Annotated in this window: 44 protein-coding genes and 1 riboswitch; of the genes, 25 read left to right on the forward strand and 19 right to left on the reverse strand. The window is 68.5% G+C overall.

The window, feature by feature from the left end; genetic code table 11:
• Window positions 1–39: 39 nt before the first annotated feature.
• The 9 genes from leuB to ilvC form a co-directional block, all read right to left on the reverse strand.
• Window positions 40–1,104: a 3-isopropylmalate dehydrogenase gene (gene leuB / locus ACO6VK_RS00005; RefSeq protein ID WP_422504864.1), complete on the reverse strand. Its 1,065-nt coding sequence runs from the start codon at window positions 1,102–1,104 to the stop codon at window positions 40–42.
• A complete protein-coding gene (gene leuD, locus ACO6VK_RS00010; protein ID WP_422504865.1) occupies window positions 1,094–1,672 on the reverse strand; it encodes a 3-isopropylmalate dehydratase small subunit in 579 nt (192 codons plus the stop codon). The genes leuB and leuD overlap by 11 nt, the downstream gene beginning before the upstream one ends.
• Window positions 1,672–3,093, reverse strand: a complete 1,422-nt coding sequence (leuC, locus tag ACO6VK_RS00015; RefSeq protein ID WP_422504866.1) for a 3-isopropylmalate dehydratase large subunit — start codon at window positions 3,091–3,093, stop codon at window positions 1,672–1,674. Before leuC ends, leuD begins: the two co-directional genes overlap by 1 nt.
• 34 nt (window positions 3,094–3,127) lie before the next feature.
• Window positions 3,128–3,910 (reverse strand): class I SAM-dependent methyltransferase, encoded by a 783-nt coding sequence (locus ACO6VK_RS00020; RefSeq protein ID WP_422504867.1) that lies wholly within the window; start codon window positions 3,908–3,910, stop codon window positions 3,128–3,130.
• 10 nt (window positions 3,911–3,920) lie between these two features.
• Window positions 3,921–5,474 (reverse strand): 2-isopropylmalate synthase, encoded by a 1,554-nt coding sequence (locus ACO6VK_RS00025; RefSeq protein ID WP_422504868.1) that lies wholly within the window; start codon window positions 5,472–5,474, stop codon window positions 3,921–3,923.
• Entirely contained in the window at window positions 5,471–6,568 is a 1,098-nt protein-coding gene (locus tag ACO6VK_RS00030) for a threonine dehydratase (protein ID WP_422504869.1), read from the reverse strand. The genes ACO6VK_RS00025 and ACO6VK_RS00030 overlap by 4 nt, the downstream gene beginning before the upstream one ends.
• Window positions 6,569–6,739: 171 nt before the next feature.
• Complete coding sequence (locus tag ACO6VK_RS00035; protein WP_422504870.1) at window positions 6,740–7,000, reverse strand: ACT domain-containing protein; 261 nt, start codon at window positions 6,998–7,000, stop codon at window positions 6,740–6,742.
• Complete coding sequence (gene ilvG, locus ACO6VK_RS00040; protein WP_422504871.1) at window positions 6,984–8,720, reverse strand: acetolactate synthase 2 catalytic subunit; 1,737 nt, start codon at window positions 8,718–8,720, stop codon at window positions 6,984–6,986. Before ilvG ends, ACO6VK_RS00035 begins: the two co-directional genes overlap by 17 nt.
• A 38-nt stretch (window positions 8,721–8,758) precedes the next feature.
• Window positions 8,759–9,733, reverse strand: coding sequence for a ketol-acid reductoisomerase (ilvC, locus tag ACO6VK_RS00045; RefSeq protein WP_422504872.1), 975 nt, complete (start codon window positions 9,731–9,733; stop codon window positions 8,759–8,761).
• A gap of 658 nt (window positions 9,734–10,391) precedes the next feature.
• On the opposite strand from ilvC, the gene ggt reads away from it, so the two are divergent.
• Window positions 10,392–12,110, forward strand: a complete 1,719-nt coding sequence (ggt, locus tag ACO6VK_RS00050) for a gamma-glutamyltransferase (protein WP_422504873.1) — start codon at window positions 10,392–10,394, stop codon at window positions 12,108–12,110.
• 106 nt (window positions 12,111–12,216) lie between these two features.
• Here the strand turns inward: ggt and ACO6VK_RS00055 are convergent, their stop codons facing one another.
• Window positions 12,217–13,785, reverse strand: a complete 1,569-nt coding sequence (locus ACO6VK_RS00055) for a BCCT family transporter (RefSeq protein ID WP_422504874.1) — start codon at window positions 13,783–13,785, stop codon at window positions 12,217–12,219.
• A 280-nt stretch (window positions 13,786–14,065) separates the two neighbouring features.
• A riboswitch (TPP riboswitch) is annotated at window positions 14,066–14,167 on the forward strand.
• A gap of 138 nt (window positions 14,168–14,305) precedes the next feature.
• Between ACO6VK_RS00055 and thiC the strand changes: the two genes are divergently transcribed.
• The 5 genes from thiC to ACO6VK_RS00080 all read left to right on the forward strand — a co-directional run bounded on the left by thiC (window position 14,306) and on the right by ACO6VK_RS00080 (window position 23,459).
• On the forward strand, window positions 14,306–16,183 hold the full coding sequence (thiC, locus tag ACO6VK_RS00060) for a phosphomethylpyrimidine synthase ThiC (protein ID WP_422504875.1): 1,878 nt from the start codon (window positions 14,306–14,308) through the stop codon (window positions 16,181–16,183).
• 100 nt (window positions 16,184–16,283) lie between these two features.
• Window positions 16,284–16,961, forward strand: coding sequence for an ion channel (locus tag ACO6VK_RS00065; RefSeq protein ID WP_422504876.1), 678 nt, complete (start codon window positions 16,284–16,286; stop codon window positions 16,959–16,961).
• 252 nt (window positions 16,962–17,213) lie between these two features.
• On the forward strand, window positions 17,214–19,538 hold the full coding sequence (locus ACO6VK_RS00070; protein WP_422504877.1) for a winged helix-turn-helix domain-containing protein: 2,325 nt from the start codon (window positions 17,214–17,216) through the stop codon (window positions 19,536–19,538).
• A gap of 112 nt (window positions 19,539–19,650) precedes the next feature.
• Complete coding sequence (locus tag ACO6VK_RS00075) at window positions 19,651–20,553, forward strand: helix-turn-helix transcriptional regulator (protein ID WP_422504878.1); 903 nt, start codon at window positions 19,651–19,653, stop codon at window positions 20,551–20,553.
• A 47-nt stretch (window positions 20,554–20,600) separates the two neighbouring features.
• Window positions 20,601–23,459, forward strand: a complete 2,859-nt coding sequence (locus ACO6VK_RS00080) for a TonB-dependent receptor domain-containing protein (protein WP_422504879.1) — start codon at window positions 20,601–20,603, stop codon at window positions 23,457–23,459.
• 125 nt (window positions 23,460–23,584) lie between these two features.
• Here ACO6VK_RS00080 and ACO6VK_RS00085 read toward each other — a convergent pair whose 3' ends face one another.
• Both ACO6VK_RS00085 and ppa read right to left on the reverse strand, forming a co-directional pair.
• Window positions 23,585–24,703, reverse strand: a complete 1,119-nt coding sequence (locus ACO6VK_RS00085; protein ID WP_422504880.1) for an HDOD domain-containing protein — start codon at window positions 24,701–24,703, stop codon at window positions 23,585–23,587.
• Window positions 24,704–24,856: 153 nt separating this feature from the next.
• Entirely contained in the window at window positions 24,857–25,393 is a 537-nt protein-coding gene (gene ppa, locus ACO6VK_RS00090; RefSeq protein ID WP_422504881.1) for an inorganic diphosphatase, read from the reverse strand.
• Window positions 25,394–25,580: 187 nt separating this feature from the next.
• Here ppa and ACO6VK_RS00095 point away from each other — a divergent pair, with 187 nt between their 5' ends.
• The 5 genes from ACO6VK_RS00095 (at window position 25,581) to ACO6VK_RS00115 (ending at window position 31,594) form a co-directional block, all read left to right on the forward strand.
• On the forward strand, window positions 25,581–26,084 hold the full coding sequence (locus ACO6VK_RS00095) for a hypothetical protein (protein WP_422504882.1): 504 nt from the start codon (window positions 25,581–25,583) through the stop codon (window positions 26,082–26,084).
• Between the two features lie 52 nt (window positions 26,085–26,136).
• The gene (locus ACO6VK_RS00100; RefSeq protein WP_422504883.1) at window positions 26,137–26,622 is read left to right on the forward strand and encodes a hypothetical protein; all 486 of its coding nucleotides are present in this window, start codon (window positions 26,137–26,139) and stop codon (window positions 26,620–26,622) included.
• A gap of 299 nt (window positions 26,623–26,921) precedes the next feature.
• A complete protein-coding gene (locus ACO6VK_RS00105) occupies window positions 26,922–27,422 on the forward strand; it encodes an RNA polymerase sigma factor (RefSeq protein WP_411852042.1) in 501 nt (166 codons plus the stop codon).
• 111 nt (window positions 27,423–27,533) lie between these two features.
• Window positions 27,534–28,508 (forward strand): FecR family protein, encoded by a 975-nt coding sequence (locus ACO6VK_RS00110; protein WP_422504884.1) that lies wholly within the window; start codon window positions 27,534–27,536, stop codon window positions 28,506–28,508.
• Between the two features lie 167 nt (window positions 28,509–28,675).
• Window positions 28,676–31,594, forward strand: coding sequence for a TonB-dependent receptor domain-containing protein (locus ACO6VK_RS00115; RefSeq protein ID WP_422504885.1), 2,919 nt, complete (start codon window positions 28,676–28,678; stop codon window positions 31,592–31,594).
• Between the two features lie 50 nt (window positions 31,595–31,644).
• On the opposite strand, the gene ACO6VK_RS00120 is transcribed toward ACO6VK_RS00115, so the two are convergent.
• Window positions 31,645–31,902: a DUF2789 domain-containing protein gene (locus tag ACO6VK_RS00120; RefSeq protein ID WP_422504886.1), complete on the reverse strand. Its 258-nt coding sequence runs from the start codon at window positions 31,900–31,902 to the stop codon at window positions 31,645–31,647.
• A gap of 139 nt (window positions 31,903–32,041) precedes the next feature.
• On the opposite strand from ACO6VK_RS00120, the gene ACO6VK_RS00125 reads away from it, so the two are divergent.
• From ACO6VK_RS00125 to ACO6VK_RS00145, 5 genes are read left to right on the forward strand one after another with little or no spacing between them, the layout of a single operon-like run.
• A complete protein-coding gene (locus tag ACO6VK_RS00125) occupies window positions 32,042–32,629 on the forward strand; it encodes a biliverdin-producing heme oxygenase (RefSeq protein ID WP_422504887.1) in 588 nt (195 codons plus the stop codon).
• A 40-nt stretch (window positions 32,630–32,669) separates the two neighbouring features.
• Window positions 32,670–33,134: a YbaN family protein gene (locus tag ACO6VK_RS00130; protein WP_422504888.1), complete on the forward strand. Its 465-nt coding sequence runs from the start codon at window positions 32,670–32,672 to the stop codon at window positions 33,132–33,134.
• Entirely contained in the window at window positions 33,118–33,852 is a 735-nt protein-coding gene (gene exbB / locus ACO6VK_RS00135) for a tonB-system energizer ExbB (protein ID WP_422504889.1), read from the forward strand. Before ACO6VK_RS00130 ends, exbB begins: the two co-directional genes overlap by 17 nt.
• A gap of 10 nt (window positions 33,853–33,862) precedes the next feature.
• Window positions 33,863–34,288 (forward strand): TonB system transport protein ExbD, encoded by a 426-nt coding sequence (gene exbD / locus ACO6VK_RS00140; RefSeq protein WP_422504890.1) that lies wholly within the window; start codon window positions 33,863–33,865, stop codon window positions 34,286–34,288.
• Window positions 34,285–35,022, forward strand: a complete 738-nt coding sequence (locus ACO6VK_RS00145; RefSeq protein ID WP_422504891.1) for an energy transducer TonB — start codon at window positions 34,285–34,287, stop codon at window positions 35,020–35,022. Before exbD ends, ACO6VK_RS00145 begins: the two co-directional genes overlap by 4 nt.
• Here ACO6VK_RS00145 and ACO6VK_RS00150 read toward each other — a convergent pair whose 3' ends face one another.
• The gene (locus ACO6VK_RS00150) at window positions 35,023–37,050 is read right to left on the reverse strand and encodes a sodium-translocating pyrophosphatase (RefSeq protein WP_422504892.1); all 2,028 of its coding nucleotides are present in this window, start codon (window positions 37,048–37,050) and stop codon (window positions 35,023–35,025) included.
• Between the two features lie 326 nt (window positions 37,051–37,376).
• Here ACO6VK_RS00150 and ACO6VK_RS00155 point away from each other — a divergent pair, with 326 nt between their 5' ends.
• Window positions 37,377–37,880: a hypothetical protein gene (locus ACO6VK_RS00155; protein WP_422504893.1), complete on the forward strand. Its 504-nt coding sequence runs from the start codon at window positions 37,377–37,379 to the stop codon at window positions 37,878–37,880.
• Window positions 37,881–39,131: 1,251 nt separating this feature from the next.
• On the opposite strand, the gene ACO6VK_RS00160 is transcribed toward ACO6VK_RS00155, so the two are convergent.
• Both ACO6VK_RS00160 and ACO6VK_RS00165 read right to left on the reverse strand, forming a co-directional pair.
• A complete protein-coding gene (locus tag ACO6VK_RS00160; RefSeq protein WP_422504894.1) occupies window positions 39,132–39,929 on the reverse strand; it encodes an OB-fold protein in 798 nt (265 codons plus the stop codon).
• A gap of 139 nt (window positions 39,930–40,068) precedes the next feature.
• Entirely contained in the window at window positions 40,069–41,328 is a 1,260-nt protein-coding gene (locus ACO6VK_RS00165; protein ID WP_422504895.1) for a 6-phosphofructokinase, read from the reverse strand.
• A 141-nt stretch (window positions 41,329–41,469) separates the two neighbouring features.
• On the opposite strand from ACO6VK_RS00165, the gene ACO6VK_RS00170 reads away from it, so the two are divergent.
• The 3 genes from ACO6VK_RS00170 (at window position 41,470) to ACO6VK_RS00180 (ending at window position 44,334) form a co-directional block, all read left to right on the forward strand.
• Window positions 41,470–42,033, forward strand: coding sequence for an adenylate kinase (locus ACO6VK_RS00170; RefSeq protein WP_422504896.1), 564 nt, complete (start codon window positions 41,470–41,472; stop codon window positions 42,031–42,033).
• 348 nt (window positions 42,034–42,381) lie between these two features.
• On the forward strand, window positions 42,382–43,746 hold the full coding sequence (gene mpl, locus ACO6VK_RS00175; protein ID WP_422504897.1) for a UDP-N-acetylmuramate:L-alanyl-gamma-D-glutamyl-meso-diaminopimelate ligase: 1,365 nt from the start codon (window positions 42,382–42,384) through the stop codon (window positions 43,744–43,746).
• Window positions 43,747–43,752: 6 nt separating this feature from the next.
• Entirely contained in the window at window positions 43,753–44,334 is a 582-nt protein-coding gene (locus ACO6VK_RS00180; RefSeq protein ID WP_422504898.1) for an LON peptidase substrate-binding domain-containing protein, read from the forward strand.
• Between the two features lie 32 nt (window positions 44,335–44,366).
• Here the strand turns inward: ACO6VK_RS00180 and ACO6VK_RS00185 are convergent, their stop codons facing one another.
• Entirely contained in the window at window positions 44,367–46,361 is a 1,995-nt protein-coding gene (locus ACO6VK_RS00185) for a VTT domain-containing protein (protein WP_422504899.1), read from the reverse strand.
• 111 nt (window positions 46,362–46,472) lie between these two features.
• On the opposite strand from ACO6VK_RS00185, the gene ACO6VK_RS00190 reads away from it, so the two are divergent.
• The 3 genes from ACO6VK_RS00190 to ACO6VK_RS00200 all read left to right on the forward strand — a co-directional run bounded on the left by ACO6VK_RS00190 (window position 46,473) and on the right by ACO6VK_RS00200 (window position 49,064).
• Window positions 46,473–47,129 (forward strand): phosphotransferase, encoded by a 657-nt coding sequence (locus ACO6VK_RS00190; protein WP_422504900.1) that lies wholly within the window; start codon window positions 46,473–46,475, stop codon window positions 47,127–47,129.
• Between the two features lie 75 nt (window positions 47,130–47,204).
• Window positions 47,205–48,023, forward strand: coding sequence for an SDR family oxidoreductase (locus tag ACO6VK_RS00195; RefSeq protein WP_422504901.1), 819 nt, complete (start codon window positions 47,205–47,207; stop codon window positions 48,021–48,023).
• Window positions 48,024–48,146: 123 nt separating this feature from the next.
• Window positions 48,147–49,064, forward strand: coding sequence for a YiiG family protein (locus ACO6VK_RS00200; RefSeq protein ID WP_422504902.1), 918 nt, complete (start codon window positions 48,147–48,149; stop codon window positions 49,062–49,064).
• Between the two features lie 37 nt (window positions 49,065–49,101).
• Here ACO6VK_RS00200 and ACO6VK_RS00205 read toward each other — a convergent pair whose 3' ends face one another.
• A complete protein-coding gene (locus ACO6VK_RS00205; RefSeq protein WP_422504903.1) occupies window positions 49,102–49,974 on the reverse strand; it encodes an ion transporter in 873 nt (290 codons plus the stop codon).
• 65 nt (window positions 49,975–50,039) lie between these two features.
• Here ACO6VK_RS00205 and ACO6VK_RS00210 point away from each other — a divergent pair, with 65 nt between their 5' ends.
• Window positions 50,040–51,269 carry an acetylornithine transaminase gene (locus ACO6VK_RS00210; protein WP_422504905.1) on the forward strand — a complete coding sequence of 410 codons (1,230 nt, stop codon included), beginning with the start codon at window positions 50,040–50,042 and terminating at the stop codon, window positions 51,267–51,269.
• A gap of 23 nt (window positions 51,270–51,292) precedes the next feature.
• Here ACO6VK_RS00210 and ACO6VK_RS00215 read toward each other — a convergent pair whose 3' ends face one another.
• Window positions 51,293–51,907, reverse strand: a complete 615-nt coding sequence (locus ACO6VK_RS00215) for an HAD-IA family hydrolase (RefSeq protein ID WP_422504904.1) — start codon at window positions 51,905–51,907, stop codon at window positions 51,293–51,295.
• Window positions 51,908–52,068: 161 nt separating this feature from the next.
• Between ACO6VK_RS00215 and azu the strand changes: the two genes are divergently transcribed.
• Window positions 52,069–52,479: an azurin gene (azu, locus tag ACO6VK_RS00220; RefSeq protein WP_422504906.1), complete on the forward strand. Its 411-nt coding sequence runs from the start codon at window positions 52,069–52,071 to the stop codon at window positions 52,477–52,479.
• Window positions 52,480–52,548 lie beyond the last annotated feature (69 nt).

The following is a 52,548-nucleotide window of genomic DNA, read 5'->3' on the forward strand; positions in this document are numbered from 1 at the left end:
CGACCAACGGTCGGCTCTACCGGGGAGGGGTGTGCGGCGTCAGGTGCGCAGGTGCGCCAGCACCGCGTCGGTGGCCTGCGTGGTGCTTACCGCCGTGCCCTTGGCGGCCAGGTCGGCGGTGAACACGCCGGCATCCAGTGCGGCGTGCACGGCCGCTTCCACTGCCGCGGCTTCTGCGTCCAGCCCCAGCGAATGGCGCAGCAGCATCGCCGCGCTGAAGATCGTGGCGTAGGGATTGGCAATGCCCTTGCCGGCAATGTCCGGGGCCGAGCCGTGGATCGGTTCGTAGATGCCCACGGCGCCCGGCTCACCCAGCGAGGCCGACGGCAGCAGACCCAGCGAGCCGGCCAGCATCGAGGCTTCGTCGGTGAGGATGTCGCCGAACATGTTCTCGGTCACGATCACGTCGTACTCGCGCGGCTTGGCCAGCAGGTGCATGGCCATCGAATCGACCAGCTGGTGTTCCAGGGCAACGTCCGGGAATTCCTCGCGGCCGATCCGCGCGGCCACGTCGCGCCACAGGCGCGAGGTTTCCAGCACGTTGGCCTTGTCCACCGAGGTGACCTTGCCGCGCCGGGCCTGGGCCAGACGGAAGGCGGTGCGCAGCACGCGCTCGATCTCGCCGACGCTGTAGCTGCACAGGTCGCTGGCGGTGTCGGCGGTGCGGGTCTTCTCGCCGAAGTAGATGCCGCCGGTCAGCTCGCGCACGACCACGAAGTCCACGCCCTCGAGCAGCTCGGCCTTGATCGGCGAGGCGCCGAGCGCGGCCGGATGGGTGCGCACCGGGCGCAGGTTGGCGTACAGCCCCAACGCCTTGCGGATCGCAAGCAGGCCCTGCTCGGGGCGTACGGTGGCGTTGGGGTCGGACCATTTCGGGCCGCCCACCGCGCCAAGCAGGATCGCCTGCGCGTTGCGGCAGGCCTCCAGTGTGGCGGCCGGCAGCGGCTCACCGTGACGGTCGATGGCGATGCCGCCGATGTCGTGTTCAGTGAAGCGGAAGGTATGGCCAAAGCGCTCGGCCACGGCGTCCAGTACCGCCACGGCGGCAGCGGCGACTTCCGGACCAATGCCGTCACCCGGCAATACGACAATTTCAGCGTGCATGTTCACTCTCGTAACGTTCGATTTCAGCGGTGCGGCCCAACAGATACCCCAACTGGTCCACGCCTTCCAGCAGGCAGGTCTGCGAGAAGCCGTCCAGCGGGAAGGCGTAGGCGCGGCCATCGGGGGTGCGCAGCTCGCGCGCGGCGATGTCGACGGTGAGTGCGTCGTCCGGCCGCTGCATCAGCGTCTGTACGTCGGCCTCGTCCAGTACGATCGGCACCAGCCCGTTCTTCAGCGAATTGCCGCGGAAGATATCGGCGATCTCGCTGCTGACGATGGCCCGCAGGCCCAGATCGGTCAGTGCCCACGGCGCGTGCTCGCGCGAGGAGCCGCAGCCGAAGTTGCGGCCGGCCAGCAGGATGCTGCGCCCGGCGTTGTGCGCCTGGTTGAACGCAAAGCCCGGGTTGGGCGTGCCATCGGCCTGCCAGCGCCAGTCGTTGAAGGCATGCTTGCCCAGGCCGGCGCGCTCGGTGGTGGACAGGAACCGGGCCGGGATGATCTGGTCGGTATCGATGTTGGTCTCGCGCAGCACCACGCTGGTCGAGGTCAGGGTGCGGATGCCGCTCATCAGGCCACCTCCTGCGTGGCATACAGGTCGCGCGGATCGGCCACGTGGCCGTTCACGGCGGCCCAGGCGGCCGTCATCGGCGAGGCCAGCAGCGTGCGCGAGCCCGGGCCTTGGCGGCCTTCGAAATTGCGGTTGCTGGTGCTCACCGCCAACTGGCCGGGGGCGACCAGGTCGCCGTTCATGGCAATGCACATCGAACAGCCCGGCTCGCGCCACTCGGCACCGGCGCCGCGCACGATTTCGTGGATGCCCTCGGCTTCCGCCTGGCGCTTGACGATCTCCGAGCCCGGGACCACCAGCATGCGCACGCCTGCCGCAATCCGGCGGCCGCGCAGTACCTGGGCCACTTCGCGCATGTCGCTCAGCCGGCCATTGGTGCACGAGCCCACGAACACCACGTCCACCGGCGTGCCGGCCAGCGTCTGGCCCGCATGGAACTGCATGTAGTCCAGTCCCTTCTGGTCGGCGGCGTCGTTGGCAGCCGGGATGGGCTGGTCCACCGCGATGGCGGTGCCGGGGTGGGTGCCCCAGGTCAGGGTCGGGCGGATGTCGGCGGCATCGATGCGCACCTCCGCATCGAAGCGTGCGCCCGGATCGCTGCGCAGCTGCGACCAGGCAGCCACGGCGGTATCGAACGCCGCGCCCTTGGGGCCGCGCGGGGTGTTGGCGACCCAGTCGAAAGTGACCTGGTCGGGCGCGACCATGCCGGCGCGCGCGCCGGCTTCGATCGACATGTTGCACAGGGTCATGCGCTGCTCCATGTCCATCGCCTCGATCGCACTGCCACGGAACTCCAGAACATGGCCGGTGCCACCGTTGACCCCGATCACGCCGATGATGTGCAGCACCACGTCCTTGGCGCCAACGCCCTGCGGCAGGGTGCCATCGACGGTGATCGCCATCGTCTTCGCCTTGCGCTGCAGCAGGCACTGGGTGGCCAGCACATGGCCGACTTCGCTGGTGCCGATGCCGAAGGCCAGGGCACCGAACGCCCCGTGCGTGGAGGTGTGGCTGTCGCCACAGACGATGGTCATGCCCGGCTGGGTGAAGCCCTGCTCCGGTGCGATCACGTGCACGATGCCGCGGCTGGCCGACTGCATGTCGAACAGTTCGATGCCGTGCGCGGCGCAGTTGCGCGCCAGCATCGCCACCTGGGCTTCCGAGGCGGCGCTGGCATACGGCAGCGTGCCGTCCGCAGCCGCCGGCAGGGTCGGGGTGGAGTGGTCCATCGTCGCCTTGGTCCGGTCCGGCCGGCGCGGTGACAGGCCGCGCTCGCGCAGTTCGGTGAACGCCTGCGGCGAGGTCACTTCGTGGATCAGGTGCAGATCGATGTACAGCACGGCGGGCGCGCTGTCCGATTCGGGGACGACCATGTGGGCGTCCCACAGTTTGTCGTACAGGGTGCGGGGAGCTGGGGTCATGGAATGGCCTTGCTGTGGTTCGTGATACGGAAATTCATCGGATCGGCAGGCGCGCGTCGAAGCGCAGGCGCACGTAGTCTGCGCTCCACTGGCCGCGCCCATCGCGCTGGGTGGGCGCGAGCAGGGCCACGGCATCGTCGAGCACGCGCTGGCGCTGGTCGGCCGCCACCCCGACCAGGAAGGGCGAGGCGAACGTGCGCAGCCAGCCCTGCATGCCGGTCGGCAGGACGGTCGGGCGCGGCAGGCACTCGATGTAGCGCACCCGGAAGCCGTGCGCGCGCAGGCGGTCCGCGTACGCATCGGCCGTCGGGAAGTACCAGGGGAAGGCCGGCACCGCGTGGCCGTTGCTGGCCAGCGCGGCCTGCAGGGCGCTGGTGATGGCGGCCACGTTGCCGTGCCCACCCATCTCGGCGACGAAGCGGCCGCCGGGTGCCAGCGCGCGGCGCACGCCCTCGATGACGCGGTCCGGCTCGCGCATCCAGTGCAGGGCGGCATTGCTGAACACCGCATCGAACTGACGGTCGAAGGTCATGGCATGGGCGTCCATGACCTGCGCGGCGATGCCGCGCGCGCGGGCGGCGCAGACCAGCTCCGGCGAGGCGTCCACGCCGGTGACGTGCGCGCCGCTGAGCGCCAGGTCGAAGCTCAACACGCCGTCGCCGCAGCCCAGATCAAGGATGCGCTCGCCGCGCTGCGGATCGAGCAGCCGCGCCACCGCACCGCCGAGCAGCGGCACGAAGCCGGCGTCGATGGCGTAGTCGTGGGCGTTCCAGCATTGGCCGGCGGAGGGAACGTGGTGGCTGTCGAAGGCACTCATGGGAACTCCTTCAGGCGGCGGCGGTGGCCGCGGGGTGTTCGGTGGCGGCGCTGCGCTGGCGGAGCAGGCGGTTGGCCACATCCAGCCAGGCCAGTGCGGAGGCTTCGATGATGTCGCGGCTGGTGCCGGTGCCCTCGTACTCCACACCTTCGTGGCGCACGCTCAGGTTGGCTTCGCCGCGCGCATCGGCGCCGATGCCCACGCTGTGGACGTGGTAGCTGTCCAGCATCAGCTGTACGCCGGTGGCTGCCGAGAGTGCGCCAAACAGCGCATCGACCGGGCCATCGCCCTGCGCGGTCTCGGCCACGCGGTTGCCTTCCGGGTCGGACAGCTCGACCAGTGCATTGGCGCGGCTGCCGACGTCGCTGATGGTCATCGACGCCAGGCGGTAGCCGTTCTGGGTGGAGCTGCCCTGCATCAGCACCTGCAGGTCGGCGTCGGTCACGACGCGCTGCTGCTCGCACAGCGCCTTGAACTGCTCGAACACCAGCTTCAGCTCTTCCTCTTCCAGCCAGAAGCCCAGCGCACGCAGGCGGGCCTCGACGGCGGCGCGACCGCTGTGGCGGCCCAGCACCATCTGCGAGTTTTCCCAGCCCACATCTTCGGGACGCATGATCTCGTAGGTGCCGCGGTGGCGCAGCATGCCGTGCTGGTGGATGCCCGACTCGTGCGCGAACGCGTTGGCGCCGACGATGGCCTTGTTGCGCTGGACCGGCATGCCGACCAGGCGCTGCAGCAGCTGCGAGGTGGCCACGATGCGCGGTGTGTTGATGCGGGTGTCTTCCTCGTAGAACGCGTTGCGTACCTTCAGCACCATCGCCAGTTCCTCCAGCGAGCAGTTGCCGGCGCGCTCGCCGATACCGTTGATGGTGCACTCCACCTGCCGCGCGCCGCCCTCGATGGCGGCCAGCGAGTTGGCCACCGCCAGGCCCAGGTCGTTGTGGCAGTGCGTGCTGAAGACGATGCGGTCGCTGTCGGGAACGCCGGCGATGACCCGCTGGAACATGCCGCGGATCTCTTCGGGCGTGGTGAAGCCGACGGTGTCGGGCAGGTTGATGGTGGTGGCACCGGCGGCCACGGCCACGCGCGCCACCTCGATCAGGAAGGCTTCCTCGGTCCGCGTGGCGTCTTCGGCGGAGAACTCCACATCATCCACGTAGCTGCGGGCCAGACTGACATGCTTGTGCACCGATTCCAGCACCTGCTCCCGGCTCATCCGCAGCTTGTGCTCGCGGTGCAGCGGGCTGGTGGACAGGAACACGTGCAGACGGGCGTTGGCGGCCGCTTCCAGTGACTTGGCGGAGGTCTCGATGTCGGCGGCCAGACAGCGCGACAGCACCGCCAGGGTCGGGCGGCGGACTTCGCGGCCGATCATCGCCATCGCCTCGCGGTCGGACTGCGAGCTGGCGGGGAAGCCGGTCTCGATGATGTCCACGCCCAGCTCATCGAGCGCGCGGGCCATCACCAGCTTCTGCTGCGGGCTCATGCTGCAGCCCGGCGACTGCTCGCCGTCGCGCAGGGTGGTGTCGAAAATTCGGATGCGGGGGGAGTTGGGCGTGGTCACCAGGAGGTCTCCTCGACGGCAAGGTCGGATGGGGTGGCAAAGGAAGGGGAGGCAAGAGGTGTCGGGGACGGTGCGAGCACGGTCGGTAGCGGGGGACGCGTGCGCTCGCTGGCGCGGCGGCGCGGTTTGCGCGGCGGGCGCGGGCGGATGTCGGCGAGCAGCTGGGCCAGCACCATCGCGTCGATGTTGCCGCCGGAAACCACCGCGCACTTGCGCTTGCCGGCCACGCGGCGGCCAGCCGCCAGGGCCAGCGCGCCGGCGCCTTCGGCGATCACGTGTTCTTCCAGCGCCAGCCGCACCAGGGTTTCGCGCAGCTCGGCTTCGCGCACGATCACTACATCGTCGAGCAGCGCAGCGCACAGGCGGCGGGTCAGCAGGCCGGGAATCTTGACCTTGACGCCGTCGGCCAGGGTGGCGACGGGAGCGATCTCGCGCACATCGCCGCGGATCGCACGCGCCATCGCGTCGACGCCTTCCACCTGCGCGCCGACGATGCGTACGCCCTGTGATTTCAGCGCCAGCGCCACGCCCGAGGCCAGGCCGCCGCCGCCGATGGGCACGATCACCACGTCCGGGGCATGCGCGGCCAGTTCGATGCCCAGCGTGCCCTGGCCGGCGATCACGTCCGGATCGTCGAAGGCGGACAGGAAGCGGTAGCCATGCTGGTCGGCCAATGCGCGGGCAAAGGCGTAGGCCTCGTCGTAACTGTTGCCGTGCTGGCGCACGGTGGCGCCCCAGTGGGCGACGCCGGCGATCTTGGTGGCCGGCGCGCCGTGCGGCATCACGGTGATGGCCGGGATGTTCAGGCGGTAGGCGGACCACGCCACGCCCTGGGCGTGGTTGCCGGCCGATGCGCAGATCACCGGGCGTTCGTCGCCGCGTTCGCGCCCGGCCAGCAGGGCATTCAAGGCGCCACGCACCTTGTAGGAACCGGTGCGCTGCAGGTTTTCCAGCTTCAGCCAGGTGCCGAAGCGCTCGGCGTAATGCAGCGGGGTGGGCGGCAGGAAACGGCGCAGCCGCGCCTGCGCGGCCAGCACGTCGGCGACGCTTACATCGCCTACCTCCGGTTCCTGCGGGGCGCGGCTAGCGGGCATGCCGGCTCCGGCTGCAACCCATGACAGGCGGGTGCCCGTTGGGTGCACGCATCGCCCTGCGTGCAGCGCCTGCCGCCAGGACGGGGCAGGATGGCGGCGTGGCGACGCGGATCCGCAGGCACCCTGCGAGAAGACGCCTCCGTACCGGCACCGGCATGGCGGTGCGGGCAGTCATGCGGATACTCCCGGGGTCGGGTCCAGGGCGCTGATGCGCACCGACACGCAGTCGTAGATTTTCTCGATCTGGCGGCGCAGCGTTTCCGGCGGACGGGTGCTGTCCACCACCAGCTGCAGGTGCCAGCGGCCGTCGTCGGCGGCATTGGGCGCACCGGCGATCGCGCGGGGCGCGAAGCCGCGGCGCTCGGCCATGCCGATCACGCGCAGCAGCGCGCCTTCGGCCGGCATCAGCACCAGGTCAAGCCGGTAATGCATTGGGGGTCTCCTGGGTCTGGTGAGCGGGGTTGCTTTCCAGCATCGTGCTGTTGGCGTTGTTGGGCGGCACCAGGGGCCAGACGTTGGCGCGCGCGTCGATGGCCACGTGCAGCAGCGCCGGGCCCGGCTGGGCCAGCAGCGCGGCCAGGCCGCCTTCGACGTCATCACGGGCATCGATGCGCGTGGCCGGAATGCCGAACACCTGCGCCAGTGCAGCGAAATCGGGGTTGTCGGACAGGTCGATCTCGCTGTAGCGCTCGGCGAAGAACAGTTCCTGCCACTGGCGGACCATGCCCAGCGAGCTGTTGTCCAGCAGCACGATCTTCACCGGCAGGCGGCACCGCGCGATGGTGGCCAGCTCCTGCACGTTCATCATGAAACTGCCATCGCCGGAGACCAGCACCACGGTGCGGTCGGGGCAGGCGAACTGCGCGCCCATCGCGGCCGGCAGGCCAAAGCCCATCGTGCCCAGCGCGCCGCTGGTCAGATGATTGCGCGGGTGATTGAAGCGGCAGTGCTGGGCCACCCACATCTGATGCTGGCCGACATCGCAGGCGATGATCGCGTCGGCCGGGGCCAGTTCGCTCAGGCGCTTCAGCAGCGCCGGCGCGTAGATGTGCCTGCCGGGCGCGTCATAGCGCGGGGAGAAGCGCTCGCGATGACCGGCACAGCGCCGGCGCCACGCCTCCTGCGCCGGCACCGGTGCAGGCAGCGCGGCGGTCAGGGCACGCACGGCAGTGCCGACGTTGCCGGGCACGGCAATATCGGCGGTGCGCAGCTTGGAGATCTCGTAGGCGTCGGCGTCGATGTGGACGACCCGCGCGAACGGCGCGAACTCGTTCAATTTGCCGGTGGCGCGGTCATCAAAGCGCGCGCCCACCACCACCAGCAGGTCGCTTTCCTGCACCGCCATGTTGGCCGCGCGGGTGCCGTGCATGCCCAGCATGCCCAGGTAGTGCGGATGCTGCGGCGGCAGCGCGCCCAGGCCGCGCAGAGTCAGCACGGTAGGGATCGCGGTGGCGTCGACGAAGGCGCGGAAGTCCTCGACGGCATCGCCCAGCGCCACGCCACCGCCGGCATAGATCACCGGCTTTTCGGCCGCGGCGATGGCGGCGATGGCCTGCGCGATCGCCTCGTCCTGCGGTGCCGGCAGCGCCGGCACGGTGGCCGGCACGTGGGCGGGCAGGTGCGACGCATCGGCCACCTGCACGTCCTTGGGCAGGTCGATCAGCACCGGCCCGGGGCGGCCTTCGCGGGCGATGCGGAACGCCTCGCGGACGACCTGCGGCAGGTCATCGACCGAGCGCACCAGCCAGCTGTGTTTGACGATCGGCAGGGTCAGCCCGAACACGTCCAGTTCCTGGAACGCGTCGGTGCCCAGCAGCGGCGTGGCGACCTGGCCGGTGATGCAGACCATCGGTACCGAGTCCAGCATCGCATCGGCAATGCCGGTCACCAGATTGGAGGCGCCCGGGCCGGACGTGGCGACGCAGACGCCGACCTGGCCGCTGGCGCGCGCGTAGCCGTTGGCGGCCAGGGCCGCGCCCTGCTCGTGGCGTACCAAGATGTGCTTCAGCCCGGAATCCACCAGGGCGTCGTAGAACGGCATGATGGTGCCGCCCGGATAGCCGAACAGCGTGTGCACGCCCTCGGCTTCCAGGGCCTGCGTCAACCAGCGTGCGCCATTGCGGGGCGCGGTGCTGTGTGCGGAGGTGTTCATGCGGTGACCTTTGCGAAAGCGGTGGGGGAGCCGCGCGGTTACGCGGCTTGTCCTTGCAGCCAGACCATCTTGGCGCGCAGTTCCTTGCCTACCTTTTCGATCGGGTGCTCCAGGTCGGCCTGCTTGAACCGGGTGTAGTTCGGCAGGCCCGCTTCGTATTCGGCGACCCAGTTCTTGGTGAACGTGCCGTTCTGGATGTCGGTCAGCACGTCCTTCATGCGCGCCTTGGTGCCGGCGTCGATCACCCGCGGGCCGCTGACGTAGTCGCCGTACTGCGCGGTTTCGGAGATGAACTCCAGCATCCGGGTGATGCCGCCTTCGTAGAACAGATCCACGATCAGCTTCAGCTCGTGCAGAACCTCGTAGTAGGCGATTTCCGGCTGGTAACCTGCTTCCACCAGCGTTTCGAAGCCGGCCTGCACCAGCGCCGAGGCGCCGCCGCACAGCACTGCCTGCTCGCCGAACAGATCGGTCTCGGTCTCTTCCTTGAACGTGGTCTGGATCAGGTTTGCGCGTGCACCGCCCAGGCCGGTGGCGTAGGCGAGCGCGTATTCGGCGGCCTTGCCGCTGCGGTCCTGGTAGACCGCCCAGATGCACGGCACGCCACGGCCGATCTCATACTCGCGGCGCACCAGCGCCCCCGGGCCCTTCGGTGCGACCAGCACCACGTCCAGGTCGTCGCGCGGGGTGATCATGTTGAAGTGCACGTTCAGGCCGTGCGCGAACAACAGCACCGCGCCCTGTTTCATGTGCGGCGCGAGCACGTCCTCGTAGAGCTTCTTCTGCACCATGTCCGGGGTCAGCACGGCCACCAGGTCGGCATCCTTCACCGCATCGGCGGGGGCTTTCACGGTGAAGCCGTCAGCCTGCGCCTTGACCTCGGTCGGGCCACCCGGGCGCAGCCCGATGACGACATCGAAACCGGATTCACGCAGGTTCAGTGCGTGTGCGCGGCCCTGGCTGCCGTAGCCGACAACAGCGATCTTGATCTGGGGCAGGTCGTTGGTGCTCATGGGAGAGGTTCCTTGGAGGTAAGAAAAAAGACGGCCGGCGGTCTCAGGGACACGCCGGCCGGTCAGGGGAAGCGGTGGCACGCGCATCGCAACGTCCACACGCGCCCGCCGCGCAGGCGGTGGGCGTGAATCGGGTGGCGGCGGGATGGCGGCTCATGGCGGAAGGCGGCTCGGAAGGGGGAGGGGGAGGGAATCGAGGGGCTCTGAAACGAAAAAACCCGCACCTGGGCGGGTGCGGGTTTTGATGGATACCTGGCAGTCTTGCTTACACGCCGGTCCGTCCCGCACCTGTTGGCTGGGTAATAAGTACGAGGACAAGGAGCGAACGGATCGAGGCCGCGCCGGGATCGGCGTGCTGGATGGATTCGCGAATGGGCGTGTGGCGCTGCAACATGTGATCGAGAAAACCACAGCGGTTTTGGCGCTGTCAACCTTTGCGGCAACATTTCCAACGGTTTCGCCTGCATCCAGCGCAAAGCCCCGCCGCGCAAGGATGGTTGCGGCTGAAAGCGTTCCGGTGAACCGGAATTCAGTATTTTGCGGGGCGTTTCTGCGCGGATCGGACACGGTTTCCGGTGTCGTGCATGACCATTGTCGGATGTCTCCGCCGGGCCTCAGCGGCGAGTATCGGAGCGGCTACCACCCCTCAGGAATTCCCGTGCCTTCAGTCCTTGCCCGCGGCGTGCTCACTGCCGCCCTCCTGTGCGCCCTGCCGGCGCTGTCCCAGGCTGCCGACCGCGTCACCGGACACCCCTTCGCCACCCGTTCGGAAGTGATCGCCCCGCACGCGATGGCCGCCACGTCGCAGCCGCTGGCCACCCAGGTGGCGCTGGATGTGATGAAGTCCGGCGGCTCGGCGGTAGACGCCGCCATCGCCGCCAACGCCGCGCTGGGGCTGATGGAGCCCACCGGCAACGGTATCGGCGGGGACCTGTTCGCCATCGTCTGGGACCCGAAGACGCAGAAGCTGTACGGCTACAACGGCTCGGGCCGGTCGCCGAGATCGCTGACCCTGGCCGAGTTCCAGCGTCGGGGCCTGAAGGAGATTCCGGCGACCGGGCCGCTGCCGGTGTCGGTACCGGGTGCGGTGGACGGCTGGTTCGCGCTGCACGGCCGCTTCGGGCGCAAGCCGATGGCCGAGAACCTGGCGCCGGCCATCCGCTACGCGCGCGAGGGCCACCCGGTGGCCGAGGTGATCGCCTACTACTGGGACCGCTCGGTGCCGCGGCTGTCGAAATACCCGGGCTTCAGCGAGCAGTTCACCATCGACGGCCACGCGCCGCGCAAGGGCCAGATGTGGCGGAACCCGAACCTGGCCAACACGCTGGAGACGATCGCGCAGGGCGGTCGCGATGCGTTCTACAAGGGCGAGATCGCGCGCACGGTCGGCGACTACTTCAAGGCCAACGGCGGCTACCTCAGCTACGACGACCTGGCCAGCCACCACGGCGAGTGGGTGGAGCCGGTCAGCAGCAACTACCGGGGCTACGACGTGTGGGAGCTGCCGCCCAACAGCCAGGGCATTGCGGCGCTGCAGATTCTCAATGTGCTGGAGGGCTATGACTTCTCGAAGATCGCCTTCGGCTCACCCGAACATGTGCACCTGTTCGTGGAGGCCAAGAAGCTGGCCTTTGCCGATCGCGCGCGGTTCTATACCGACCCGGCGTTCCATCCGGCGCCGGTGGACCGGTTGATCTCCAAGGGCTACGCGGCCGAGCGTCGCACGCTGATTTCGATGGACAAGGCCCTGCGCGAAGTGCAGCCCGGCACGCCGAAGCAGTTGGAGGAGGGCGACACGATCTACATGACCGTGGCCGACGCAGACGGCATGATGGTGTCGCTGATCCAGTCCAACTACCGTGGCATGGGCAGCGGCATGGCGCCGCCGGGACTGGGCTTCATCCTGCAGGACCGCGGCGAGATGTTCGTGCTGCAGAAGGATCACCCCAACGGGTACGCGCCGGGCAAGCGCCCGTTCCAGACCATCATTCCGGCGTTCGTCACCAAGGACGGCAAGCCGTGGATGAGCTTCGGGGTGATGGGCGGTGCGATGCAGCCGCAGGGCCACGCGCAGATCGTGATGAACATGGTCGACTTCGGCATGAACCTGCAGGAAGCCGGCGACGCGCCGCGCATCCAGCATGAAGGGTCGACCGAGCCGACCGGGCAGGCGACGGCGATGAGCGATGGCGGTGAGGTCAATCTGGAGACGGGCTTCCCGTACGAGACCGTGCGTGCGCTGATGCGCAAGGGGCACCGGGTGGTGTTCGCCGATGGCCCGTATGGCGGATACCAGGCGATCCTGCGCGATCCGGAAACCGGCGTGTATTACGGCGCATCGGAAAGCCGCAAGGACGGACAGGCCGCCGGATATTGAGCAGCCCCGGGTAGAGCCGACCGTTGGTCGGCTGCTCCTGGTTGAGGCGCTGATACAGCCGGGTAGAACCCGGCTCTACGGTGCCATAGCCGGGTAGAACCCGGCTCTACGGGGCGCGGGCGGCTTCGTCGCGGGTTTCTTCCTGCGCGGCGATCTCGCGCTCGATCCATTCGTCCATCATCCGTCGCGCCCGCTGCGCGCGACGGCGCTGCAGCGCGTACTCCATGTCCAGCACGCGGTACAGCGACCACATCACCAGCAGCATCAGCAACGCGAATGGCAGTGCGGCGATGGTGATCATGCCCTGCAGCGCCTCCAGGCCGCCGGCCAGCAGCAGCACCCCGGCGATCAGCGCGATGGCCACGCCCCAGGTCATGCGGCGCGACAGCGGCGGGTCGCCGGCCTCGTCGGTGGACATGCTGGCCAGTACCAGCACCGCCGAATCGGCCGAGGTCACAAAGAAGATGATCAGCAGCACAAGCGCGATCACCGACAGCACCGTGGGCAGCGGCAGGCTGTCGAACATGGTGAACAGCACGGTCTCATAGCCGTTGCCCAGGGCCTGCGCCAGATCCACGTGGCCGAAGATCTGCGACCACAGCGCGGTACCGCCGAACACCGAGAACCACAGGAAGCCCAGCACGCTCGGCGCGATCACCACGCCCAGCACGAACTCGCGGATGCTGCGCCCACGCGATACGCGGGCGATGAACGAACCCACGAACGGTGCCCACGCGATCCACCATGCCCAGTAGAAGATCGTCCAGTCGGCCACCCAGGTGCTGCCCGAGAACGGCGACATGCGCAGGCTCATCGTCACCAGCTGGTTGAGGTACGAGCCGATCGTGGTGGTGAAGGTGTCGAAGATGAAGCCGGTCGGGCCCAGCACCAGCACCAGTGCCAGCAGCAGCGCAGCCAGCGCGAGGTTGAAGTTGGACAGCCACTTGATGCCGCGGTGCACGCCGCTGGTCGTGGAGGCCATGTACATCACGAAGGCGACGGCAATGATGGTCAGCTGCACGGGAATCGAGGCGCGCAGGCCGAACACGCGCTCCAGCCCGGCGGCGATCTGGATGGTGCCGAACCCCAGCGTGGTGGCCACGCCGATCGCGGTCGCGACCACGGCGGCCACATTCACCACGGTGCCCATCCAGCCGCGGTGGCGCGCGCCGATCAGCGGCTGCAGCAGGTCACTGATCAGGCCGCGTCCGTTGCGGTTGAACTGGAACCAGGCCATCGCCAGGCCGATCAGCGCATAGATGGCCCACGGATGCAGACCCCAGTGGAAGAACGCATAACGCATAGACGCCCGCGCCGCCTCCATGCTCTGCGGTGCCAGCCCTTCCGGCGGTTTGACGAAGTGCGAGATCGGCTCGGCCGCGCCCCAGAACACCAGTCCGATGCCCATGCCGGCGGCGAACAGCATCGACATCCAGCTGGCGTTGGAGAAGTCCGGTTCGGCATCCTCGCCGCCGATGCGCAGGCTGCCGAAGCGGCCGAAGGCCAGGTACATCAGGAACGACAGCGTGATGAACACCACCAGCAGGTACAGCCAGCCGGTACTGCGCACGATGTTGGACAGGCCCAGCTGCACGACGTCGTTGAAGGGGCCGGGTGCGACGCCGGCAGTCAGGACGAGCAGCGCGACCAGCGCGATGGAAATGCGAAACACCATGCAGGGGTTTCTCCAGGAAAGGGGCGCGAGCGGATGCTTGCAGTCTCCAGCGGCACGACGGCAACAACTGGGGCGGAGCCGGACGAATGCCGGTCGGCGGGATGCTCCTGCACCGGACTCAATCCGATGGTCCCCTGCGTGGGCGCAGCGCCAGGCGCCAGGCAGCACGTCACGGGGGGAGAACATCCTCGCGGCGCGATACTACCTGCGCTGACGTAATGAACCCGTTCACAGCGGTGGCATCGGCGGTGTCGATGCGCGGGTCTTTGTGGTCTAATTCGCCTCGAAGCGGGGGTACCGAGGCCATGTGGCCGAGGTTGAGACAGTCCCTTCGAACCTGATCCGGTTGATACCGGCGTAGGGAAGCTTCGCATCCGCTGATGCATTGCGCCGTAGGGCCCCCACGCCCGCAGACCGCCCGCAGTGCGCCCGTCGTGCGCCGCCGTTTCGTCCCTTTCAATACGGATTTCCCGTCACGGACCGCCGGTCCGCGCCCGGGGTCCACACAGGACGATGCCCGATGAACGCACCGCTTTCCACCCTGCAGCAGCAGGCCCAGCAGCTTTCCGGTTCGGTTACGCGACCGATCCCCGGTTCGCGCAAGATCCACGTGCAGGGCTCGCGCAGCGACCTGCAGGTTCCCATGCGCGAGATCGTGCTGACCCGCACGCCGACGTTGTTCGGCGGCGAAGAGAACGCGCCGGTGACCGTCTACGACACCTCCGGCCCCTACACCGATCCGGCCGCCAGCATCGACCTGTCGACCGGCCTGCCGGCGCTGCGCGCGGCGTGGGTGGCCGAGCGGGGCGATACCGAAACGCTGGCAGCCCTGAGTTCGGCGTTCGGCCGGTCGCGCGACACCGATGCGCGCCTCGATGCAGTGCGCTTCCCGTCGCGCACGCTGCCGCGGCGCGCGGTGGCCGGCGCCAACGTCACCCAGATGCACTACGCGCGGCGCGGCATCATCACCCCGGAAATGGAGTTCGTGGCGATCCGCGAAAACCAGCGGCTGGAGGCGATCACCGACGCGACGCTGCGCCGGCAGCACCCCGGCCAATCGTTCGGCGCGTCCATCCCCGCCGTCATCACCCCCGAGTTCGTGCGCGACGAGATCGCGCGTGGCCGGGCCGTGCTGCCCAACAACATCAACCATCCGGAAAGCGAGCCGATGATCATCGGCCGCAACTTCCTGACCAAGATCAACGCAAACATCGGCAACAGCGCGGTGTCCTCGGGCATTGCCGAAGAGGTGGAAAAACTGGTGTGGGCGATCCGCTGGGGCGGCGACACCGTGATGGACCTGTCCACCGGCAGGCACATCCATGAAACCCGCGAGTGGATCATCCGCAACTCGCCGGTGGCGATCGGCACCGTGCCGATCTACCAGGCGCTGGAGAAGGTGGATGGGCGCGCCGAGGAGCTGACCTGGGAGATCTTCCGCGACACGTTGATCGAGCAGGCAGAGCAGGGCGTGGACTACTTCACCATCCATGCCGGCGTGCTGCTCCGCTACGTGCCGCTGACCGCCAAGCGTGTCACCGGCATCGTCTCGCGCGGCGGCTCGATCCTGGCCAAGTGGTGTCTGGCCCATCACAAGGAGAACTTCCTCTACACGCACTTCGAGGAGATCTGCGAGATCATGAAGGCCTACGACGTGACCTTCTCGCTGGGCGATGGACTGCGCCCGGGCTGCATCGCCGATGCCAACGATGCCGCGCAGTTCGGTGAGCTGGAGACGCTGGGCGAGTTGACGAAGATCGCCTGGAAGCACGACGTGCAGACCATGATCGAAGGCCCCGGCCACGTGCCGATGCAGCTGATCAAGGAGAACATGGACAAGCAGCTGCGCGAGTGCGGTGAGGCGCCGTTCTACACGCTGGGGCCGCTCACCACCGACATTGCTCCCGGCTACGACCACATCACCAGCGCGATCGGCGCGGCGATGATCGGCTGGTACGGTACGGCGATGCTCTGCTACGTCACGCCCAAGGAGCACCTGGGCCTGCCCAACCGCCAGGACGTGCGCGACGGCATCATGGCCTACCGGATCGCCGCGCATGCATCGGATCTGGCCAAGGGCCACCCCGGCGCGCAGGTGCGCGACAACGCGCTGAGCAAGGCGCGCTTCGAATTCCGCTGGGAAGACCAGTTCCACCTGGGCCTGGATCCGGAGAAGGCCAAGGAGTTCCACGACGAGACCCTGCCCAAGGACGCGCACAAGCTGGCCCACTTCTGTTCGATGTGCGGCCCGCATTTCTGTTCGATGAAGATCACCCAGGACGTACGCGACTACGCCGCCGGGCAGGGGCTGGACGCGAAGGCCGCGCTGGACGCCGGCATGGCCGAGAAGTCGCTGCAGTTCCGCGACCAGGGGGCGGAGGTCTACCACCCGCAATGACGCGGCGGCCGGGGTGGCAGGTGCCGCCCCGGCATCCTCATGCGTTTGCCCCGGCAACCGCGCTAAGCTCGGCGCCGGACGGCCAGGGGCGGGGAACACGATGGCGATTGCGCGCAGGACCAAATGGCTGGCGATGGCACGCCGGCATCCCTCGGCGTGGCTGCTGGGCGTGCAGCTGCTCGGCGTGCTGCTGTATCCGGCAATGGACGAGGCCGGCGCCAGCCGCGCGCTGTTCGGCGCCTTCGGCATCGCGGTGCTCGGCCTGTCGCTGTGGGTGGTCCGGCGCAGCCCGCTCGGCATGTGGCTGGCGCTGGTGCTGGCGATCCCCTCGGTGGTGTTTTCCATCGCGGGTGCGCTGCTGGAGCGGCCCGGGCTGATCACGACAGCGCAGCTGCTCGAGTGCCTGCTGTACTTCTATACCGCCGGCAGCCTGACCGCCTACATGCTGCAGGATCACAAGGTGACCCGCGACGAGCTCTTCGCCGCCGGTGCGACCTTCACGCTGCTGGCGTGGGCGTTCGCCTTCGCCTTCGCGGTGTGCCAGCAGTGGTATCCGGGCAGTTTTCTCGCCACCAGCGAGAGCGAATTGCGCACCTGGATGGAGCTGCTTTATCTCAGCTTCAGCTTGCTGTCCGGGGTCGGCCTGAGCGATGTCGTGCCGGTGCATCCGCAGGCACGCGCGCTGGTCATGCTGGAGCAGTTTTCAGGCGTTATGTACGTGGCGTTGGTGGTCTCGCGGCTGGTCGGATTGACCATGCTGAGGCATACACGAAACTGAATCCCACCTAAAAATATCGCGCCCGAAGGCGCGAATGGTGAATCAATTTATGTGAATTCATCGGCGAGAGAGAGCCTGTTGTCGGCCACGCGCGTAGGCGCGGTTAACCGGCATAGGCTAGTATTCGCGCGCTTCGGTTTTTTTGCTGTTTGCGCTGATGCCTTGTGCGGAATTTGGCGGTTCGTTCGATCTTTCGTGTTGGAGATGAATGCAACGCTGCCGTCGAGCCGGCATTCACCTGTGTCACCTGGAATGATCACCAACGAAAGTGAGCCACCTTCCGCCGACGTGATGAAGATCGGCGACTGCACCGTCATTCTCTCTTCTCGGGAAGTCATGGTGGCAGGCGCCCGTCGGCCGCGACGCCTCACGCCCAAGGCACTGGGAGTGCTCAAGGCGCTCATGCGCGCCCCGGGCGCGGTGGTCACCCGGGATGAACTGTTTGCCGAGGTGTGGCCCGATACGCTGCCCACCAACGATGTGCTCACCCAGGCGGTGACGCAGCTGCGCAAGGCCTTTGCCAGCGATGACGACAGTGGCACCGCCTACATCGAAACCATCGCAAAGACCGGCTATCGCCTGCTGGTGCCGGTGAGCGTGGTCGAGACCCTGCCAGCGTCGCCTGCGCTGGAGGCCGACGACAGCGCGGCCGTGTCGCCGCCGGCCGTCGATGCCGATGTGGCGGCGCCGGCTGCCGCAGCGCCTGCTCCGCGCCGCCGCCGTCGCATCCGCCGCTACGTTCTGCTGGCCATCGGCATCGCGATGCTGGTGGCGCTGCTGGTGATGGCCGCGCTGCTGGTGCGGCGCGAGCAACCCACCTCGGCACTGGACGCCGCCGTCGAGGACGGCACGCGCATTACCGGCAGCCCGCAGCGCCCCTATCGCCTGATCACCGCGACGGCCGGCTTCGAGACCTATCCCACGCTGTCCCCGGACGGCTCCCAGGTGGCCTATGAAGCCGACATGGGCGTGCGGGAGGGCAGCACCATCAAGGTGCAGACCTCCGGCAACACGCCCGCGCGCGCGCTGATCGAGACCCCGGCGGGCCAGTCCGACCGCTTCCCGAACTGGTCGCCGGACGGGCGCGACATCGCCTTTGCGCGCTTTGGAGCCGAAGGCAGCTGCGAGGTGCTCATCGCCAGCGCGACCGGCGGTGCGCTGCGCCACGTGACCCGCTGCGACGGCACCGAACTGCTCAGTTTCGACTGGACGCCGGACGGCCGCGGGCTGATCTTCGGTGCGTTCTCCGGCGCCCATGCGCACCGTGGCATCCGCGTGCTGGACATTGCCAGCGGCCGCTGGACCGCGCTGGCCTACGACACCGGCGAAGACGACTTCGACTATGCCCCGCGTTACTCGCCGGATGGCCGCTGGATCGCGTTCGTGCGCAACCCGCAGGTCGGTGACCTGTGGCGGATGCCGGCCAGCGGCGGCACGCCCGAGCAGCTCACCGACGATTCGGCCGAGATCCGCGGCTGGAGCTGGCGCGGCGACAGCCGCCACATCGTGTTCGGCCGGCGGGTGGACAGCGAGTCGCGCCTGTACGAGCTGGATACGCAGAGCCGGCTGTTGAGGGACGTCGGCCTGGATGACGCGCAGACCCCGGCGGTATCGCGCAACAACGGCATGCTGGCGTTCGTGCACCGGCGTGCCCAGTTCGGGGTGTTCCGTGTGCCGGTGGGGGCCAATGGCCCGGGCACGCCCGAGCGCCTGTTCCCCTCCGGCGGGCGCGATGCGCAGCCGATGGTGTCGCCGGATGGCCGCCAGCTGGTGTTCTCCTCCGACCGTTCCGGCAGTTTCGCGCTGTGGTGGGCAGACCTGGAACGTCCCGATTCGCTGCGCCCGATCGAGGGCCTGCGCCCCGAGGCGCGGCAGGCACCGGACTGGTCCGGTGACAGCCATCGCCTGCTGGTGCTGGGGCGCGACGATCACGGCAATCCGTCGGTCTATGAGGTCACCCCGCGCGATGAACAGGCGCTGCGCCTGCCGTTGCCGGTCGCACAACCGCTGCAGGCGTTGTACGGCGAAGACGATCAGCATGTGCTGGTGATCGAGCGCGATGGCCAGGAGCGGATGCGCCTGCTGCTGTTCGATCGCAGCACGCCAGACTGGCGCCTGCTGGGCAGCATCGAAGGCGTGTCGCAGGCACGTTTTGACCGCAGCGGCCGCCGCGTGCTGTTCACCCGCCTGTCGGCCGGCGGCCTCTGGTCGGCCGATGCGCGGTTGTCGGCCGCCAGCATCCAGCAGGTCAGCGAAGACCGGCCCACGCGCTGGCGCTACCGCACCTGGAGCGTGGCCGGCAACGGCAGCATCGATTACCTGTCCAGCCACCGCGACTGCGCTACGCTGTTCGCGCGGCTGAGTGCGGGTACTGCCGGGGTCGAGCACTGCCTTGACCGTGCGCGCCTGAGCGCGGGCAACGGATTCAGCGCCAATGCCGAGGGCGATGCCGTTTACGTCGCCCTGGCGGTGGCCGATGGGGCCGATATCGGGGTCATGCCGCTGCCGAAACAGACCGCGTCGCTGTTCCCCGCGTTCTCCAGGCTGCTGTTTTTAAAGGGAAATGATCCTTCGTGATTTCTTCGTGGCAACGTCGTCGCGAATTCGGATGAATCTCGCCAGGACTTCCTGAGAACGCCGCCCGACTTGGCAAAACTGGTGGCCAATCAAGGCAAACTCCGGTGCAGTCATGCGTCAGCTCTCCTTGGCCGATCGTGGTCAATCGCTCTCCCTGGACAAGATCGTCGACGACGGCCCGCTGCCGACCTGCCTCGGCGTCGCACGGCTGGGCAGCCTGCAGACCGCCGGCAACACGTTCACCGTGTGGATGCAGCTGCGCGGCAGCGCCTGGGTCGAATCCAAGGAAGGCCGGTTCCGTCTGCGCCAGCGCGAGTGGATCGCCTTCGAGAAGGAATCGCGCCCGATGGTGCAGGCCGGTCGTGATGGGCTGTGCATCGGCCTGAGCCTGGCACCGGAAGCGCTGCGCGCGCTCGGCGAGCTGGCCGACTGCGGCCTCTACGCCGGCCGCGGCAGCATGAGCCGCAGCGAAGTGCGCGTGGCGTTGCGGTTGTGGCGCGATGCGCTGGCCAGCGGCCAGCCCGCGCAGGCGCTGCGCCCGGTGCTGCTGCACCTGGCCTCGCTCCAGCACGGCATGGCCACCGGCGTGCAGCGCTGCCCGGGGCGTTCGCGCTCGCGCAAGCGCCAGGTGTTCGGGCGCATGCAGCGTGCGCGTCTGTACCTGGAGGGCAACAGCCACCGCGTGGTGCGCATCGGCGAACTGGCCGAGCTGACCAACTTCTCCAGTTGGTACCTGTCCAAGACCTTCCAGAGCCTGTACGAAGAGAGCCCGCAGTCGCTGTCGGCCCGCCTGCGTCTGGAGCGTGCCGCCGATCTGCTGCGCGATACGGACATGATGGTGGGCGAAGTAGCCGCCGCCAGCGGATTTGACAACTGCTGCAGCTTCGCACGGGCCTTCCGCGCCCGTTACGGGCAGTCTGCGTCACGCTACCGCGAAGCACTCGCGACCTTGTCGCCAGAATCGGCAAAGTCATCGGTTGTCTCACGCAAAAAAATCGCTGCAACGCAATCGTAACTTTCCGAGGCGTTTTAACACGCTACTAACGTACCTTGGAGAGATAAATGAATTTTCGTACTCCCGCAGTGCGGCTGGGCCTTCTGCCCGCCGGCATTGCGCTTGCCCTGACGCCGACCTTTGCATCGGCGCAGGAAGCGGGTGGCACGACCGACCTTGACCGCATCTCGGTCACCGGCTCGCGCATCCGCCAGGCCAGCATGGAAACCGCCCAGCCGGTGATCGCGCTGCAGCGCGCCGACATCGAGAAGCAGGGCTTCACCAGCGTTGCCGACATCGTCCAGAACCTGTCCGCCACCGGCTCCCCGGCGATCAGCCGCGCCGACGCGCTGTCCTCGGGCGAAGAAGTGGGCGGCCAGTACGTCAACCTGCGCAACCTTGGCCCGGAGCGCACCCTGGTGCTGCTGGACGGCAAGCGCATGGGCGTCAGCTCGGGCGGCTACACCGATCTCGCTTCGATCCCGACCTCGGTCGTGGAGCGCATTGAAGTCCTGACCGACGGCGCTTCGGCGATCTACGGTTCGGATGCCATCGCCGGCGTGATCAACATCATCACCCGCAAGAACTTCGACGGCCTCGAAGCCAGCGTCTACAAGGGCCAGTACGGCCAGGGCGACGGCGACAAGACCACCTACAACTTCGTTTACGGCCAGACCGGTGAACGCGGTTCGGTCACCTTCGGCGCCGAGTACAGCGAAGAAGAGCCGGTGCTTGCCAAGGACCGTCGCTTCAGCGCCTACGCCAACGGCTACCGTCACCCGAGCCCGACCGCCGACGACAGCAACGGCTGGAGCGCGATCACCGAGAAGGGCGTGCTGGTCACCCCGGGTGGCAACTACGTGCTCAACCCGGGTGGTGACTCGAGCAACTTCGGCGACTACCACGCGCTGACCAACGACGACCTGTCCAACCCGTCGCAGCAGATGTTCCTGTCGACCGGCATCAAGCGTCGTTCGGTGTTCACCAACGGTCAGTTCGATTTCACCGACAACATCCGCGGTACCGCCAGCGTTCTGTACACCGAACGCGAAGCGCTGCAGCAGATCGCCGGCTACCCGTACCGTTCCGGTGCGTATGACACCGCGATGTCGGCCAACAGCGTCTTCAACCCGCTGGATACCGACGTCGACTTCATGCGCCGTACCTGGGAAGTGCCGCGTCAGACCAAGTCCGAGCTGAACACCTTCCGCTTCAGCGGCGGTCTGGAAGGCTCGTTCGAGTTCGCCGACAAGTACTTCGACTGGGATGTGGGCTACGTCTACAACCGCAACAAGGGCGTCAAGACCGGCACCGGCAACCTGTTCATTCCGAACGTGCGCAATGCTGTCGGCGCGTCGTACCTGGATGACAACGGTATTGCCCGCTGCGGCACCGCGGCTGCCCCGATCGCCGGCTGCACCCCGTGGAACCCGCTGCTGCCGTACGGCTCCACCGCTGACGGTTCGCTGTCGAACCCGGAACTGCAGAAGTACCTGTTCCTGCCGACCCACGACACCTCGGTCACCACCAGCAAGGTCTACAGCGCCAACCTGAGCGGCGCCATCGCGACCCTGCCGGCCGGCGACCTGTCCTTCGCGGCCGGTTACGAGCACCGCGAAGAAGACGCCGAGTACACCCCGGATGCGCTGCTGCAGTCGGGCCTGAGCACCGATCTGGCCGGTGCGCCGACCACCGGTGGCTACAAGCTGGACGAGTTCTACCTGGAACTGAACGTGCCGATCCTCGCCGATCTGCCGTTCGCCAAGGAACTGTCGGTCGACATGGCCGGCCGTTACTCGGACTACAACACCTTCGGCGACACGGTGAACAGCAAGTTCGGCCTGAAGTGGAAGCCGACCGACGACCTGCTGGTGCGTGGTACCTACGCCACCGGCTTCCGTGCACCGACCGTGGCCGACCTGTACGGCGGCATCTCGCAGACCTTCGACAAGTACACCGACCCGTGCGACACCATGTTCGGTGCAGCCGTGCGCAACCCGGACGTGGCTGCACGCTGCGGCGGCGCAGTGCCGGCCAACTTCCGTCAGGAAGCCTCGGGCGGCATCGATGCGACCGGCCCCGGCTCGCAGTCGAACTACGCGTACCTGTCCGGTTCCAATGACGCGCTGCTGCCGGAAACCTCCAAGACCTGGACGCTCGGCCTGGTCTACAGCCCGAACTTCGTGCAGGGCCTGGACGTCAGCCTGGACTGGTGGAAGATCCGCATCGACAACGTCATCGCGGCGGAGTCGGTCACCTCGATCCTCAACCAGTGCTACGTGCTGAACAACGCCAACGCCTGTGGCCGCGTCTCCCGTGATGCGGATTCGGGCCAGGTGGTCGATGTGACCCGCAGCCTGATCAACGCCGGCTACCAGGAAACCGCAGGTTACGACCTGGGCGTCCGTTACCGCCTGCCGGAACTGGCGATCGGCAACTTCGTCATCGACTGGAAGACCACCTATGTGGACTACCTCGAGTACAAGCGCGACAACGAAGCTGAAACCGCCGTCGAGCAGCACAACGGCTGGGGCACCGGCGACTGGGGTGCCAACTTCCGCGTGCGTTCGAACCTGAACGTCGATTGGAGCTACGGCAACTTCGGCGTCAACTGGGGCGTGCGTTACTACTCCGGCCTGAAGGAAGAGTGCTCCTACGACCGCGATGGCGGCCCGGAGTGCAACAACCCGACGTACTCCTCGGACTACACGCTGGCGATCCCGGTGCGCAACACCGGTTCGAACACCTTCCACGACCTGCAGGTGCGTTACACGACCCCGTGGAATGCCACCGTGTCGGCCGGCGCGAACAACGTGTTCAACCACGAAGGTCCGCTGATGTACAGCCAGCCGAACTCGAGCTTCGCCTACTACGGCGGCTTCGACATCGGTCGCTTCTACTACCTGAAGTACACCCAGCGCTTCTGATCCATCGACGCACTGGTGCAGCACAAGGAGGGCGGACCGCAAGGTCCGCCCTCTTTCTTTTCGATCGCTCAAAAAAAAGCGCGCCCTTGCGGACGCGCCATCGGGGGGCTGCGTGCGTCGACGCCTCAGGCGTCGGCGGCCACCAGCCCCATCAGGGCGTTGGCATGATCGCGCCACTGCGGCAGCTTGTTGAGCACGCCGGCCCGCTGCAGGTACTCCTCGTCGACCGGATCGCCGTTGATCAGCGCCAGTGCGACGTGCACCGCGCCGGTCACCCAGAAGCTGCGGGTATTGGAGCGCTGCGGCTGCAGGTGGAAGGCGACCGCCTCGATGATCGGCATCGGCAGGCCCCACAGGCCGAGGAGGTAGGCACCGGCTTCGGCGTGGCCCGGGCGGTCGTCGCCGTCGGCGGCTTCGCCCCGCTCGTTGCGTACGCCCGGCAGCAGCAGGCCGATGTCGGCCAGCAGCGCGGCCGTGGCGCCCAGTTCGGCGCTGGAATCGGGCAGCAGCTTGGCGGCCAGGCGCGAGGCCAGCAGCGCGCGCTGCTGCAGCGAGTTGCGCTCGGCACCGGACAACGGCTGGGCCGAGAACACTTCGCTGGCCAGGACCAGGTCGCGCAGCGTCGACAACCCGAGCCGGGTCACCGCGGTACGCAGGTCGGAGATGATCCGGCCGCTGTTGAAGAAGGCCGAGTTGGACAGCTGCAGCACCTTGGCCGCGATCGCCGGGTCGGCGGCGACCAGCTTGGCCACGTCGGCGGTGTCGGTGTCGTCATCGTGCTCCAGCGCCTGGGTCAGGCTCAGGTACAGATGCGGCGGCGAGGGCAGCTTCTCGATCCGGCCGATGGCACTGCGCAGGCGTTCGCTGTCGAGCAGCTCACGCAGTTCTTCCAGGCTGGTCAGGGCTTCCAGCAGCACTTCCGGTGCCAGCGGCATCGGCAGGAAGCGGTGCGCCACGCCGATCAGGCGGGCCGGCGGCGGGCGGGTGCCCACGCTGGCTTCCACCAGTGCGATGCGGATGGTTTCCGGGCGAAGCGTACGGATCTGCCCCAGCAGCGTGGTCGCGGTGAGGTCCGGCAGAACCGGGCAGACAATGACCGCATCCACGGGCGAGCCGGCCACGATGCTCATCGCGCCCTGGCCATCCGCAGCGGTCAACGGTTGCCATTCTTCCCCAAGATCGGCAATGAACTCCAGCAGCTCAGCCGACAGGCTGGCCTGGTCCCCAACAAGCAGAATGCGCACGACACTGTCCCCTGGCTGACCACGGTGAAGCGCACCGTGGACGGTGTGAAGAGACGCAATGTACCCAATCCGGCACAAATAGTGATGTGCCGCATTCAAAAAACGTGATGCGCATCGCTCCGGCAGCGGGTGCCGGAGCGATGTTGTTCAGCCTCAGGCGTTGCCGTTGAGGTAACGCTGATGGGCGTCGATCAGGATCTGCTTGGCCTCGGCGGCGCCGCCCCAGCCATCCAGCTTGACCCACTTGCCCTTCTCCAGATCCTTGTAATGCTCGAAGAAGTGGCCGATGCGCTCCAGCCAGTGGCTGGACACCTGCTCGATATCCTCGACATGGGCGTAGCCGCTGAAGATCTTGGCGATCGGCACGGCCAGGATCTTCTCGTCGCTGCCGGCCTCATCGCTCATCTTGAGCACGCCGACCGGACGGCAACGCACCACCGAACCCGGCACCAGCGGCAACGGCAGCACCACCAGCACGTCGGCCGGATCGCCGTCGCCGCACAGGGTGCTCGGCACGTAGCCGTAGTTGCAGGGGTAGCGCATCGGGGTGGACAGGATGCGGTCGACGAAGATCGCGCCGGTTTCCTTGTCCACTTCGTACTTCACCGGCTCCGAGTCCTTCGGGATCTCGATGATGACGTTGATTTCTTCCGGCGGGTTCTTGCCGGGCGAGACGAGTTCCAGACCCATTGAGGTGTGCTCCGAGAGGGGGATGTTGGCGTACAGCCCCCCATTTTATGCCTTTGGCGGGCCGCGTGCAGATCGGGCGGTACCCACCCAACGGGGCGGGGGATTCCGACGCTGGCGCGCGGGGCGTGCTTATCGGCGGGGCCAGGCTGACGGCGCAGGGTAGGGCCATACCCCTCTGGAGAGCCCGATGGCCACTGCCTGCTTCCGCGTCTGCCTCGCCCTCCTGCTCGGGCTGTGCCTGGCCGCGCCCCTGCAGGCCGCCGGCCCGCGCTTCATCGACCTGGCCGCGCGGGTCGGGCCGGACGAATCCGCCGACGACACCGCCTACCACGAGCTCAACCGCTGGCTGATGCTGGAATTCAACGACCTCTGCGAGGACTTCTTCTGCGAGGGCGCCCATGACAACTACCGGCCGCTGCGTCTGGCCTGCGTGGTCGATACCCGCGACGACACCCTGCAGCAGTGCCGCTTCCCGGTAGCGGCCAGCCGCGATCACATCGACCCGGACAGCGGCGCGCTGCGTACCGAGGTACTGCACTGGCTGTGTCCGCTCCCGCTGCCGCGCCGGCTGCCGGTGGCGAGCTTCCTGGCCGCGATGGAGTGGCAACCCGACAGCTCCGGCCACCTGTTCAACCCCCTGCCTGGCAGCGGGCGCTCGATGTTCGAGTTCCTGCGGGACTGCCTGCCTTGATGCCTGCCCTGCGGCGTCCTGTCCCGGACGTCGCCCTACACGGAGTTCTTCGATGAAAGCCAGATCCCTGCTGCTGTTGACCGCCCTGATGGCCGCGCCTGGTGCGCCGGCCGCCGCCGCCACCGCACCGCCGTCCCACGTCGACCTGGTCGACTACCCGCACACCCAGGCGAACTGGGACGCGTTCCATGACCTGCGCGGGCGGTTGATGGCCGGCTTCGAGGATGTCTGCGCCGACACGTTCTGCGAGGGAGCGTACAGCGACTACGAAGCGTTCCAGCTGCGGTGCTCCGTGGCGGCCAATGCCGGCACCGTCAGCGACTGTCGCTGGGCATTCGCCGCCAGCGAACTGGATGTGGACCGGTCCACTGGCGCCATCCTGGCCCAGCAACCCACCTGGCTGTGCAGCCTGCCCATTCCGCCGGGTACGTCGGTGGAGACCTTCTTTGCGGCGCTGGAAGGCCCCAAGGCGATCTTCCGCAGGCTTCCGGGGGCGGAGATGTCCATCTTCGAGGCACTGGGCGACTGCCTGCGCTGATCCTGCCGGGGTGCAGCCCTCAAGCGTCCCGGTGACAGGGCAGGTAGCCTGTCGGCATGGATTCGCTGACCGCCGCCGCCGCGCGTGCCCTTGCCAGCGGCGACGCGCTTGCCGCCCTCAAGCATGTGGCGGTGGCGGCAATACCGGGGTGGTGCGCGCGGTGCGGGTCCCCGGACGCGGCCGAGCAGGGCAGCCCATCCAAACGTGACGCATTCTCATTTGCGGAGTAACATGCCGCGCCTCGTGGCGGCCGCTGGCCGCCGCGCCCCTGCCGTCCGATCGTTGCCGTGTCCGCCGCCATGTCCACCAATGCCTCGACCCTGACCGAGCTGCTGATCCGCGAACGCCCGGCGCTGCTGCGCCTGGTGCAGCGCATTCTGGGCAGTGACGCGACCGCCGAAGACGTGATCCAGTCCGTCTGGTTCAAGGCGCGCGGCGTGGACAGCGCGCAGCAGATCGACAACCCGCGCGCCTACCTCTATCGGTTGGCCACCAACCTGGCCACCGACCACGGCCGCGAGCGCACCCGGCGCACGCGGCTGCTGGCCGAGCACTACCTGTGGGGCCCGGACGAGGTGCTGTCCACCGAAGAACAGGCGATGGCGCAGGACGAGCTGCAGCGGGTGCTGCAGGCGGCCGAGCACCTGCCCGAACCGACCCGCACCATTTTCCGCCTGCATCGGCTGCAGGGCATGACCCAGGCCGACGTCGCCCGCCGGCAGGGGGTCTCGGTAACGACCGTGGAGAACCATGTGCGCACGGCGCTGCAACGCCTGGCGTGGGCCCGCGCCGGGCGCTGAGACCGGCCCTGTACCCTGTCTTGGGGGCGCACCGCCCCCGTTCGTCTTGTTCCTGATGATGCCCGCCGGTGTCGTCGCTCCATCCGCCTCCGATCGTGCAGACCGCCAGCCATGAGCCCGCAGCAGCCCACCCCGCCGTCTTCCGCGCCCACGCCCGTGGCGGAACAGGCGCGCGCCTGGATCGCGTGGCTGGCGTCTGGGGCGGCGGACGACCCTGTGCGCATGCAGGCCTTCGAGTATTGGCTGGCCGAGCCGGGCCATCGCCGCGCGTTCGAGTACGAACGCCAGCTCTGGCGCAGCATGGGGCCGCGTCCCCCGGTGGCGGCGCCGGTTGAGGTGCATGCACCGCGCCGCCGCCGCCGGCTGCGCGTGGGCGTGGCCGCCGCCGCCGTGCTGGCGCTGGCCTGGAGCGCGCCGGAGGCGTGGCTGCAGCTGCGGTCGGACCACCGCACCGGCACCGCCACCGAAACCGTGGCGCTGCCCGATGGCAGCCGCGCCGTGCTCGATGCCGATTCGGCAATCGCGATCCGCTTCGATGGCCGCCGCCGGCAGGTCGATCTGCTGCGTGGCCGCGCCTGGTTCGAGGTGGCGCCCGATCCGCAGCGACGTTTCCTGGTGAACGCGCAGGGCGGGGTGGTCGAAGACATTTCCACCGCGTTCGTGGTCGACAGCGGGCCTGCGGCGGTGGAAGCCACGGTCGAACAGGGGCGGGTACGCGTGGCCGCCCATGAGGACGGCGGCTGGACCTATCTGCAGGCGGGGCAGCGCGCGACGTACGCCCCGGGCGGCCGGGTCGAGCGCGGGCCGGACATGGCCCTGGACCGCATCGCACCGTGGCGCCAGGGCGAGCTGCTGCTCGACGCGGTCGACGTGCGTGACGCCGTTGCCCGGATCGGGCGTTACCGCACCGGCCCGACCTTCGTGCGGGGCGATGTGTCGCGCCTGCCGGCGGTGAGCGCGGCGTTTCATATCGATCGGCCCGAACAGGCGCTGGATGCGCTGGCCGGCACCGCCGGGCTGCGTGTGACCCGCCTGCCGCTGGGCGTGGCGATCGTGCGTCCCGCTGCGGCGCCGACGCCGGACTGACCGCGCACGCAACACGCGGCCGGGGCGTTCCGCATTTCCCCTTGGGGCTGGCGCCGCGCCGCGCGTCTTACCCCCGAACGTACCCGCCGCCGCCACGTACGTCCGCCGTGCCCGCACCTCGCGCGGGTCATCCGCCTTCGTGGCATCGCATTCCGACAGGTTTCCTCATGCGTATTTCTTCCCGCCCGGGCCTTCGCCCGCGCCCGTCCCGCCTGTGCGTCGCCCTGCTGGCGGCTGGCCTGGCCTCCCTCACCGCCATGCCGGCGCTGGCCCAGTCGACCGGCGATGCCACCGCCGCCACGCACCGCTTCGACATTCCGGCGCAGCCGCTGGGCGAGGCCCTGCGCAGTTTCATGCGCCAGTCCGGCATCCAGGTCGCCTATCCGGCGGCGTTGGCCAATGGCGTGACCTCCACCGCCGTGAGCGGTGAACTGGATGCGTCGTCGGCCCTGGTCCGCCTGTTGCAGGGCAGCGGCCTGGTGATGCGCCGCGTCGGTCCGGATGCGGTGACGCTGGAGCGAGGCGCAACGGCCACGCGCGCGGACGGCGTCATCGTCACGGACGCCCTGCGCGTGGCCGGCGACCGCACCGACACCGACGGCAGTGGCGGCGACCACACGCTGGATGCCTATCGCACCGCCGGTTCCAGCGTGTACGTCCCGCGCGCGACCATCGAGCGCTTCCGCGGCACGTCCACCGCCGACATCGTCAAGGGCGTGGCCGGTGTCACCGCCGGTGATCCGCGCACGGCCAATGCACTGGACCTCAACATCCGCGGCATCCAGGGGCAGAGCCGCATTCCGGTGATCATCGATGGCGGGCAGTCGACGATGGACACCTACCGCGGCTACGCCGGCCAGTCCCAGCGCACCTACCTGGACCCGGACCTGATTTCCAGCCTGACCATCACCAAGGGCCCGAGCCTGGGCGTGAACGCGTCCGGCGGCATCGGCGGTGTGGTGGAGATGGAAACGCTGAAGGTCGACGACGTGCTGCGCGAAGGCCGCGACAGCGGCGTACGCATCCGCGGCGGCCTGGCCAACAACAGCGCCAACAATGTGCCGGCCTACAGCGGCGTGCCGCGCACCGACCGCAACGCCACCGGCAGCCAGTTCTTCAACATCGCCGGTGCCAAACACTGGGACAGCGTCGATCTGGTGGCCGCGTATGCGCGCCGCGACCAGGGCAACTACTTTGCGGGCAAGCACGGCTACGACGATTTCCCGCAGACCCGCCGCACCCTGGCGCCGCTGAATCCGCCGCGCACCGAAGTGTTCAATACGTCCTCCGAGTCCGAGTCATTCCTGCTCAAGGGCACCTGGCGCATCGACGAGAACCAGACGCTGGAAGGCGGCTACCGCCGCTATGAAGGTGAGCAGGGCGAGATCATGGCTTCGCAGATCATCCGCGTGGACCGCGACCGCGTGCCGCAGTGGGAACCGGGCCGCATCGACCTGGACGCGTACAACCTGCGCTACCGCTTCAACCCGGACAACGACCTGGTCGATCTGAAGGCCAACCTCTGGTACACCGACGCGCACAGCCTGATGTACAACGGCCTGACCGGGATCACGCCGTGGTACTTCGATCGCCGCACCGAGTGGTACGACGGCCCGACCTTCAACACCGACCCGGGCTACAAGAGCGCCTACCGCAACAGCATGCAGCAGTCGCGGCTGGGCCTGGACGTGGGCAACACCACGCACCTGACCAACGATGCGGGCCTGTTCACGCTCAACTACGGCCTGTCCTACAGCGATGAGGACGTGGGCCCGGGCCGCAACGCGCCGATCATGCACGACGACCTGATCAACAACCGCTTCCTGCGCAATGCCGAGCGCAAGGAATACAGCGCCGTGGCATCGGTGAAGTGGGAACCGGACGAGCACTGGGAGCTGATGCTGGGCGGGCGCTACAACCGCGTGGACGTGCATGACCGCAACCGCCTGGCCACGCCGGAGACCTACGGTGTGATCGGCCAGTACCGCTACACGCAGCTGCTCAACGGCAATCCGAACCTGCCGTCGTGGCGGGCCACGCGCATTGCGATGCTGAACTGGTATCCGGATGCGAACGGCCAGTTCACCCAGGCCTCGCTGCTGGCTTCGCCGTACAAGCAGGGCACGGTGGCCGACATCGCCGGCTGGAACTTCTACGACGCCGACGACGCCGAAGACCTCAGCGTGCCGGTCAGCTGGACCTGGTCCAAGCCGATCCGTCGCCGCGACAGCGCGTTCATGCCGTCGGCCAGCGTGGCCTACCGCTTCACCGAAGACACGATGGTGTACGTGAAGTACGCCGAAGGCGTGAAGCTGCCGAGCCTGTTCGAGTCGACCCTGGGCCTGTTCACGGCCGCCAAGCCGGTCGGTGAACTCAAGCCCGAGCGTGCCGGTACCTGGGAAGTGGGCGCGAGCACCGTGCAGCACGACCTGTTCGTCGACGGCGACCGCGCGGCGTTCAAGCTGGCCTACTTCGATACGCGCATCGATGACCTGATCACCCGCGACTACCGCACCCTGTCGGCCGGCTACATCCGCAACATCGACCGCTTCAAGGTGTCGGGCATGGAGTTCCAGTCCAGCTACGACGCCGGCAAGGTGTTTGCCGATCTGTCGGCGCACTACTACTTCCAGGCCAAGACCTGTGCCCCGGACATCGCCGCCGAGCGTCGCGCGTATGGCGTGCAGCGCAGGATCGAGGAACTGAAGAACACCCCGGACTGCGTCGACGGCGGCTTTGAAGGCTCCTACAGCAATACCCAGAACCCGCCGCGCTACACCGTCAACATGACCCTGGGGTCGCGCCTGTTCGACGAACGCCTGACCTTCGGTACGCGCGTGATCCACAACGCCGGCCCGATCAGCAAGCTGGACAAGGAGTGGAACGTGGGCCTGTCGGCCATCCAGCAGCTGTACCGGCCGAACACGCTGGTGGATCTGTTCGCCAGCTGGCGTGCCACCGAGCAGCTGGCGGTGGACCTCAACGTCGACAACCTGACCGACCGTTACTACCTGGACCCGCTGGCGCTGGGCATCATGCCGGCCCCGGGCCGCACCGTGCGGCTGGCGCTGACCTACCGCTACTGAGTCCGTGCAGGACAGGGGCCGGCCACGGCCGGCCCCACCGCGTCACCGGCTCACAGACCGGTGGCGCGCTTCACTGCTGCTTCGTGCAGCGCCTCGCCCAGCTCATCGACCACGATCGCCCAGTCGGCATCGGACCTGAGCTGCTCGGCGAGGAACTGGCGCTGCCCCTCGTTCCAGAACGGCGCATCGACCAGGGCGACCTCGGTGGGCAGCTGATGGCCGGCGATGAACGCGGCGATCGCGTCCGGGCTGGAGTCCAGACCCAGCTGCAGAAACAGGTTGGTCATGCGGGGTTCGGTGGTGATCATCGAAAAACCTTGGCAACGGGGGTGATCCCCATTATCGACGCACGCCGGTGAAGCCGTCATCGCCACCGGCACGGCAATCGGGGTTGGGGAAGCGATCGTGTCAGTCGTCCAAGCAGGGACCCCGTACACGCCGAGCCCCATGATCGCCACCGACCTTCTTCCCGCCACCCGCAGCCAGCGCCTGAAAGCAGCCACCCGCGACAGCCACGGCGCCCTGGACAAACGCATCATGGCCGGCGACATCTTCGCCAGCCGCGCGCAGTTCGCCCGCTTTCTGCGTGTGCAGTACCGCTTCCACCGCGATATCGACGCGCTGTACGCCAACGCCGCGCTGGACGCGCTGCTGCCCGACCTGGATACCCGTCGTCGCCTGCCGCTGATCGCACGCGACCTGGGCGATCTGGAACAGACCCTGCCGGGCCCGGTGCCGATGCGCCTGGACCCGGACCTGCCGCTGCCCGCCGCGCTCGGCTGGCTGTACGTGGCCGAAGGCTCCAACCTCGGCGGCACCATCCTGTACAAGATGGCCGCCAAGCTCGGTCTGGATGCCGGGTTCGGCGCACGCCACCTGGCCGCGCATCCGGACGGGGCCGCGCGCCACTGGCGCGAATTCACCGCGGCATTGGACGGCGTGGCGCTGGACGATGTGCAGGAACAGCAGGTCATCGATGCCGCCGACGCCGCCTTCCGCAGCGTGCACGGTCACGTCGAGCTGGAATTCGCATGAGCCACGCACCCGCCCTGCGGGGCCGTGTCGGCCCGACCTGATGCGCTGGCTCTGGTTCTGCCTGGGGTGGTTGATGGTGGCGCTCGGCGTCATCGGCGCGTTGCTGCCGGTGATGCCCACCACCATCTTCCTGATCCTGGCGGTCGGCTGTTTCGCGCGCAGCTCGCCGCGTTTCGAGCGTCGCCTGCTCGATCACCCGCGCTACGGCCCGGCCCTGCGGCTGTGGCGCGAGCAGGGCGCGGTCAGTGGCAAGGGCAAGGCGTTCGCCGCCGGCGGCATGGCGCTGGGCTTTGCGCTGTTCTGCTGGGGTGCCCAACCCTCGTGGCGCCTGCTGCTCGGCGTGGGACTGTTCTTCGCGGTGAGCGCGGCGTATGTCCTGTCCCGCCCGGCGCCCCGGCTGGATGCCGCACCGCTGTCGGTTCCCCCGGTCGTCGCCGCGCAGGATGCGCGCGCCGCCGATGCATCCTCTCCTTACGAAGATCCAGACGATGACGCTTCCTGTTGATGTTCCTGCCGCTGCCGCTGCCGCGGCGCTGTCGCACGACCTCACGCCGTGGGGCATGTACCTGGCGGCCGACGCGGTGGTCAAGGCGGTGATGCTGTTGCTGGCCGCCGCATCGGTGGCCACCTGGACGGTGCTGCTGGCCAAGGGCTGGGCGCTGTCGCGGCAGGCGCGCCGGTTGCGTGCCGCGCGCGCGCTGCTGCTTAACGCCGCCCACCTGCCGGCGCCCGATGCAGCGGCGGATGCCGTGCTGGGGCAGGGCGCGGCGCATGCCCTGATCGAGGCGGCGCGCACCGAGCTGCGCCTGTCCGGCGATGGCGCCGACGCGGCTGGCATCAAGGAGCGCATCGGATCGCGGCTGGAGCGCATCGAGCTGGCCTACGCGCGGCAGATGCGCAGCGGCGTGGGCCTGCTGGCCAGCATCGGCGCGATCGCGCCGTTCGTGGGGTTGTTCGGCACCGTGTGGGGCATCATGAACAGCTTCATCGGCATCGCCGATGCCAACACCACCAACCTGGCCGTGGTCGCCCCGGGCATCGCCGAGGCGCTGCTGGCCACCGCACTCGGCCTGGTCGCGGCGATTCCCGCCGTGGTGATCTACAACCATTTCGCGCGGGTGCTGGCCGGACTGCGTGCGCTGGCGGGCGATGTCTCCGCGGCCGTGCAGCAGCTGGTGTCACGCGACCTCGACCGCCGCGGCACCGCCGTGGCGGCGCGCTGAGGCGGCCAGCATGGCACTGCGTACCGCCCGCCACGACGAGGACACGCTGGAGGAAACCCACGCGATCAACGTCACCCCGTTCATCGACGTCATGCTGGTGCTGCTGATCATCTTCATGGTTGCCGCACCGCTGGCGACGGTCGATCTGCCGGTGGACCTGCCGGCCAGCAACGCACGCCCGCAGCCACGCGACAGCGAGCCGGTCTACCTGACGGTGCAGAACGACCTGCGCTGGAGCGTCAACGACACGGCCGTGGAGGCCGGGGCGCTGAAGGCGGCGCTGGATCGCGCCGGCGACGGTACCCCGGCGCAGCGTGTCTTCGTGCGTGCCGACAAGGGCGTGCCGTATGACGCGCTGATGCAGGCGCTCAACGCGCTGCGCAGTGCCGGCTACACCAAGGTGGCGCTGGTTGGCCTGGAACAGCCGGCACCATGAGGCGGCGCGATGAGATGCAGGTGCCCTGGGCAATCAGCCTGGGCATCGTGGTCGCGGTGTATGCGGCACTGATCGGCGGCGTGCTCTGGTGGCACGCGCTGGCGCCGGCACCGGCCATCGCGCTGCCGCCCGAAGCGATCGCTATCGAACTGGCACCGACCGCCGAAGCGCCGCCCGCAGCGGCCACCGAGATTCCGCCGGGGCCGGCCCAGCAGGAGCAGCACCGCCCGCAGCCCACCCCGACGCCGCCGCCACGGCTGGTGCTGCCGTCCGATCCGGAGGCCGCGCTCAGCCAGGCGCCGCAACCGCAGAAACCCCGCGAGCGCGAGGACCCGTCCGACCAGGCCGAGGTCGACCAGACGCTCGCGCCGCCGGACGTGCAGGCGCAGGCGGCGCGGCGCTACGCCGGGCAGCAGACCGTGTCCGGCCAGCGCACCTCAGCGCAGGTCACCTGGCAGGGGCTGCTGCTGGGTCATCTGGAGCAGCACCGGCGCTATCCGCGACAGGCCGAACGGCTGCGCCAGCAGGGCGTGGCCTACGTACGCTTCTCGGTGGACAGGCAGGGGCATGCGAGCAACATCCGACTGGGCACCAGCAGCGGCCATGCGCTGCTGGATGCCGAGACGCTGGACACCGTGCGTCGTGGCAACCCGGTGCCGCCGCCACCGGCGGACCTCCCCGGCGATCCGGTGGAGGTCATGGTGCCGGTGGCGTTTTCCCTGCGCGGGCGCTGACTACAGCAGGGGGACGAGCAGCAGGGCCACGATGTTGATGATCTTGATCAGCGGGTTGATCGCCGGGCCGGCAGTGTCCTTGTACGGATCGCCGACGGTATCGCCGGTGACCGCGGCCTTGTGCGCTTCGCTGCCCTTGCCGCCGAAGTGGCCATCCTCGATGTACTTCTTGGCGTTGTCCCAGGCACCGCCGCCGGTGGTCATCGAGATCGCCACGAACAGGCCGGTCACGATCGTGCCGATCAGCAGGCCGCCCAGCGCGCGCGGCCCGAGCAGCAGGCCGACCACCACCGGTACGGCCACCGGCAGCAGCGAGGGCAGGATCATTTCGCGGATCGCCGAGCGGGTCAGCATGTCCACTGCCTTGTCGTACTGCGGCTTGCCGGTTCCCTGCATGATGCCGGGGATGTCGCGGAACTGGCGGCGCACTTCCTCCACCACCGCACCGGCCGCGCGGCCGACGGCCTCCATCGCCATCGCACCGAACAGGTAGGGGATCAGGCCGCCGATCAGCAGGCCGATGATCACCGTGTGGTCGGACAGATCGAAGGCGAACATCTCGCCGGGATGGGCGGCCTGCAGGTTGTGCGTGTAGTCGGCGAACAGCACCAGCGCCGCCAGCGCCGCCGAGCCGATCGCATAGCCCTTGGTCACCGCCTTGGTGGTGTTGCCCACCGCATCGAGCGGGTCGGTGATGTTGCGGATCTCCGGCGGCAGTTCGGCCATTTCGGCGATGCCGCCGGCGTTGTCGGTGATCGGCCCGTAGGCATCCAGGGCCACGATCATGCCGGCCATCGACAGCATCGCGGTGGCGGCGATGGCGATGCCGTACAGCCCGCCGAAGTAGTGCGCCAGCCAGATTGCCCCGCACACCGCGATCACCGGTAGCGCGGTCGACTTCATCGATACACCGAGCCCGGCGATGATGTTGGTGCCGTGCCCGGTGGTGGACGCCTGCGCGACATGCTGCACCGGCTTGTACTGGGTGCCGGTGTAGTACTCGGTGATCCACACGATCAGCCCGGTCAGCACCAGCCCGATCAGCGCGCAGAAGTACAGGTTCAACGCGCCGTGCGCGTTGTCCGGCATCAGCTGCAGGGTGATCGGATAGAAGGCGATCGCGGCCAGTACCGCCGACACGATCACGCCCTTGTACAGCGCGCCCATGATCGAACCGCCCGGCTTCACCTTGACGAACAGTGCGCCGATGATCGAGGCGATGATCGACACCCCGCCCAGCACCAGCGGGTACAGGACCGCGTTGCGGCCGGCCTCGGCGATCATCAGGCTGCCCAGCAGCATGGTGGCGATCACCGTCACCGCATAGGTCTCGAACAGGTCGGCCGCCATGCCGGCGCAGTCGCCGACGTTGTCGCCGACGTTGTCGGCAATGACGGCGGGGTTGCGCGGGTCGTCCTCGGGAATGCCGGCTTCGACCTTGCCGACCAGGTCGGCACCGACGTCGGCGCCCTTGGTGAAGATGCCGCCGCCGAGCCGCGCGAAGATCGAGATCAGCGACGAACCGAACGCCAGCCCGACCAGCGCGTGCAGTGCCTGCGCGGTATCCAGCCCGAGCCGCAGCAGCAGGGCGTAGTAGCCGGCCACGCCCAGCAGTCCCAGTCCGACCACCAGCATGCCGGTGATCGCGCCGCCGCGGAATGCAACGTCCATCGCCGCGCCGAGACCCTTGCGGGCTGCTTCGGCGGTGCGCACATTGGCCCGCACCGACACGTTCATGCCGATGTAGCCGGCCGCGCCGGACAGCACCGCGCCGATCGCGAAGCCGATCGCGGTGTACCAGCTGAGGAAGAACCCGACCAGCACGAACAGCACGATGCCGGCAACGCCGATGGTGAGGTACTGACGGTTGAGATAGGCGCGCGCGCCTTCCTGGATGGCGGCGGCGATTTCCTGCATGCGAGCATTGCCAGCCGGTTGCCGGAGGATCCAGCGTGCCGACACGATGCCGTAGAGAATCGCGAGGATGGCGCAGATCAGCGCCAGAGTAAGCCCGTAACGTTCCAGCATGTCCCCTCCCGGGTGATGGATGGCATCCAGTCGATGGATGAACCTCACCACGCGGGGCACAACGGGCTGCAAGCTAACGACCAACCCGTTCAGACCGTGCCCGGTCATCAAGCGTGTGGCTTTGTTCAGCAATCCTGGTGCCCCCCGAGTATGCAGGGAAAAATGCAGAAATCGCCATACGCACGCGCCAGGATGCGTTCCAGGTCTCATTCAACGCCGCATCAGGGCCGTGGGGCCGGCCGGCGCCGTGCGTGCGGTCGCCCCGCCTTGCCACACCATTCATCTTGGCCAAGCGACCCTCTCCCGATTCCCAAGGAGGCATCGCCATGTCCACCCGTCATCTGCTTTGGCTGGCCCTGCTGCCTGCCGTGGCCGCGTCCGCCGCTGAAACCCCGGAACTGCAGCGCGCCATCGGCGCCCCGCAGGCGGTGAATGCCGCACACACGCTGCGCCAGATTCCCGAAGCCTGCGCGCGGCTGGAAGGCGTGTTCACCGGGGATGCCGCGCAGCCCTACCGGTTCGCCGTGGTGCGTACCAGCGAGCAGTGCCAGCCGCGCGCGCGCTTCGTTGATTTCGACAAGGCGCAGCCCAGCGCGGCCAAGGGATGGCTGCTCAATGACGTGATCCGCGTGCCGAGCGCGGCGTGCCCGGCGCAGCAGGCGGTGGTACGGGTGTGGCGCATGCCGGTCGCGCAGAAGCCCGAACTCGATGGCCAGGGGCAGTCGCGGATCTACCTGGAGGACGCCAAGAAGCAGGCGGCCGCCGGCAAGATCGCGCCGGTGCCGATGTTCGCCGCGCAGATGAAGGTGGAAGGCAACGCCTGCCGTTGATGGGGTGACGCGTCTGCAGGCGATGCGCTGCCCTCCAAAACGGCCCCTTCCCACGTCCAAGCCACCCTTTGCCACACACTGCCGCCAGTTGGTGCCACCAGACCCCGTGGCCGGCGCGGCGGCGGCCGGCGTAACCGGCGCGATGGTCGTCGGCGGCGCGGCGCTGGGTGCGGCGGGCTGATGTCCGATGGCCGGCGCCGGTTGCTCAGCCGTGTTGGCGGCAGCGGTCATCGCCGGTGCCGCGACGGGCAGCGGTTCGCCCACCGGCAGCGGCTGCGTCTCGGGTGCGGGCGCGTCGCCCGCCGCGGCCAGCTCTGCCGGCGCGTTGCCGGGACGCAGGACGTTGGCCAGTGCGGGCGGCAACACCGGCATCTGCGCGGCGGTCAGCTGGAACTGCTCGCGGCCCAGCAACTGCACACAGCGCGCGCCCAGTGCGGCGGTCACGTGCTTGAGCAGGGACGCCTGGTTGGCGTGCAGGGCCTCGCGGGTCGGCGCGTCGCCGTCCTTGAGGGTGTTGGTCGCGCACGCCAGGTTCGAGACCACGCGGCTGCTGCTGGTTTCCACCAGTTTCACCTGCACGCTGTACCCCACCCAGTAGTGCCCCCACTGCGTGGCGAAGTAGGCGTAGTTCCAGCCTCCCGAACGCACATCCAGCACGTAGTCGGCATCGCGGTGCAGGTTGGCCAGCTCCGCAGGCTTTTCCGCCTTGGTCGGGGTGGCATCCAACGGCAGCAGCTGCGCACCGTATGCCTGGGCCAGGGCACCGCCCAACTGGTCGCGGACCAGGCCGGCCGGGTCGGGCACCGCGTTCTGCCGCACCAGCTCGTTGCCGGCACTCGCCATCGCGGCCGCACCGAACAGGGCGAACGAGGCCTTGCCGGCCGTCATGGCCATGAACGAGGGCGGCTCGTGCAGCGTCAGCGCCACGGTCTTCCCGCGCAGTGCCTGCGCATCCTGCACCGACAGCGGGATCATCTTTTCCTTGGCCGCAGCCTGCCCGACAACGAGCAGCAGCGCGCCTGCGCACACCATTCTTCGCATGGTTCCCTTCCCCTGGTTGCATGACGCGGGCGCACCCGCCCCCGCCGGTTGGCGACCCGGTGCAGTGCGTTGGCACCACCCCCACCCGGATCGTGTGCGGAGCATGAGGCCAGCCCCCGCAGGCCGTCCAGTGCAGGAAGGAAGCGGCCATGAAAAAGCCCGGACGGCAGGGCCGGTCCGGGCTTGGGTATCACACCGGGATGCGCGGGCTCAGTTGCCCTTGCAGTCCTTCAGCCACAGCACGCGGCCGATCTGGTCGTAGTGGTCGACCACGCCAACCAGGGTGACCTTTTCGCGGGGGCGCAGGGCCAGCGCGAACGCCGCCTGGCTCGGTGCGAATGCGCAGGTGATGGCCACGCTTTCGAAGTCGATGCCCGAGGTGCTGCTGGGAATGTCGAAGCCGGTGTTGTAGGTGCCACCGCTCTTGAGCACGCCGTTGACGCGGCCGGTGATCGAATAGATCTTGCCCTGGTAGCGCGGTTCGATCGCGGCCGGGTTGTCCTTGTTCTGGGTACGCAGCTGGAAGCCGAAGTCGGAGGCGGAAATGTTCACCGTCGAGGCCTTCGGCGCGGACGCGGCGAACTGTTCGCCGGCCTTGCCGGGCTTGACCTGGGTCAGCATCTTGCACATCTCGGTGCGGATCGCATCGGCCTTGGCGAAGGCACCCGGGTTGAGCTTGACCGTCATCGCCACGGTGCCGGTACGGCCTTCGGTGGTGGCGCTGATGATGATCGGAATGGTCTTGTGCATGGCCGACTGCGGATCTTCGATCAGCATCGCGCCGTTCTCGGCGTCGGCGCTCAGCACGTCCATGTTGTTGCCCTTGGCGATCACGTTCATCTGACCGATCGCGCTTTTGACGGTCAGGTCGGGCACGGTCACCGAGGCGGTGTAGGTGGTGCCGGACAGCGGGTTGCCCTTCTTCTGGAAGCTGCTTTCGCAGGTGTCGGCGAACGCAGGTGCCGCCACGGCGAGCAGCAGTACGGCAAACAGGGGATGGCGCATCATCGGTACAGTCCTTGTCATCGTCCGCGGTGCGCGGAGGGTGGGTCGCTAGGGCGAGATCCAGCAGACCTTGCTGGCGGGGCGGATTGTAGGGTCCGCCCCCCCGGTGTCGCAAATGCCCATTCGGCGCCGGGCCGCGGGATCAGCCTTCCTGCCAGGGCGCCAGCTTCTTCCGGACCGCCACGTTCTTCAGCGTCACGTACTTGGGCAGGCCATCGGCCCCATAGGGCAGGGGGGCTTCGCCCTTGATCAGCGGCGACAGGTAGGCGCGCGCCTTGGCGGTGATGCCGAAGCCATCCCTGCGGATGAAGCTGGCCGGCATCTTCTTCTCGTGGTTGGCCACCTTGTGCAGCGGGGCCGCCTCGATCTTCCAGCGGTAGGGGCTGTCGCTGCTGCGCACGATCACCGGCATCACCGCGTTCTGGCCTTTCAGCGCGAACTGCACCGCTGCCTTGCCGACGGCCTGAGCCTGTTCCCAGTCGGTCTTGGAGGCGATATGGCGGGCCGAGCGCTGCAGGTAGTCGGGCAGGGTCCAATGCACCTTGTAGCCCAGCGCGTCCTTGACCCGTGCGGCCAGCTGTGAGGCCACGCCACCGAGCTGGGTGTGGCCGAAGGAATCCTTGCCGCCCCCGGCATCGGCCACGAAGCGGCCGTCCGCCGTCTGGATGCCTTCGGAGGCCACCACCACGCAGTGGCCCACGCGTTCGACCACGGCCTTGACCTTGGCCAGGAACGCGGCTTCGTCATAGGCGCGTTCGGGCAGCAGGATGATGTGCGGGGCATCGTCGGGGCCGTCGCCGGCCAGTCCGGCCGCGGCGGCAAGCCAGCCGGCATGGCGGCCCATCGCCTCATAGACGAACACCTTGGTCGAGGTCTCGGCCATCGCCGCCACGTCCAGCGCGGCCTCGCGCACCGACACCGCGGTGTACTTGGCGGCCGACCCGAAGCCGGGGCAGGTGTCGGTCACCGCCAGATCGTTGTCGATGGTCTTGGGCACGCCGATGCAGGTCAGGTCGTAGTCGAACGCCTTGGCCAGCTGGGACACCTTCCAGGCGGTGTCGGCCGAATCGTTGCCGCCGTTGTAGAGGAACCAGCGCACGTCGTGCGCGCGCAGCACCTCCAGCAGGCGTTCGTACCTGGCCCGGTCGGCCTCCAGCGACTTCAGCTTGTAGCGGCACGAGCCGAACGCCCCGCCCGGGGTATGGGCCAGCGCGGCGATGGCGGCGGCGCTTTCCTTCGAGGTGTCGATCAGCTCTTCGCGCAGTGCGCCAAGGATGCCGTTGCGCGCGGCCAACACCTTGATTCCCTTGGCCCGGGCGGTGCTGATGACCGCCGAAGCGGTGGCGTTGATGACGGCGGTGACGCCGCCCGACTGGGCGTACAGCAGGGTACCTTTGGACATGGGTCGACCTTGGTCTGGGGGAAGGACATTGCAGGGACATTACCCGGATGGGGTAAAGTGCGCGTATTGCGGTGCAGCGTGATTGTGGACATTCCCGGGGCGCGCGCCCTTCCTATTTCTTACCAAGTTGGAGTCAGGTTGATGCGATTGGTTCTGTTGGGACCGCCCGGTTCGGGCAAGGGGACACAGGCGACGCGCCTGAAGGAACAGCTGGCGATTGCGCACATTTCCACCGGCGACCTGCTGCGTGCCGAAGTGGCGGCCGGTACCGAGCTGGGCAAGCAGGCCAAGGCCGTGATGGACGCCGGCAACCTGGTGTCCGACGACATCCTGCTGGGCATGCTGGAATCGCGCCTGGGCCAGGACGACGTCGCCAACGGGTTCATCCTGGACGGCTACCCGCGCAACGTGGCCCAGGCCAACGCGCTGGATACCCTGCTGGCCAAGATCGGCCAGCCGCTGGACGCGGTGGTGCAGCTGGACGTGCCGACCGAACTGCTGGTCGAGCGCATCGCCGGCCGTGCCGCCGAACAGGGCCGCGCCGACGACAATCCCGAATCGGTGCGCCAGCGCCTGCAGGTCTACAACGACCAGACCGCGCCGGTGGTGGATTTCTATGCCGGCCGCGGCACGCTGGCCCGCGTTGATGGCGTGGGTGAGCTGGACGACGTGGAAGCGCGCATCCGCGCGGCGATCCAGGGCTGATCGCGTGGGCGCTGCTTCGGCAGCGCCTGCGGTACGGGATCGGTGCAGCCGGCCGCGCCGGCCCCGGAAACAGGCACGCCCGGTCCCCGAAGGGACCAGGCGTGTCTGCTGTTAAGGCGCCAGCTGGCGGGCTTGCTCAGGGCCCCGCAGCATGAGCCCCCCTGGGGATGGCCTCTTGGGGAGTAGGACCAATGGGGTACTACGGCTGGCAACCTGAATTGTGTCCGTGTTCACACTAGTTGGCTATCGGGAATTCCCCGACATCACTGTGGATTTTTCTCACAGTCTTTGTAGGACTTGTCTGACGACGCGCACACGCGTCGACAGTGATCGGCGACAATCGAGCGCATGAGCACGATACATATCCTGGGCATTGCAGGCACTTTCATGGGCGGCGTCGCCGCGTTGGCACGCGAACAGGGCCTGACGGTCCGTGGCAGCGACCAGGCGATCTATCCGCCGATGTCCACCCAGCTCGAACAGCTGGGCATCACCCTCGACCCCGGCTATCGCGCCGACAGCGTCGGCCCCGACTGCGACGCGGTGGTGGTCGGCAATGCACTGTCGCGTGGCAATCCGGCGGTGGAAGCGGTCCTCGACGCCGGCCAGCGCTATATCTCCGGTGCGCAGTGGCTGTCCGAGCAGGTGCTGCCGGGCCGCGACACGCTGGCCGTGGCCGGTACGCACGGCAAGACCACCACCACCACCATCCTGACCTGGCTGCTGCAGGCCGCCGGCCGTGAGCCGGGCTTCCTGATCGGGGGCGTGGCCGAAGACTTCGGCGTGTCCGCGCGGTTGGGCAGCGGACGCGAGTTCGTGGTCGAAGCCGACGAATACGACACCGCCTTCTTCGACAAGCGCAGCAAGTTCGTCCACTACCGGCCGCTGGTGGCGATCCTCAACAATCTTGAATTCGACCACGCCGACATCTTCCCCGACGTCGCTGCGATCCAGCGCCAGTTCCACCATCTGGTGCGGACCGTGCCGGCGCGCGGGCGGCTGATCGTCAATGGCGAGGACGCGCGCCTGGCCGAGGTGCTGGCGATGGGCTGCTGGACACCGGTGGAGCGTTTCGGCTTCGATCCGGCGCTGGAGTGGAGCGCTGCGCTGGTGCATGCCGACGGCAGCCGCTTCCGCGTTGCACACCGGGGCGTGGACGTGGGCGAGGTGCAGTGGTCGCTGCTGGGCCGCCACAACGTGCTCAACGGGCTGGCCGCACTGGCCGCCGCGCATGCGGTGGGCGTCGACCCGGCACAGGTGATCCCGGCGCTGGCGACGTTCCGCAGCGTCAAGCGCCGCATGGAAGTGATCGGCAGCGCCGATGGCGTGACCATCTACGACGACTTCGCGCACCATCCCACCGCCATCCACACCACCCTGGAAGGCCTGCGCGCCAAGGTGGGCGATGCCCGCATCGTGGTGGCGATGGAGCCGCGCAGCAATTCCATGCGCCTGGGCGCGCACGCGCAGGCGCTGGCGCCCTCGCTGGACCTGGCCGATGCGGTGGTGTTCCTGCACCGCCCCGAACTGGCCTGGGATGCAGTCGCGGTGATCGCGGCGGTGCGCGGCGACGCGCACGCGGTGCCCGATACCGATGCGCTGCTGGCCCGGTTGGGCACGGTGGTGGTACCGGGCGACCACGTGGTGTTCATGTCCAACGGCGGCTTCGACGGCGCGCCGCGCCGCTTCCTGGCGCAGCTGCAGGCATCGTAATCGGCCATGACCGAGACTGCGTCCCTGCCGCTGTTTCCCCTGCAGGCCGTGCTGCTGCCCGGCGCCGCGCTCGGGCTGCGGGTGTTCGAGCGCCGCTACCTGGACATGCTGCGCGACTGCGGCCGGCAGGATTCCACCTTCGGCGTGTGCCTGATCCTGGACGGCGATGAGGTCGGTGGCCCGGCCGTGCCGGCGGCCTACGGCGTGGAAGCGCGCATCGAGGATTTCGACGTGGGCGCCGATGGCGTGCTGGTACTGCGCCTGCGCGGCCAGCGCCGGTTCCATGTGCTGCGTACGCGCGTGCGTGACAACGGCCTGGTGCTGGCCGACGTGCAGTGGAGCCCGCCCGATCACGACGACGAGCTGCGCCCCGAACACGCGCTGCTGGCCACCGTGCTGGAACACATCATCGAACAGGCGGGGGCGGCATTCGCCCCGGTGCACCCGGGGCAGCTTGACCAGGCCGCATGGGTGGGCTGGCGGCTCGCCGAGCTGCTGCCGCTGCAGGAACCCCAGCGGCTGCAGCTGCTGCAGCAGGACGACCCGCACCAGCGCCTGCAGGACCTGCTGCGCTGGATACCCGCGTAGGCGCGGGCACCAGCGCCGGGTAGATCCCGGCGTTACGGGGTGGTCTTGACCCGCAGCACCGGCATCTGTGTTTCCGGATGGGTGGAGACCTGCTGCGGCAGGCCGTCCAGCGCCTCACGCACGGCATTCAGCGACGGGTCGATGCCGCGCATCGGCCGCCACATCCCGATCAGGTTGAAGTGCCGCTGGTAGTGCAGGGTCTGCGCACTGCCCAGCCACAGCGGCTGGTCGCCGGGTTGCAGGCGGGCCGGCGCCGGCCACAGACGCAGCGCGAAGATCTCGTTGGGCGCATTGCCCGCGCGCAGCATCAACAGCGATTCCACCTGGGTGTCCAACGTCGCCGGCAGCACCGGGATCTGCTCCTGGCCGGCGGACTTGTCCAGCATCAGCAGGGCCTGTTCCCAGCCGGCCTGCGGCTGCACGCGCCAGCCCTGGCTCTCCAGACGCTTCTGCAGCGGCGCCAGCGGCCCGGCCACCTGCACGTCCAGCGGCCAGCGCTGGTCATCGTCGAATTCATTGCGGCGTGCCGGCAGCTGCTGCCACGCCTGCTGCCACCAGGCCGACGACGCGACATCCACCGGCGCCGGCTGCGCCGGTTCAAACCGCGCCAGCTTCACCGGAATGTTGCGCGGTGCGTACCACAGCGCGGCCACCGCGAAGGTGCCGTAGAACAGCCACGCCACCGGCTTGACCCAGAACGAGCGGTTGAAGCGGCGGCGGTAGGCGATGCCCAGCACCAGCAGCCAGAAGATGCCGAACAGCATGCCGCCGATCACGTCGCTGAGCCAATGCGCGCCCAGGTACAGGCGGGCAAAGCCGATCACGCTGACGATCACGCCGGACAGCAGGTACGGCCACACGCGTGTGCGCCCGGGCAGCTCGCGCGCGATCAGCACCGCGAAGAAGCCGAAGGTGATGGTGGCCATCGTCACCGACACCGACGGGAAACCGAACCCGCTGCTGGCATCCGGCGGGCGTACCACGTGCACGGTGGCGCCCAGCAGCTTGGTCAGGGCCAGGCCGAAGGCCAGCGCCGCCAGCCAGTGGCCGGCCGCCATCCAGCGCCGGCGCCAGATCAGATACCCCATGCCGGCCGCCGTGGCCGGTGCCAGCACCGGCCAGGCGCCCAGCGAGGCCAATGCGGCCATCGGGTAGTCGGCCAGCGGATTGCGCAGTGCCAGCATGGCCTGGTGCACGGCCAGGTCGAGGGCGAGCGGTTCGCCATGCGCGACCACCGCCATCAGCAGGGCGAACCAGCACCAGCCCAACAACAGCAGCATCAGCGCCAGCATGGCCAGCGGCACCGACTCGCGGCGCTGCGGGTCCAGCACCGACACCGAATAGCGGCCCAGGGTGGGGTGGCGCTGCGACCAGCGCAGCAGCGCGGCCAGCCAGCTGTCCATGCGCGCGGCCGACCAGCGGTAGCCGTACAGCACGATCGCCCACACCAGGCCCATGATCACGCCCAGCAGGGCAAGCACCATCACCAGCCGCCCGGCGACGGCGGCCACGGCGTCATAGGCCTCGCCGAGCACCCAGCCCGGCGCCAGGAACAGCACCGCCCAGGACAGGCTGGCGATACCGCTGGCCTGGATGTAGCGCGACAGCGGCATCTTCAGCATGCCGGCGATGGCGGGCACGAACGGGCGGATCGCACCGACGTAGCGCGCCACCAGGATGCTCTTGAAGGCATTGCGGCGGAACATCGTCTCGCCGCGGTCCAGCAGCTGCGGGTATTTGCTGAAGGGCCAGAAGCCGCGCAACCGGTCGCCCCAGCGACGCCCGATCCAGTAGCTGATGCCGTCACCGGCGAACGCACCCAGCGCCGCGCACGCCACCGCGTACGGCCCGGAGATCTGGCCCAGGCCGATGAAGACGCCCACGGCGAACAGCAGCGGCAACGCGGGCACGATCGCGCCCAGCACGATGACCGCATCGCAGAAGGCGATAAGGAAAATGACCGCGCCGGCAAGCACGGGGTGAGCTGCGATCCACGCAAGCGTGGCATCGATCCATGACGAGTCCATGCGGGGATTATAGGGGTGTGAAAGTGACTGATTGCCGGCCAGCAGCAGGGAAATGCCGTGATCTGCCGCGTATCGACGTGAATGGGTCGCTGCCATGCCTAGAATGACGCAGTGAATACGCCCCCCTCCCAGCAGGCGCTCAAGTCCGACACCTTCGGCCGCATCCTGCTGGTCGAGCAGGACGGGCACCGCTTCATCCGTCGTGATCTGCACGCCGGCCCGTGGTGGCTGCGCGGGATCGCACGCGCGCTGGCGCGGCGCGAAGCGCGCGCGCTGCGGCATCTGGAGGGGCTGGCGGCGACGCCGCAGCTGCTGGCGTCGAACCGGCAGCAGCTGGACCGCAGCTACATGCCGGGGCAGGCGATGTACCAGCGTCCGCCGCGCGGCGACCTGGCGTACTTCCGCGCGGCGCGCGCGCTGCTGCAGCAGGTCCATCGGCGCGGCGTCGCGCACAACGACCTGGCCAAGGAGGCCAACTGGCTGGTGCGCGAGGACGGCTCACCGGCGGTCATCGACTTCCAGCTGGCGGTGATCGGCAATCCGCGCTCGCGCTGGATGCGGCTGCTGGCCCGTGAGGACCTGCGCCACCTGCTCAAGCACAAGCGCATGTACTGCGGCGCGTCGCTGACCCCGGTGGAGCAGCGCGTGCTCGCGCGGCATTCGTGGGTACGCGACCTGTGGTTCCGTACCGGCAAGCCGGTGTACCGCTTCGTCACCCGCCGCCTCCTGCACTGGGAAGACAACGAAGGGCAGGGACCCAAGCCGTGATGTCGCCACACGCGCGTCGCGATGCGGCGCGCGCGGCATAATGCCGGTCCACGCAACCGCTTCGAGGACGTCCGCATGGCCAGTCTGCAAGGCAAGACCCTGTTCATCACCGGCGCCTCGCGCGGCATCGGCCTGGCCATCGCCCTGCGCGCGGCACGCGACGGCGCCAACGTGGCCATCGCAGCCAAGTCGGCGGTGCCCAATCCGAAGCTGCCCGGCACCATCCACAGCGCCGCCGCCGCCGTGACCGCCGCCGGCGGCCAGGCGCTGGCCCTGCAGTGCGACATCCGCGAGGAAGACCAGGTGCGCGCGGCGGTGGCCGCCACCGTCGACACGTTCGGCGGCATCGACATCCTGGTCAACAACGCCAGCGCGATCTGGCTGCGCGGCACGCTCGACACGCCGATGAAGCGGTTCGACCTGATGCAGCAGGTCAATTCGCGCGGCAGCTTCCTGTGCGCGCAGGCCTGCCTGCCGCACCTGCTGCAGGCGCCCAATCCGCACATCCTGACCCTGGCGCCGCCCCCCAGCCTCGACCCGAAATGGTGGGGCCCGCATACCGGCTACACGCTGGCCAAGATGGGCATGAGCTTCGTCACGCTGGGCCTGGCCGCCGAGTTCGGGCCGCAGGGCGTGGCAGTGAATGCGCTGTGGCCGCGTACGATCATCGCCACCGATGCGATCAACATGATTCCCGGCGTAGACAGTGCCGGCTGCCGCACCCCGGAGATCCTGGCCGACGCCGCGCACGCCGTACTGACCCGCGAGGCGGCCGGTTTCAGCGGGCAGTTCCTGCTCGATGATGAAGTGCTGGCGCAGGCCGGCATCACCGACCTGGGCCGCTACGCGGTGGACCCGTCGCGCCCGCTGCTGCCGGACCTGTTCCTGGACTGAGCGAGACGCGGGCGTCAGGGTGTGACGCCATCGGCAAGCAGATGACGCGCGGTTGATACCGTGCGCGCCCCCTGCTTGCCGGTCCTTCAGATGTTTCCTGTTGATCGAAATGCCGCCCTCGCCGTGGCCGCTGTCGTCGTCGGCCTGCTCGGCGCCTGTGGAAAAGTCGATTCCCCTACCGCCGAAGCGCGGGGCGTCCAGAAGGCCAACGCCTATATCGCGTGCTTCAACGCCGTGGGGCAGCCGATTCTGGACAGCTTCGCGCAGTACACCGGCTGGATGCAGGACGCCGAGGCCGGCCCGACCGGACGGGAGACGCAGGTTCGCGGCCCCGGGACGGTTCTGGCCCATCACGCGAAGCCGTGCGCCGCTCCGATGGTCGCTGCGCTGGCGATGGTGCCGGCCGATCCCCACCTGGACGCGCCGGCCCGTGCCTACCAGGCTTCCTTCGAAGACCTGTATGGCGTCATCGAACAGGCCGATCGGTACTACCAGCGTGAGGACTACCGGCAGGACAACGGTGTCGGCATGCGCGGCCACCACGCACCGTTGATGCAGGCCTACGGGGCGTTCTTCGCCGCGGCCAGGGCGATGAATGCCGCGCTGGAAAAGCGCGAGGACGACAGCCGCATGGCGCAGCTGAAGGCCATTGAAGCCGCGGAAGGTCGCTCGCTGGCGTATCACCGGCTCAGGATCGTGAGCGAAGGCCAGCAGCTGACCCGGCTGCTCGCCGCGGATGCGCCGGATCTGGATGGTGCTCGCACACAGCTGACCGCCTTCCAGGCGCAGTTGCGGCAGGCGCAGGACGACACGGTTGGCAACGGTGATGCGATGTGGGGGCAGGTTGTGCGTGCTGCCGATGCGCTGGAACGCGACGCCCAGCGCCGCATCGAGCGCGTGCAGACCGGGACGCCGCCTACCCGCGGCGGGCAGAGGGTGATGCAGGGGAGTAGCCAGCCGGACAACCTGCAGGGCTCCGCCGAAGCGGTGATGGCCAGCTACAACGATCTGGCGGAAATGAGCAATCGCACGACCCACTAACGCGGTGCGCGCGCAGATCGCCGTCCGCTGCTGACCACTACTGGTTGAACGCCTCCGGCAGCGCGTGCCCGCAGCGCCGGCAATGCCGCGCATCGGGCTCGTGTCCTTCCAGCCCGCAGTGCGGGCAGCCGCGCGCGTCGCGGCGTGCGGCCAGCTCGGCATCGCGCATGGTGCTGGCCAGTTCGGCGGTGTAGATGCCGGTCGGCACGGCGATGATGCTGTAGCCGATCAGGATCAGCACCGAGGTGACGAAGCGGCCGAGTACGGTCTGCGGCACGATGTCGCCGAAGCCCACCGTGGCCATCGTCACCACCGCCCAGTACATGCTGCTGGGGATGCTGGTGAAGCCGTGGTTGGGCCCTTCGATCACGTACATCAGGGTGCCGGCGATGATGGTGATGGTCACCACCGTGAACAGGAACAGCAGGATCTTGCGCCGGCTGCGCCACAGCGACTGCATCAGGATGCCGCTTTCCTCGATGTAGCGGGTCAGCTTGAGGATGCGGAACACGCGCAGGATGCGCAGGGCGCGCACCACCAGCAGGCTCTGCGCGCCGGGGATGAACAGCGACAGATAGGTGGGCAGGATCGAGGCCAGGTCGATGATCCCCCAGATGCTCACCGCGTAGCGCAGCGGCCGTTTGACCACCAGCAGGCGCAGCACGTATTCGGCGGTGAACAGGAGCGTGAAGCCCCATTCGAGCACGTACAGCCAGTCGGCGTGGGCGACGTGGAAGCGCTGCACGCTGTCGAACATCACCACCAGTACGCTGGCGATGATGGCGTAGACCAGCAGCAGGTCGAAGTTGCGCGAGGGCCGGGTGTCGTGGCGGTAGATGATGTCGAACCAGCGACGGCGCCAGCCGGTCTCGGTGGCGGGATTGAGCTGGGGGGCGCTGAACGGTCGCATGGGCCGCATTGTGCCTGAGCCGGCGGAAGCGCGAGAATGGGACTTTCCCGATGCCCCTGACCGCCATGACTGCCGCCGCCCCCGATCCGCTGTTGTCCCTGTCGCATTACTACCTGCCGGTGTACAAACCGCGCCAGGTGGTGCTCGAGCGTGGCCAGGGCGCGCGCGTGTGGGACACCCAGGGCCGCGAGTTCATCGACCTGGCCGCCGGCATTGCCGTGTGCGGGCTGGGCCACAACGACCCGGACCTGACCGCGGCGCTGATCGAGCAGGCCGGCAAGCTCTGGCATACCAGCAACGTGTTCTACAGCGAGCCGCCGCTGCGCCTGGCCGAGGAACTGGTCACCGCCTCGCGCTTCGCCGAGCGGGTGTTCCTGTGCAATTCCGGCGCCGAAGCCAATGAAGTGGCGATCAAGCTGGTGCGCAAGTGGGCGTCCTCGCAGGGCCGTCCGGCCCACCAGCGCGTCATCGTCACCTTCCGCGGCAGCTTCCACGGCCGCACGCTGGCGGCGGTGACCGCCACCGCCCAGCCGAAGTACCAGGAAGGCTACGAGCCGTTGCCGGGTGGCTTCCGCTATGTGGATTTCAACGACGACGTGCAGCTGGAGACCGCGATGGCCGCCGGCGACGTGGCGGCGGTGATGCTGGAGCCGATCCAGGGCGAGGGCGGCGTGATGCCGGCCAAGCCGGGCTTCATGCAGCGCATCCGTGACCTCTGCGACCAGCATGGCGCGCTGATGGTGCTGGACGAGATCCAGGTCGGCATGGGCCGCACCGGCACCCTGTTCGCGCACTGGCAGGACGGCATCAAGCCGGACATCGTGACCCTGGCCAAGGCGCTGGGCGGCGGGTTCCCGATCGGGGCGATGCTGGCCGGCCCGAAGGTTGCCGAGGTCATGCAGTTCGGCGCGCACGGCACCACGTTCGGCGGCAACCCGCTGGCTGCGGCGGTCGCCCGGGTGGCGCTGCGCAAGCTGTCCTCAGCAGAGATCGGGCACAACGTGGGCCGCCAGTCGCAGGCGCTGCGCGATGGCCTGGGCCGGATCAACGACGAGTTCAAGGTGTTCAGCCAGGTGCGTGGCCGCGGCCTGATGCTGGGCGCCGTGCTGGATCGCGATTTTGCCGGCCAGGCCGGCGCGATTCTGGACCATGCCGCCGACCAGGGACTGCTGACCCTGCAGGCCGGCCCGGACGTGCTGCGCTTCGTGCCCTCGCTGAACATCACCGACGAGGAAATCGCCGAAGGCCTCAAGCGCCTGCGCGCAGCCATCCAGTCGTACATCGCGTCGCGCTGAGCCGGCGTACGTTGCGGGCCCGGTCAACCGCCGAGCCCGTAGCGCTTCATGACCTTGCCGAACGTGCGGCTGTCGGCCGCCGTTTCGGCCTGCAGCCCGGCCACGCGCGCGCCGCGCACGTTGGTGAACAGATCGTCCACGAACAGGGTCCGCTCCGGCCGTACGCCGAGCAGGGCAGTGGCCTGGCGGAATACCGCCGGGTCGGGTTTGCGCTGCCCCAGCGTGCCGCTGCACAGGATGCGCCCGCGCAGTGCGTCGGCCAGGGTCGGCAGCAGGCGCGGAAGGGTGTCGGCCATCAGCGCCCCGTTGTTGGTCAGCACCGCGATCGGCAGACGCTGTGCGACGCGCTGCACGCGCTCGATCACCCCGGCCTGCGGAACGGAGGCGGCGATGCGTGCGGCCTGCCACTGCGCCACGCTGACCGGCGTGCCCAACGCCTCGCCCAGGCGTGCCAGATACACCGCGCTGTCCAGCCCGCTGTCGTGCTGGCGGTCGAGTCCGCTGTCGAACAGTGCGGCGTGCACCTGCGCCGCGCTGCAGCCGCAGGCGGTGGCAAGGTGGCGTACGCGCAGGTGCCGTGCGTAGCGCACCAGCACGCCATCGACATCCAGCAGCAGGCAGTCCACGGCAAACGGCATCGCACACTCTCGTCCAGGTCCAATGCTGACCGTACCCCAGCCACGGTGCGCGCTGCGACATCGCGTCGCAGGTCGGCCGTGTACGCGGCCCCTAGAATCGCGGGGACCGTTTACTGGAGATCGCCTTGAAACTGCTTGTTCCCGTGTTGTTCGCCGGCCTGATGCTGGCCCCGGCTGCCCACGCCCGCGTCTGCGCGGTCACCCTCGACAGCACCGATCAGATGAGCTTCAACCAGAAGGAGATCAAGGTCGCGGCGGACTGCAGCCAGGTCAAGCTGACGCTGCGCCACACCGGCAGGCTGGCGGCCACCGCGATGGGCCACAACTGGGTGCTGACCCGCAGTGCCGATTACCAGCCGGTGGCGATGGCCGGCATGCGCATGACGCTCGCCGACAGCTACCTGCCCAAGGGCGACGCGCGCGTGCTGGCGCACACCCCGGTGATCGGGGGCGGACAGAGCACCAGCGTCACCTTCTCCACCGCCAAGCTCACCAAGGGCAGCGACTACACCTTCTTCTGCTCGTTCCCGGGCCACTTCGCGATGATGAAGGGTCGGTTTGTGTTCGGGTGAAGCCCGAACACAAACCGGCCGGTAGTTACCAACCATTTGTTGGTGGGGATTTGTTTTGTTTAGAGCCGC

The sequence above is a fragment of the Stenotrophomonas sp. GZD-301 genome, assembly GCF_049310345.1.
Taxonomy (GTDB): domain Bacteria; phylum Pseudomonadota; class Gammaproteobacteria; order Xanthomonadales; family Xanthomonadaceae; genus Stenotrophomonas.

Bases quoted from the DNA above. Each gene is read 5' to 3' on its own strand.
- leuC (WP_422504866.1), bottom strand. From the start codon at position 3,093: ATGACCCCAGCTCCCCGCACCCTGTACGACAAACTGTGGGACGCCCAC.
- mpl (WP_422504897.1), top strand. From the start codon at position 42,382: ATGAGCACGATACATATCCTGGGCATTGCAGGCACTTTCATGGGCGGC.
- ACO6VK_RS00215 (WP_422504904.1), bottom strand. From the start codon at position 51,907: ATGCCGTTTGCCGTGGACTGCCTGCTGCTGGATGTCGATGGCGTGCTG.
- ACO6VK_RS00100 (WP_422504883.1), top strand. From the start codon at position 26,137: ATGAAAGCCAGATCCCTGCTGCTGTTGACCGCCCTGATGGCCGCGCCT.
- ppa (WP_422504881.1), bottom strand. From the start codon at position 25,393: ATGGGTCTGGAACTCGTCTCGCCCGGCAAGAACCCGCCGGAAGAAATC.
- ACO6VK_RS00115 (WP_422504885.1), top strand. From the start codon at position 28,676: ATGCGTATTTCTTCCCGCCCGGGCCTTCGCCCGCGCCCGTCCCGCCTG.
- thiC (WP_422504875.1), top strand. From the start codon at position 14,306: ATGAACGCACCGCTTTCCACCCTGCAGCAGCAGGCCCAGCAGCTTTCC.
- ACO6VK_RS00055 (WP_422504874.1), bottom strand. From the start codon at position 13,785: ATGGTGTTTCGCATTTCCATCGCGCTGGTCGCGCTGCTCGTCCTGACT.
- ACO6VK_RS00120 (WP_422504886.1), bottom strand. From the start codon at position 31,902: ATGATCACCACCGAACCCCGCATGACCAACCTGTTTCTGCAGCTGGGT.
- ilvC (WP_422504872.1), bottom strand. From the start codon at position 9,733: ATGAGCACCAACGACCTGCCCCAGATCAAGATCGCTGTTGTCGGCTAC.
- ACO6VK_RS00150 (WP_422504892.1), bottom strand. From the start codon at position 37,050: ATGCTGGAACGTTACGGGCTTACTCTGGCGCTGATCTGCGCCATCCTC.
- ACO6VK_RS00145 (WP_422504891.1), top strand. From the start codon at position 34,285: ATGAGGCGGCGCGATGAGATGCAGGTGCCCTGGGCAATCAGCCTGGGC.
- leuD (WP_422504865.1), bottom strand. From the start codon at position 1,672: ATGAGCGGCATCCGCACCCTGACCTCGACCAGCGTGGTGCTGCGCGAG.
- ACO6VK_RS00130 (WP_422504888.1), top strand. From the start codon at position 32,670: ATGCGCTGGCTCTGGTTCTGCCTGGGGTGGTTGATGGTGGCGCTCGGC.
- ACO6VK_RS00180 (WP_422504898.1), top strand. From the start codon at position 43,753: ATGACCGAGACTGCGTCCCTGCCGCTGTTTCCCCTGCAGGCCGTGCTG.
- ACO6VK_RS00125 (WP_422504887.1), top strand. From the start codon at position 32,042: ATGATCGCCACCGACCTTCTTCCCGCCACCCGCAGCCAGCGCCTGAAA.
- exbD (WP_422504890.1), top strand. From the start codon at position 33,863: ATGGCACTGCGTACCGCCCGCCACGACGAGGACACGCTGGAGGAAACC.
- ACO6VK_RS00030 (WP_422504869.1), bottom strand. From the start codon at position 6,568: ATGCCCGCTAGCCGCGCCCCGCAGGAACCGGAGGTAGGCGATGTAAGC.
- ACO6VK_RS00080 (WP_422504879.1), top strand. From the start codon at position 20,601: ATGAATTTTCGTACTCCCGCAGTGCGGCTGGGCCTTCTGCCCGCCGGC.
- ACO6VK_RS00170 (WP_422504896.1), top strand. From the start codon at position 41,470: ATGCGATTGGTTCTGTTGGGACCGCCCGGTTCGGGCAAGGGGACACAG.
- ACO6VK_RS00065 (WP_422504876.1), top strand. From the start codon at position 16,284: ATGGCGATTGCGCGCAGGACCAAATGGCTGGCGATGGCACGCCGGCAT.
- ACO6VK_RS00165 (WP_422504895.1), bottom strand. From the start codon at position 41,328: ATGTCCAAAGGTACCCTGCTGTACGCCCAGTCGGGCGGCGTCACCGCC.
- ACO6VK_RS00035 (WP_422504870.1), bottom strand. From the start codon at position 7,000: ATGCATTACCGGCTTGACCTGGTGCTGATGCCGGCCGAAGGCGCGCTG.
- ACO6VK_RS00155 (WP_422504893.1), top strand. From the start codon at position 37,377: ATGTCCACCCGTCATCTGCTTTGGCTGGCCCTGCTGCCTGCCGTGGCC.
- ilvG (WP_422504871.1), bottom strand. From the start codon at position 8,720: ATGAACACCTCCGCACACAGCACCGCGCCCCGCAATGGCGCACGCTGG.
- ACO6VK_RS00105 (WP_411852042.1), top strand. From the start codon at position 26,922: ATGTCCACCAATGCCTCGACCCTGACCGAGCTGCTGATCCGCGAACGC.
- ACO6VK_RS00185 (WP_422504899.1), bottom strand. From the start codon at position 46,361: ATGGACTCGTCATGGATCGATGCCACGCTTGCGTGGATCGCAGCTCAC.
- ACO6VK_RS00205 (WP_422504903.1), bottom strand. From the start codon at position 49,974: ATGCGACCGTTCAGCGCCCCCCAGCTCAATCCCGCCACCGAGACCGGC.
- ACO6VK_RS00110 (WP_422504884.1), top strand. From the start codon at position 27,534: ATGAGCCCGCAGCAGCCCACCCCGCCGTCTTCCGCGCCCACGCCCGTG.
- ACO6VK_RS00020 (WP_422504867.1), bottom strand. From the start codon at position 3,910: ATGAGTGCCTTCGACAGCCACCACGTTCCCTCCGCCGGCCAATGCTGG.
- ACO6VK_RS00095 (WP_422504882.1), top strand. From the start codon at position 25,581: ATGGCCACTGCCTGCTTCCGCGTCTGCCTCGCCCTCCTGCTCGGGCTG.
- ACO6VK_RS00195 (WP_422504901.1), top strand. From the start codon at position 47,205: ATGGCCAGTCTGCAAGGCAAGACCCTGTTCATCACCGGCGCCTCGCGC.
- exbB (WP_422504889.1), top strand. From the start codon at position 33,118: ATGACGCTTCCTGTTGATGTTCCTGCCGCTGCCGCTGCCGCGGCGCTG.
- ACO6VK_RS00160 (WP_422504894.1), bottom strand. From the start codon at position 39,929: ATGATGCGCCATCCCCTGTTTGCCGTACTGCTGCTCGCCGTGGCGGCA.
- azu (WP_422504906.1), top strand. From the start codon at position 52,069: ATGCTGGCCCCGGCTGCCCACGCCCGCGTCTGCGCGGTCACCCTCGAC.
- ACO6VK_RS00070 (WP_422504877.1), top strand. From the start codon at position 17,214: ATGATCACCAACGAAAGTGAGCCACCTTCCGCCGACGTGATGAAGATC.
- ACO6VK_RS00075 (WP_422504878.1), top strand. From the start codon at position 19,651: ATGCGTCAGCTCTCCTTGGCCGATCGTGGTCAATCGCTCTCCCTGGAC.
- ACO6VK_RS00210 (WP_422504905.1), top strand. From the start codon at position 50,040: ATGACTGCCGCCGCCCCCGATCCGCTGTTGTCCCTGTCGCATTACTAC.
- leuB (WP_422504864.1), bottom strand. From the start codon at position 1,104: ATGCACGCTGAAATTGTCGTATTGCCGGGTGACGGCATTGGTCCGGAA.